Below are 56,418 nucleotides of genomic sequence, written 5' to 3' on the forward strand. Positions count from 1 at the left end.
GGAGAAGGCGGCCGCGCCGGTCGCCGTTCCGGTTCAGCCTCAGGCCGCCGCTTCCCATCGTGGTGCAGTCGCCGGTCGCTGCCCCGGCTCTGCCGCCGCCCGTTCCCGCTCCGGTGGTCAAGGCGGTGGCACCGCCGCCGGCACCACCTCCGGCCGTTCCCGCCCCGCCGCCGCCGCGCCCCGCCGCTCCGGTGCACTTGGGCAGACGNCGNGCGCATCTGCTCCAGCGTGGCGGTGGCGGCACCGGCCTGTGCCGTGCGGGTCGCCGCCACCGCCACGCTGGAGCAGATGCGCCGTCTGCCCAAGTGCCCGTAGCCGTTCTTATTTCGGCCACAATGCGGTCCAAAGACCGCCATCAAGCTCTGTCATGATGTTTTTCATGGCTCCTCCCTCCATGGAGGGGCGTTCATGGAGAGCGAAATGGCTTACCCCCTGTTCGATAGTGGCTACACCCTGTGGGCCGCCGACCTGGAAACCCGTCTGAAGGACCAGTTGGGGAGTTCGGCACGCGCTCTGGGGATCGACCCGCGTCTGCTGCTGCAGAGCTATTATTCCGGCTACACGGTTCCCGCCGCCCTGGCCCTGCTTGCCTCCCGCTATCCCGCCGCCGGCCTCTGATCTCCCGGTCCTTCGGGGCCGCTCCTTCCGCCACCTTTCGTGATTTTGCCGCCAGTCGACCCACATCCGGGGTTGACTGGCGACGCCGGGCACGGCGTCATACTGCAAAAGACTAAAATATAAGAACGGTGGAGGAGGGGTGTCCGTGGCGGTCAAGTGGCGTGGCCCGTTTCCGTGGCTCGCGGCGGCGTTTGCCGCCGATGTCGGAGTAACCGCCGCGGCAGGATATTTCCTGTCCCAGGGCGTGGTGGATCGCGAGGAATTGACCGCGCTGGTGATGGTATCGCTGGCCGGCGCCACGGTGATGTTCGCCGTGTCGTGGAAGGCCATCGACTTCCTGGTGGTCCGTTCCATCAAGAAGATGGCGGCCGAGGTGCGCGCCATCGCCTACGGCACCGGCGGACGCGACCGTGTCGACCCCGAGCGCTATTTCATGATCGCGCCGCTGCCCGACGCGGTGAACGAGGTCTGCTCGCGCATGGTCAAGGCCCGCGCCGAGTTGTCCGAGGGGCTGTCCGCCGCCACCCGCAAGTCGGAAGAGAACTCCAACCGGCTGGCCGCCATCCTCAACGACCTGCACGAGGGCGTGGTGGTGTGCAATCAGCGCCACCAGATGGTGCTTTATAATCAGGTGGCTTTCGACATGCTGCGCGAAACGGCGGAGCTGGGGCTGGGGCGCTCGCTGTTCGAGACCATCGCCCGCGAGCCGGTGATGCATATGATGGACATCCTCGGCAATCGCGGCGGCGCCGTCGAGGGCGGGCTGCCGTTCCTGGCCGGCACCAACGACGACCGCATGCTGCTTCAGGGGCGCATGACCCTGATCCGCAACGACGAGGGGGCGGTGACCGGCTACGTGGTCACCCTGGTGGATGCCGGTCCGCAACTGGCCGCCCTGGCCGGGCGCGAGGCGCTGCTGCGCGAGGTGGCCGAGGACGTGGAGATGCCGCTGCGGCGCATGCTGCTCTCGGCCGGGGATTCCCATACCATCCGCCACGAATGCGCGGTGATCTCCGAAGCCATCAAGCGGGTGACCAAGGGGTATCACGCCATGCTGGCCGGCTGGTGGCCCATGGCCGACATCAATTCCACCGAGCTGCTGTCTTTCGTCGCCACGCGTCTGGGCGAAGGAATGGGTGCGACCGTCATCGGCCTGCCGGTCTGGCTGCACGGTGATTCCCATTCCCTGGTGATGGCCATCGAATCGCTGATCTGGCGCGTGGCCGACCGCAGCGGCGCCACCCGACAGTTCGATCTGTCGGGCGGCGCCGACGAGGCGGGCGCCTGGGTGGAGTTCGCCTGGGACGGCGACGTGGTCGAACAGGCCCAACTGGACCGCTGGCTGGCCCAGCCGCTGGTGGCGCTGGGCGGCATGACCGTCAAGGACGTGCTGGAGCACCATGCCGGCATCGACCTGATCCGTGACCGTCGCGAGGGCGGCGGCGCGGTGCGCATTCCCATGCGCAAGGGCGTGGAGCAGCACGGCCACGGCCGCCAGGTGCTGCCCGGCCGCCCCGAGTTCTACGACATGACCCTGCTGGAGCAGTCGCGCGATACCGGCGCCATGGGCTCGCGGCCGCTGAAGTCGCTGACCTTCGTGGTCTTCGACACCGAGACCACCGGCCTGCATCCCTCCCAGGGCGACCAGATCGTCTCCATCGCCGGGGTGCGCATCGTCAACGGCCGCATCCTGTCGGGAGAGAGCTTCAACCGCATCGTCAATCCCGGCCGGCCCATTCCGGCGGAATCCATCCGCTATCACGGCATCACCGACGAGATAGGTGGTGGACAAGCCGCCGGCCGACGTGGTGCTGCCCCAGTTCCGCTCCTATGTGGCCGATGCCGTGCTGGTGGCCCACAACGCCGCCTTCGACCTCAAGTTCCTGCGCATGCGCGAGAAGCAGATGGGGATTCGGTTCGACAGTCCGGTGCTGGACACCATGATCTTGTCCAACTTCCTGGACGGGCCGGAAGCCGGGCATTCCCTCGACGATATCTGCGAGCGCTACGGCATCGAGATCACCGACCGCCATACGGCGCTGGGCGATTCCATGGTCACTGCGGCGGTGCTGCTGCGCCAGATCGAGGCCCTGGAGGGACGGGGCATCCATACCCTGGACGAGGCGGTCAAGACGCTCGACATCGCCATGATCCTGCATGAGCGGCAGCGCGTCTTGTAGGTCTATTGGGCTGCCGCCCAAACCCGCCCGGGGCGGGAGCCCCGCTTTATCCGCCGACGCCGCAGACGAACTTCAACGTCTTGATGCGGCGGAACGCCCATTTCAGGCGCGAGCGGGTGCGCTTGTCGAAGCGCTTGGGGTCGATCTTGGCCGAGGCCGGAATCTGCTGGGCGATGTCGGCCAGTTGCTGTTCCAGCATGACGCGCAGGACGATCTCGCGCACCTCGACGAAGTCGCGCAGGTCGTCCTCGTGCAGCACGCCGGCATCCTTCAGCGCCGCGAAGCGCTCGTCGGTGCCGGTGGCCGTGATATGGCCGCGGATGGCCCGCATGCGCGCCGCGCTGACCAGGGGCAGCAGGCCGAACTTCTTGGCGTTGAGGCGGCCCTGTTTGGTGACGAAATTACCGAACAGGCCGATGGAGCCGTCCATGCCCGCCACGTTCTGGGCGAGGTAGCGCAGGAAGAACGCCGATTGCGCGGCCTTCTCCATGGCCATGTGGCGCAGTTTCTCGGCCAGGGCGCGGTCGCCCCACACCGGCTGGAAGTCAAAGAAGATGTCGCAATACATCACGGTCTGGTTCTCGACCGAGAAGACCCAGCCGTGAACCTCGTCGCGCCACTCTTCCAGGCTCTTGCGCCACTTGGACTCGCGGGCCATGACGTTGCCGTCGCAGAACGGAATGCCGGCCTTGTTCAAGGTCTCATTCAGCCGCTTGCCCAGTTCGGCGAACCAGGGATCGTCGGATTGCTTGCCGTCATGGACGATGGCGTTGTCCTGGTCGAAGGCCAGCAGGCTTTCGCCGCGCCCGCCAGAACCCAGGATCAGCACGGCGTAGCGGGCCGGGGCGGGGCCCCAGCCGTCGTCGAGCAGCGATTGCTCGGCCAGTTCCGAGGCCCGTGCCGTGAGGTCGCGCAGCACCAGGGCGATGACCGAGGCGATGTTGCGCGCCGTCACCCCTTCGCCCAGCAGCCCCTTGGCCAGCTTGGGCAGGTTGGTCATCACCGCCTTCATCTCATCGGGATTGGCGGCGCTTTCCGCCGAATCGCCCAGCACCAGCGCCTCGGTGGCGCGGACCTTGAGGAGCGCCCGGCCGGTGATCATGCCCAACGGCCGCTCGTCGCCATCCACCACCACCAGATGCCTGAGGCCGAGGCGCGTCATGCGCGCCAGCGCCACATAGACATAGGCGTCGGCCGACACGGTGGCCACCGGCTTGGTCATGGTCTGGCCCAGGGTCTGTTCCAGACCGGCCGGGCCGTTGGTGGACAGGATGCGCAGCAGGTCGCGCTCGGTGAAGATGCCCAGCGTGCGGCCGTCGGCATCGATGCCGACGATGGACGACACCCGGGCTTCGTACATGCGAAGGACCGCGTCGTTCAAAGTCACCGAGGTCAGCGCGGTCAGCACGGGCGTGCTCATCACTTCGCGCAGGCGATGGCGATAAGGAAAACTGTCGATGCGGGCGAGAGCGGCGATGTCATTCATGGCGCGTGTACGATAGTGGCGGAGGTGGAAAATTCAACCTATTTCAGCCTGAAAAGGGAGTGCACTGCAAAAGTCTAAATGTGTCACACAATCCTTTTCGAGAACACGGTAGGGTGTTTACTCTAGGTGGGTTCGGCGGCTTCGCGTGACCGCACCTAAGGCGTCAAGTGACAATTTCTGTAAACTAAACATAAACTGAAAGGGAATTTGGCGTTGTCTTGAGAAAAGTAGGTGAAGGTTCGAAACGAATACCTAATTTCTCATTAGAATAACCTATTGAATAAATCAGGTGCTTTCAGTTGGTGTTGACGCCAAAGGGCGCGGATGTTAATGAGGTTCGTCGCCTCAGGCAAGCTGCGGGCGTATGACGCGTACGCATAGGTGCCCCAGCGCGCCTGAACGCAAAAAAATGCGGAAACCGGCAACAAGACCGGGAACTGAAAACAACTACCGCCGGACCCTTCAGGGGTTGGCGGCGGTGACAAAGTGGAGGGTCAAAGTGAGCTCACATAACGCACCATCGGCCGCGAATCTCGCGAGCGCCGAACACATTCGGAACAATCCGAAGTTCAAGGAGCTGGTCGCCAAGCGCAACGCCTTCGCGTGGACGCTTTCGGCGATCATGCTGGTCATTTATTACGGCTTTATCGTCATCATCGCCTTCAACAAGGCGTGGCTSGGCAMMSTGATGTCGKCCASCGGCGTGATGACCATCGGCTTCCCCATCGGCGTCGGCGTCATCCTGTCGGCCATCGYGCTGACCGGCATCTACGTCTWYCGCGCCAATGGCGAGTTCGACGAAATGAACCGCCAGATCATCGAGGAATCCCGCTGATGAAGACGACAAAGACCGCAATCGCGTCCGCGCTCGCCTTCGGCGGCACGGCGCTCCTCGCCACCGCCGCGCTGGCGGCCGGTGCCGACATGGGGGGGGCCGAGAAGCAGGCCACCAACTGGCACGCCATCATCATGTTCGTGATCTTCGTGGGCATGACGCTGGGCATCACCTACTGGGCGGCTGGCCGCACCAAGACCGCCGCCGACTTCTATGCCGCCGGCGGTGGCATCACCGGCCTCCAGAACGGTCTGGCCATCGCGGGCGACTATATGTCGGCCGCCTCGTTCCTGGGTATTTCCGCCCTGGTCTACGGCTCGGGCTATGACGGCCTGATCTTCTCGGTGGGCTGGCTGGTCGGCTGGCCGATCATCCTGTTCCTGATCGCCGAACGCCTGCGCAACCTCGGCAAGTACACCTTCGCCGACGTCTGCGGCTATCGCCTCGCCCGCACGCCGATCCGCACCTTCGCGGCCACCGGTTCGCTGATCGTGGTGATCTTCTACCTGATCGGCCAGATGGTCGGTGCCGGCCAGTTGATCAAGCTGCTGTTCGGCCTCGACTACCTTTACGCGGTCATCATCGTCGGCGCGCTGATGATGGTCTACGTCACCTTCGGCGGCATGGTCGCCACCACCTGGGTGCAGATCATCAAGGCCTGCCTGCTGCTGGGCGGCGCCACCTTCATCGCCTTCGGCGTGATGAGCCATTTCGGCTTCTCGTTCGAGAAGCTGTTCGTCAAGGCCATCGAGGTGCATCCCAAGAAGGTGGCGATCATGGCGCCGGGCGCCCTGGTCACCAATCCGGTGGACGCCATTTCGCTGGGCATGGCCCTGATGTTCGGCACCGCCGGCCTGCCGCACATCCTCATGCGCTTCTTCACCGTTCCCGATGCGCGCGAGGCCCGCAAGTCGGTGTTCTATGCCACCGGCTTCATCGGCTACTTCTACATCCTGACCTTCATCATCGGCTTTGGCGCCATCACCCTGGTGGCCACCAATCCCGAGTATCTGACCAAGGGCATCGGCTCGCTGGACCTCAAGGGCGGCAACAACATGGCCGCCATCTGGCTGGCCCACGCCATCGGCGGCGACATGTTCCTCGGCTTCATCTCGGCCGTGGCCTTCGCCACCATCCTGGCGGTGGTGTCGGGCCTGACCCTGGCGGGGGCGTCGGCGATCTCGCACGACCTCTATGCCAGCGTCATCATGCACGGTCAGGCCACCGAGGGTAAGGAAGTCACCGTCTCCAAGATCGCCTCCATCGGTCTCGGCATCGTCGCCGTGCTGCTGGGCCTGATCTTCGAGAAGCAGAACGTCGCGTTCATCGTGGCGCTCACCTTCTCGGTGGCGGCGTCGGCCAACTTCCCGGTGCTGGTGCTGTCCATGTTCTGGGGCGGCCTCACCACCCGTGGCGCGGTCATCGGCGGCATGATCGGCCTCCTGATGTCGGTGATCATGGTGGTGCTGTCCAAGGCGGTGTGGGTGCAGAGCTTCGGCTTCAAGGCCGAGATCTTCCCGTTCGCCTATCCGGCCCTGTTCTCGGTGCCGGCGGCCTTCTTCTTCTCCTGGCTGTTCTCGATCCTCGACAACAGCCCGCAGGCCCAGGCCGAACGCGCCGCCTACGAAGCCCAGTCCATCCGGTCCGAGACCGGCCTGGGTGCCGAAGGCGCCGCCAGCCACTAAGTCTTGTTCCATCGACCAAGCGGGGGCATTGGGAAACCGATGCCCCCATTTTTGTGGTGATTCCATGAAAAAAAGGCGCCCACCACGAAGGTAGGCGCCAAAAAGGACAAAGTGGATCACAAAAGCGAGCATCAATCGCAGCCATGAACACTATGGTCCGATGTCGCATTGGTGTATCGCGTCAGGAAGCTTATACGGGCGAGATTGCGCCAGCATGACATCAGAATTAAAGTTGCCTCAGAGAGGACTGGGAGCCGTGCCATGAAGGTTCTGCTGGTCGAGGACGAGAAGAAGATCGCGGAATTCACCGCCAAGGGGCTGCGCGAGCACGGTTTCGTGGTCGACGTGGCGACCAATGGCGATGACGGCCTGGGCATGGCGCTGATCGGCGAGTACGACTTGCTCATCCTCGACGTCATGCTGCCGGGCCGTGACGGCTGGTCGGTTCTGACGGAGCTGCGCGGGCGGGGAACCCAGGTGCCGGCCCTGTTCCTGACGGCGCGCGACAGCGTGGGCGACCGGGTCAAGGGGCTGGAGCTGGGAGCCGACGACTATCTGCCCAAGCCGTTCTCCTTCGCCGAGCTGCTGGCCCGCATCTGGACCATCCTGCGGCGCGGCCCGGTGCGCCAGCCCACGGTTCTCGCCATCGGCGACCTCAAGCTGGAGCCTGCCCGCATGACCGCCTTTCGCGGCGGCACCCGCCTGGACCTCACGCCCAAGGAGTTCTCGCTGCTGCATCTCCTGGCGCGGCGCCGGGGTGAAATCCTGTCCCGCCACTATATCGCCCAGCAGATATGGGACATGAATTTCGACGGTGATTCCAACGTGGTGGACGTTCATATCCGCCGCCTGCGGATCAAGGTGGACGATCCGTTCGAAACCCGCCTGATCAAGACGGTGCGGGGCGTCGGCTACGCCCTCGACGACGGGGCGTGATGGTGTTGCCCCCGGCTTTCCGCTCCATCGCCGGGCGGCTGACCATCTTGTTCATCTTCACCTCGGTGACGACCCTGCTGGCCAAGGCGGTGTTCACCTACCTGACCTTGGCGCCGGTGCTGTCCGCCCAGGAGGAGCAATACGTCACCGCCACGGCGGAGTTGCTGGCACTGAAGGTGGAGATGGCGGCCCACCGGGGCGAGGCGCCCAATCTGGGCTCGCTGTTGCCGGCCGATGCAACCGGCTTTATCCGTGTCCTCGATGGCGGCGGTGCCGTGCTGGCCGAACTGCCCGGCATGGGGAGCGAACTGCCCGTCCTGGACATCCGACCCGGTGAGCGGCCCGCCCAGGTCCGTGGCGTTTCCGGGCGGCAGTATTGGGCCGCCAGCCGGATTACAACGGGGAACGGAGAGACACCCCTGACCGTTCAGGTGGCCTCGGAGGCCGCCGAGTTCCGGCTGCTGGCGCCCACCGGAGGGCGGCTGTGGCTGGCTTCCGTCGTCGCGCTGATTCTCAGCGGTGTCGCCGGTTACCATATCGTACGGCACGGCATTCGGCCCCTGCAGAACCTGGCCGAGACGGTAAAGGCCATCGGCGGCGCCACCTTGGGCCGCCGCATCGCGGCCGACGGCCTGCCGCAGGAACTGCGGCCCCTGGGCGGCAGCTTCAACGCCATGCTCGACCGTCTGCAACTGTCCTTCGACCGGGTGGCGCAGGTCACCGACGACATCGCCCACGAGCTGCGGACGCCGCTGGGCGTCATGACCGGCCAGATCGACGTGGCGCTCACCGCCCACCGCCCGGCCGAAGAGTACCGCGAGGTGCTGGAATCGGTGCGCGAGGAATTGTCCACCCTGTCGGACATGGTCCACCGCCTGCTGTTCCTGTCGCGCGTCGAGAATCAGTCGGTGCCCCTCAACCGCGATCCCCTGGACATCGTCGCCGAGCTGGAGGCGGTGCGGGAGTTCTACGAACCCCTGGCCGCCGAGGCCGGCATAACCCTGGCGGTAACGGCGGCCCAGCCCCGGCTGGAGGCCCTGGGCGACCGGGTGCTGCTGCGCCGCGCCGTGGTCAATCTGGTCGCCAACGCGGTTCGCTACACTCCTTCCGGCGGGCGGATCGTCATGGCGGCCGAACGGGACGGCGAGGTGGTGCGGATTTCGGTGAGCGATTCCGGGCGCGGCATTCCCGCCGAGCACATTCCCCGGCTGTTCGACCGCTTCTTCCGCCTGGACCGCGCGCGGGAGACCGGCGGCGGCCATATCGGCCTGGGGCTGGCCATCGTCAAGGCCATCACCGACCTGCACGGCGGCTCGGTATCGGTGGAAAGCGAGGTCGGCCGGGGTACCCGGGTGGTCCTGGCACTCAGGATGCCATCCGGTGTCGCGACGCCATAAAAAAGGGACCCGCGGCCGGAGCCGGCGGGTCCCAGTTGTTCATCCGGGAGGATGATTTACGTGCGGTTGGACGCGTCCCATGCCGCGAAGGTCGAGCCGGCCTTGGCCAGCTTTTCCAGCAGCGGGGCGGGGGTCCAGTACTGCGGGTCCAGGGTCTTTTGGAATTCCACGATCTTGTCGTAGATCTTCTTCAGGCCGACGGTGTCGGCATAGAACATCGGGCCGCCGCGATAACGCGGGAAGCCGTAGCCGGCGGTGTAGACCACGTCGATGTCGGAGGCGCGCAAGGCGATGCCCTCCTCCAGCAGCTTGGCGCCCTCGTTGATCATGGAATAGAGGCAGCGCTCGAGGATTTCGTCCTTGCCCGGCTTGCGCTGGGGCACGTTCAGGCGCTTGCCCTCGGCGTGCATCATCTCGATGACCTCGGGGCAGGAGGCGCGCTTGCGGTCGGGGCTGTCATAGCGGTAATAGCCGCGACCGACCTTCTGGCCCAGCCACTTGTTGGCCACCAGCAAGCTGGAGCAGCGGTAGAAGCTGGGGTCCGCGGGGACCATGTGCGGGTTGGCGATGCGGGTGTTGTCGCCCACCTCGACGCCGGCCATGTCGTAGACGGCCAGGATGCCCATGGCCATGCCCCATTCCTCCAGCGCGCCGTCGATCTCGGCCGGCGTGGCGCCTTCCAGCACCATGCGCTCGGCCTCGCGGCCGTAGGGGTCCATCATGCGGTTGCCGATGAAGCCGTAGCAGACCTTGGAGACCACGCCGGTCTTCTTGATCAGCTTGGCCATGTCCAACGCGGTCAGCAGCACGTCCATGGCGGTCTTGGCGCCCTGGACGATCTCCAGCAGCGGCATGACGTTGGCCGGGCTGAAGAAGTGCAGGCCGATGACGTCGGCCGGGCGCTTGGTGATGGCCGCGATCTCGTCGATGTCGAGCGTCGAGGTGTTGGTGCCCAGGATGGCGCCGGCCGGCAGCACGGCGTCCAGCTTGGTGAAGATGTCCTTCTTCAGTTCCATCTTCTCGAACACCGCCTCGATGGCGAGATCGGCGTCCTTCAGCGAGGCGTAGTCGGTGCTGGCCGAGAGCAGGCCCATGCGGCTCTCGAGCTGCTCCTGGGTCAGCGAGCCGCGCGACACCGAACGCTCGTAGTTCTTGCGGATGACGCCCAGGCCACGCTGCAGGTTCTCGTCCGAAACGTCGATGATGGTCACCGGCACGCCGATATTGGCGAAGCACATGGCGATGCCGCCGCCCATGGTGCCGGCGCCGATGATGCCCACCTTGCGGATGGGGCGCGCCTTGATGTCCTTGGTGATGCCGGGAATCTTGCGCACCTCGCGGTCGGCGAAGAACAGGTGACGCAGCGCGCGGGCCTCGACGGCGTGCTCCAGCTGCTTGGAGATGTCCGTCTCCACCTTCAGGCCCTGGTCGAAGGGCAGGGTGGCGGCGGCGGCCATGGCTTCCAGCAGCTTCAGGGGCGAGGTGCGGTTGCGCATGGTCTTGCCCACCTGGGCGCGCTTGGCGGCGATCAGTTCACCGGCCTTGTCGGCATCCTTGATCCCCTGCTGGCTGGTGCGGCGGGGCTTGGCGCCCTCGGCCACCAGCTTCTTGGCGAACGCCTGCGCGGCGGCGTTAAGGTCGCCCGAGGCGATCTCGTCCACCAGACCCAGCTCGGCGGCCTTGGGGGCCGGCAGCGGCTTGCCCGACAGCACCAGGTCGATGGCGGCTTCCAGGCCGATCAGGCGCGGCATGCGCTGGGTGCCGCCGGCACCGGGAATGATGCCCAGCGACAGCTCGGGCAGGCCGATGCGGGCGCCCTTGTCGGCGATACGGTAATGGCAGGCGATGGCCAGCTCGGTGCCGGCGCCCAGCGCGGTGCCGTGCAGGGCGGCGACCACCGGCTTGGGGCAGTTTTCCACCAGATTGAACAGGTCCTGGTGGTGGGGGGCCTTGATGCCGGTATCGAATTCGCCGATGTCGGCGCCAGCCATGAAGGTACGACCGGCGCAGGTCACGACCACCGCATCGAAGTCGGAGCGGCTGGCCAGATCGGTGAAGATCTTCTGCAGGCCGGCGCGGACCGGGTAATCGGCGGCGTTCACGGGAGGCGAATCGATGGTGACGGTGGCGATGCGATCGGTGACGGAAAGAGTGACGACGTCGCTCATGATGTCGGTTCCTTGGAAGAATACGGTTCGGTTCGAAATCAGGCGCCAGTGGGTCAGGCGTCGGTGACCTGAAGCACTACGGCCATGGCGCTGTCGCCGGCGGCGCAGCCGCTGAACAGGCCGTAGCCGCCGCCCTTCAGGGCCAGCTCCTCGATCACCTCGATGATGCCGCGGGTGCCCATGGGCGATTGCGGGTGACCCCACAGCAGGGACGAACCGAAATTGTTGAAGCTCTTCACGTCGATCTCCAGCGCGCGGGCGAAGGCGAAATCGTTGGCGGTGAAGGGGTTGTGCAGCTTGATGACGCTGACCTGCGACAGGCTGATGCCGGCCTGGGCCAGGGCCATTTGGGCGGCGGGCGCCGGGGCCTTGGGCATGTAGGCGGGCTCGACCCGCTTCTGGCCGAAGCCCATGACGCGGACGCGGATGGCCTTGTTCTTCGACAGCTCGCGCGCCTTGTCGGGATTGGCGACGATGATGGCGGCGTTGCCGTCGGCCGGGTGGGTCTGGCAGCCGAAGGTGATGGTGCCGTCGGGCATCACCGGCTTCAGCTTGGCAAGGCCCTCGGCCGTCGAGATGGTGACGCCCTCGTCACCGGCGAGCGTGGTGGCGACCTTCTTGAAGTTGGGGGTCGGCACGTCGAAGGGCAGGGTCATGAAGCGCTTCAGGAAGGCGCTGTCATTGGCGGTGGCGGCGGCGTACTGCTCCTGGCGGTACAGTACCAGATCGTGCTGCTCGGCGGTGTTCAGGCCGTATTCCTTGGCGGTGTTCTCGGCGGTGACCAGCATGGATTTGGTGGTCACCGGGTCGTAGCCGAAATTGTCCATCACCCAGTTCTCGGCATCGCCGGTGCCGCCGGGGGCGGCGGGCTTGGGATAGAACACGTGCGGGCCGTTGGAGGTGCGGTCGCAGGTCATCACCAGCGATACGCCGGCGATGCCATCGTTCACTTCCTGGGTGGCGGCCTGCAGGCAGCGCACGCCGGTGGCGCAGGCCTGGGAAAGGGTCGGGCCGCCCACATGGCCGGCGCCCAGCATGGCGGTCAGCCACGGCGTGCCGAAGAACGAGTGCTTCTGCGGCACCGAAATGCCCATCACCGCCGCATCGAACACCGAGGCGGGAATCTGGCGCTTGGCCAGTTCGGCCTTGGCCACGTGGGCGGCGAATTCCATGGAATGCAGGTTGGCGTAAGCGCCCTGCCAGCGTGCGAACGGCGTGGACCAGTAGCAGCCGTAGGGGATCTCGACATTATAGGACATGACGCACTCCCAAATGATCTTTGTGCCGCGCCTGAGCGCGGTGACGCGGGTAACTCCCGGATTGCCATCACTCTAGCCGGCTTCAGAAATGCGGTAAAGGTAAATATTTGCGATACACAACAGTTGACCAGGTAAACAATCTTGGTGCAAGTGGGGTATTCCCGGTGTTTCCGCTGGATTTATGGTCTACGAGGCGGGGGTGTAGAGACGGTGCAGCAGGTCGCGCAGCACGGTCCGCTCGGCGTCCGAGAGCTTGGAGGTGATGCGCAGGTCGTGCTCGGCCACCAGCCGCTTCAGCTCGGCCAGGGTCTTCTGGCCGTTCTCGGTGAGCATGATGGCGTAGGTGCGGCGGTCGACGGGCGAGGGGACGCGGCTGGCCAGCCCCTTGCCCTCCAGCGCGTCGATCAGGATCACCGCCCCGGAGCGGTCGATGCCCATGGTGGCGGCCAGGGTGGTCTGGGACAGGCCGGGATTGGCGCCGATGATGGTCAAGGCGGCGAATTGCGACGGCCGGATGTCCAGCGAGCCGACGGTACGGACGTAATCCTGATAGACCACCACCTGGGCGCGGCGCAGGCGATAGCCGACGATGTCGTCCAGAATGTCCAGTTCCATGCCCGACAAGGCATTGGGAGGCGACGGCAGGTTCTTGGCCGACGCCTTGCCGGGGGTGGTCTTTCTGGTTCGCGTGGTCGCCAAATCAGCCTCTTTCGACAATTGCTGGCTCAAGTGTGTATTGGTTTTGCGGCGCCTGCACAACTGCAATAGGCTAAGGCGGCGCATTCGTCTAAGCTCGTCGTACGATTCCGTTGGGAGTGGCCGCCGGTGAACTGTCCATTCTGTGCCGAGGAAATCAAGGACGAGGCCGTCGTCTGCAAGCACTGCCATCGAGACCTTTCCATCGTCCGGCCGGTGCTTGAGCAGTTGCGTGCCATGGCGGCGCGGATCGAGGTCCTCGAGGCCGCGAGGTCCGAGTCCGAGGCGCTCGGGGCGCGCTTGGCCGCGCTGGAGGCCCGGCCCGCCGAGGTGGCGGCCGCCCTGCCGGCCGGGGAGATTCCGGCCCGGCCCGAATCCCGATCCGAATCGCGGGGACACTGGGGCGAATGGCTGCGCGGTGTGCTGCTGGCCCTGGTGATTCCGATTCTCGCCCTGATGGCCGCCCACTGGCTGGTGGTCATGGTGCTGGACCTCAAGACCTGGGTGATCCGCCTGCTGTCGCTGCTGCTGCCCTTGCCGTTCGCCGCCATGGCGTCGTTCAAGGGGCGCCACCGGCTGGCGGTGCAGATCGCCCTGGGGGTTTTGATCTCCTCGGCTTCGGTGCTGGGCATGCTGGCCATCACCGGCCTGATGGATTCCCAGCCTATCCTGCCCCAGGACGGGCGGGAATGGCGCGAGGTGGTGGAGTACGGCCTCAGCATCTTCCTCAGCTACGTTACCGGCGCCCTGATCGTCCATTGGCTGGTGCCGCTCAAGTCGGAGCGGGCCGCCGATTCCCTGGTGCGGCGCGTCGCCGGCTCGCTGGCCCGCCTCACCGCGCCGGAAAACGAGAACCGTCAGCAGTTGGAAAAACGCATCCAGACCCTGGCCGGCACCATCGGCACCGTGGTGCCGGTGGTGACCGGCGCCGCCTCGATCATCTCGGGCATGCGCAAGCTGTGGGAATAGCCCCGCCTATTTGGTGACGGTCAGATCCAGGGTGGTGCTGCCCGCCCGGCCCTCGGTGTCCTTGACGTCGATGCGGATGGCGTGGCGGCCGGCGGGAATTTCTGCCTTGGCCATGTCGATGCCGCCGGGAGAGACGAAGGGCTTTACCCGGTCGGTGATGTCGACGATGGGCGATTTCAGATAGACCACCTTGACCGATCCCGGCTCGATGGCGGAGCCGCCATGGGCCTCGAACTTGACCTTGAGGTCGAAAGGCGACTTGGTTTCCGCCGGATTGACCAGCTTGACGGTCGGTCCCCGGGTGATGCCGCGCATGGTTACGCCGCCCGCGGCGGCGGGCAGGGCCGCTTCGGCCTCGGTGATCAAGGTCGCCGCGCGTGACGGCGTCGCGACCAGCAGCAAGCCGGCGGCCAGCGCCATGGAGGTCAGCCTCATACCCTTCTCCTGTGATTGCCCTGTCTTCACAATTCCCAAGGTCTTCAAGATTGGGGAGGCCCGTGCCGATTGTCGAGAGGGTAAACACCGGCGAGGGCTTGTTTAGTCTTTGGACTGTTTCCACATAACAACATGAAGTGCCCTGCGCATGGGCGTGGGGGAGGCGGAATACTCCTTTTCTCCAAGGGGGCGAAATGATTTCCATGGCCATCCACTCCCATCACCCCGATGTCCGGCTGGTAACTCCGGCCCAGGCTTCCGAATGGCTCAATGCCGGATGGCGCGACGTCTGGCGCAATCCCGCTCTCAGCCTGGGATTCGGTGCCGTGTACGCCGGGATCGGCATGGCGCTGTTCGTGGTGCTCAACATCCTGGATATGGGCTCGTTGCTGTTCCCCCTGGCCGCCGGCTTCATGCTGGTGGGGCCGCTGGCGGCGGTGTTCCTCTACGAGATCAGCCGCCGTCACGAAGCCAATGAGGCTGTCGGCCTCGGCCAGGTAATCGGCGGCGTCACCTCCCGTCTGGATCAGGTCGGCAATATGGGGCTGGTGCTGTCCATCCTGCTGATGGCCTGGCTGTTGGCCGGTCTGGTGGTCTTCGCCCTGTTCTATCCGCCGGGCATGCCGCTGCCGCTGGACAATTTCATCGCGGACGTGGTGTTGCGCCCCGAATCCTTCCGCTTCCTGGCGGTGGGAGCCGTGGTCGGGGGAGTACTGGCGGTGATCGCCTTCTCCATCAGTGTTTTCGCCATGCCCATGCTGCTCGACCGCGACGTGGGCGTCATCGAGGCCATGGAATTCAGCGTGCACGCCGTGCGGGTCAACTGGCGCACCATGATCGGCTGGGCCGCCACCATCGCGGTGGTGACCTTCTTCGGCATGGCCACCGCCTTCGTCGGCATGATCGTGGCGTTGCCGGTGATCGGTCACGCCAGTTGGCACGCCTATCGCGATGTGATGGGAAGGCATTGATTCTTCACGTCACACGCCCTCACAACTCCTTTCCGTTCGTTGGTAGACCTACGTATGTGGACGAGGCAAGGTTGCAGTAGTGATACTGCAACCTTGTTTCCTATGTAGGCCGACCATGGACCCATCGCTCAGAGAGATCATCGTCCACGCGGTGATGGACGCCCGCAAGGGAGGGCTGGACGCGGTCGCCCAGCGCGGTGCCGCCGCGACCCTGTTGGCCGCCATGATGCCGAGTCTGGATACCGGCACCGTCCAGCTGATCGTCGATCAGCTTTATCCCTTCATCGCCGATCTGGGTTCGGCGGCCGCCTGATTTCGCTTCTTGCTTCAGGGAATGATGATCTTGCCGGGATTCATGATGCCGGCCGGGTCGATGGCGCGTTTGATGGCGCGCATGACGTCCAGTGCCTCCCCGTATTCCTCTTCCAGAAAGGCCATCTTGCCGTGGCCGACGCCGTGCTCGCCGGTGCAGGTGCCGTCCATGGCCAGGGCGCGGCGTACGATGCGGTGGTTGATGCGCTCGGCCTCGGCGATTTCCTGAGGGATGGCCGGATCGACCAGCAGCATGACGTGGAAGTTGCCGTCGCCCACATGGCCGACGATGGTCGAGGTCAGCGGAGTGGACTTCAAGTCCTCCTCGGTTTCCAGCAGGCACTCGGCCAGCCGCGAGATGGGCACGCAGGCGTCGGTGGTCCAGGCCCGGCAGCCGGGGCGCAGTGCCACGCCGGCGTAATAGGCGTTGTGGCGTGCCGCCCACAGCTTGGTGCGTTCCTCGGCGCCGGTGGCCCACTGGAAGCCCTCGGCGCCGAATTCCGCGGCGATGGCTTCCACCTTCTCGGCCTGCTCGCGCACCGATTGCGGACTGCCGTGGAACTCGAAGAACAGGGTGGGGGCCACCCGGTGGTCGGTCTTGGCATAGCGGTTGACCGCGTCGATCATCACCTTGTCCAGGAACTCGATACGCGCCACCGGCACGCCCGACTGGATGGTGAGGATCACCGTGTTGACCGCCGCCTCGATGGAGGGGAAGGGACACACCGCCGCCGAGATGGCCTCGGGGATGCCGTGCAGGCGCAGCGTCAGTTCGGTGATGATGCCCAGCGTGCCTTCCGAGCCCACGAACAGCCGGGTCAGGTCGTAGCCGGCGGCGGACTTGCGGGCCCGCTTGGCGGTGCGGATCACCCGTCCGTCGGGCAGCACCACCTGGAGCGACAGCACGTTCTCGCGCATGGTGCCGTAGCGCACCGCGTTGGTGCCCGACGCCCGGGTGGCGGCCATGCCGCCCAGCGAGGCGTCGGCGCCGGGATCGATGGGAAAGAACAGGCCGGTGTCGCGCAGATATTCGTTCAACTGTTTGCGGGTGACGCCGGGCTGGACGGTGACGTCCAGGTCCTCGGCCCGTACCTCCAGCACATGATTCATGCCGGTGACGTCGATGCACACGCCGCCCTTCAGCGCCGCCACGTGTCCTTCCAGCGACGTGCCGGTGCCGAAGGCGATCACCGGAACCCCATGGGCGGCGCAGGCCTTGACGGTTTCCGCCACCTCCTCGGTGGACTGGGCGAAGACCACCGCCTCGGGCGGGCAGGCGGGGAAATGGGATTCGTCCTTGCCATGCTGCTCGCATACGGCCTGGGCGGTGGAGAAGCGCTCGCCGAAACGGGCTGCGAGGTTGGCGAGGAGATCGGTAGGAAGGGGCATGGGGACGGGCCTTATTGGTCGGACCAGTTGGAGTATACCAAAACTCGATGAGTGGAGCTCATCGAGTTTTGGTCAGGCCCAAGGGGCCGCGCCGCTTATGCGGCGGGAGCCAGGCGTGCGGAGGCACGCGCCCGGCGCCTGAGGGCGGTGTTTAAGGTTCCTTGCCGGCCCGGCGCAAGGCCAGTGCCAAGGCGATACCGCTCATGGTGGCCGCTCCCAGGACGAAAGAGGCGGCAGGCCAGCCTTGGGACGAGACGGCGGCGCCCACCACCACCGGCCCCAGCAACTGCCCCCAGTTGCTGCCCTGCATGAACAGGCCCAGGGTGACCGGCACCAGGGGCAGGCGCGGCGCGTAGATGGAGGCCGAGCCCAGGATGCAGCCGGGCAGCAGGCCGGCGCAGCCGGTGACCATCAGGCACAGGCCATAGGCCACGGCCGGCGGCGTCCACGACTGGAAGATGCCGAAACAGCCGATCATCATCACCGCGAAGGCGGCGGCCATCACCTTGCGCCGGGGCAGCCCCAGCCGCAGGGCGGGGCCGGAGGCGAGGTTGCCGATGATGTTGACGCCGGCCACCAGGGCGGCCATCAGACCGGCGGTGCCGGGGGTGACGCCCATGCGCTCGATCAGCAGGGTGGGCAGGAAGCCGGTGAGCGCCGCGTAGGCGGCGGAATAGGGGACAAAGGCGGCGGCCAGCAGCAACGGCCCCGGTGCCCGCAGGGTGTCGATCACGTCGGCCAGGACGTGGCTGTTGAGGGGGCGCGGCGGGCGAGGCGGCCGGGGCATGCGGAAATGCACCAGCAAGGCGTAGAGAACCAACAGGGCGGCCATGCCCAGCCACAACCCGCGCCAGCCGAGCAGCGGCAGGGCGGGGGCGGCGGTCATGGAGATCGCCATGCCGAACGGCATGAAGGCCCCCCAAAGGCCGAAGGCCATCTGGCGCTGGGTCGCGGTGGTCTGGAGCGTGATCTGCATGGGGGCGGAGATGACCACCAGCATATAGCCGATGCCCTCGACCACCCGGCTGGCCAACAGGCCGGTGAAGCCCGGAACCAGACCGCCCGCCAGACTGCCCGCCGCCAGGATCAACAGCCCGACCGGCAGCAGGCGGCGCGAGCCCAGGCGGGTCACCATGGTGCCCATGCCGGCGCCGACCGCAGCCCCCATCAGGGCGAAGATGGAAAGAATCCAGGCGGCGTGGGACAGGTCGAGGCCCATCTCGGCGCGGATGAACGGCAGGGCGATGGGAGCCTTGCCCACCTGGAAGGCGGCGGCGATGCCCGCCCCCACCGCCATGAAGACGGCGGGCCAGGAGGTGCGCTCGGGGTTCATCTACTTGTCGGAATCGCGATGGGTCAGGGCGTCGAGCCAGGGATTGCCGCCGCCCAGCGCCTGGGTCCAGGGGGCAAACCATGCCTGGGTCATGGTGGTCCACAGCGCCAGGGGATTGCCCCACATGGCGGGCGACAGGCTGTCCAGCAGCAGGGCTTCGGCCGCCTGGAAGGACGGCGTGGCCGAGAGGTGAATGGTCACATGCTCGGCCGCGCCGTCGGGGTCCTGGCGATGGACGATCTCCATGCGAAGGTTGGGCAGATCGCCAACGATGCGTGTTTCGTCCGTCACCTCATTCTCCAGTTCTAGTTCTTGATGGTCTTGCGGCAGGCCGTGGCGGCCCGGCGGCAGGCTTCGGCGCATTCCTTGAGCCGCACGTCCTCCTTGGACAGCTTCTCGCAGGCGCTGGCGCATTTGTCGCTGACCTCGGCGGCCACCTGACAGGTAAGGTGGTGCAGGCGCGACGAGCGCAGCATGAAGTCGGCGGCGGTTTCGTTGATGTCGGCGCAGTCCAGCAGCAGTTGGATCAGTTCCCACTCGGCCGAGGGGCCGCCCTGCTGCATGCCGTGGATGACGGATTCGGTACAGGCCCGGTGGGCCAGTTCACAGGCTTCGATGGTGTCGGACAAAGGCATGTCGTTTCTCCCCCTTTGGTTACGGCGCGCCGACGCGCCTAGAGTCCCTCTGTCGCCGGGCGCTTCGCTCGGGCTTTCGCGGCATAAGCCGCGGCGCGCGTTGCGCTTGCCTTCTCCCCTTTGACCGCAAGCACGGTCAAAGGCTCGGCGGGAGATACGGGCCGGCACCCACCGGCCCATAGTCTTGGTAGACCCGGCGGATTGGAGCGTCAATCCGCGTAATCGTACTTGCCGCCCTTCCAAACATACATGACGTAGCCGGGCGCGGCGATGTCGCCCTTGGCGTCGAAGCCGATCTGGCCGATGGCGGTGTCGAATTTCTCGGCCTTGAGCACGGCGGCCACCTTTTTCCAATCGGTGGACTTGGCCTTCTCGGCGGCCTGGGCCCAGGCCTGGATGGTGCCGTAGGTGTACAGCGTATAGGCTTCGGGCTCGTACTTCTGGGCGCGGTAGTACTGGACCAGTTCGGCGTTGGCCGGGTTCTTGCGCGGGTCGGGGCTGAAGGTCATCATGGTGCCCTCGCCGGCGGCGCCGGTGATGGCCCAGTATTCCTCGGTCACCAGGGCGTCGCCGCCCATCAGCCGGGTCTGCATCCCCTGGTCGCGCAACTGGCGGACGATCAGGCCGGCTTCGGTCTTGTAGCCGCCGAAATACAGCAGATCGACCTTGGCGGCCTTCAGCTTGGTCACCAGGGCGGAATAGTCCTTCTCCCCGGCCGAGACGGCCTCGTAGACCGCTTCCTTGATGCCGGCCTTGCCCAGCGCGTCGCGGGTCTGGTCGGCCAGTCCCTTGCCGTAGGCCGACTTGTCATGGACGATGGCCACCACCTTGCCCTTCATGTGCCTGGCGATGAACTCGGCGGCGATGACGCCCTGCTGGTCGTCGCGGCCGCAGGTGCGGAAGACGTTGGGCAGCTTGCGCTCGGTGAACTTGGGGTTGGTGGAGGCCGGCGAAATCTGCAGGATGCCGGTCTCGGCATAGACTTCCGACGCCGGGATCGACGAGCCGGAGCAGAAATGCCCGGCGACGAAGGGAACCTTCTTGGATGCCATCTCGTTGGCTACGGCCACCGCCTGCTTGGGATCGCAGGCATCGTCGCCCATGGTGAGCGCCAGCTTCTGACCCAGCACGCCGCCCTTGGCGTTGATGTCCTCGATGGCCTTCATGGCGCCGCGCCTGAACTGCTCGCCGAAGGCCGCCTCGCTGCCCGACAGCGGCCCGGCCACGCCGATGGTGATGTCCGCCCGCGCCGCGCCGGCCGCCAGCAGCGCCGCCGCGAAGGTAATCCCCCTGATCCCGATCCTGCCCATGTTAGGCTCCTCCCTGACGATGGAACGTGATGGGATCAGTCTATCAGCGGATGACGGGCGCGCCACATCGGAATGACCGGGTGCGAAAATGTTTGAAAAGCGATATCGCTTCGATATATAAGATCACATTGCGCCCTGCGGTGGGCGCTGACGGAATGCGGAGTGAATTCCATGTCGGACGAGAAAAAGGCCAAGGCTGCCGCCTCGGCCAAGCCCAAGAGCCCGGCTTCCAAGCCCGCGGCCATCGAGGCTGAACCCCAAGTGACCGAAGCCCCCAAGGCCGAAGCGCCCAAGGCCGAGCCGGTCAAGGCCGAGAAACCCAAGGCCGCGCCGAAGCCCAAGGCGGCCAAGGCGGCCAAGATTGCCAAACCGGCCAAGCCGGCCGCCCCCGCCGTCGCGGCGGCGGAGCCCGAAGCGCCCAAGGGCGATAAGAAGGACGCCCGGCCCAAGAAGGAAAAGAAGGAAAAGAAGAAGGCCAAGAAGAAGGAAAAGCGCAAGAAGGAGGCGGTGATCATCCGCTTCGAGGACGCCCAACTGCCGCAGATCGATGCGCGGGCCGAGGCTCTGGGCCTGTCGCGGGCCGCCTGGGTGCGCATGGTGGTGGCTCAGGCCCTGGTCAAGGGGTAATCGCCGTCCCTGCCGTCCCAAGCCGTGGCAAGGGATTTCCGCCGGTCAGGCCGTCGCGGGTCTGACCGGCAGTGCGGCGGGGCCTTTGCCGCTGCGCAGGAATTCGGTCAGTTCCTCGGCCGGCATGGGGTGGGCGAACAGGAAGCCCTGGACCATGTCGCAATCGTATTTGGCCAGATGGTCCAACTGCTCCTGCGTCTCGATGCCGGGCGCCACCACCGACAGGTGGAGGCCGCGCGCCACGGCCACGATGGCGGTGACGATTTCCGATTCCTCGGCGCCCGAGGCGGCATCGCGGACGAAGCTCTGATCGATCTTCAGCGTGTTGCTGGGCAACTTGCGCAGGAAGGCGAAGGACGAATAGCCCGAACCGAAGGCGTCGATGGCCATGTGCACGCCCAGGGTCTTGAACTGGGTGAAAATGGCATCTACCTCCTGGCCCTTGTCGATGATGGCGCTTTCCGGCACGTCCAGTTCCAGGGAACCGGGGGGCAGGGCGCTGCTTTCCAGGGCGGCGGCGATATCCTCGATCAGTTCGGGGGCGCGGAGTTGCCGGTTGCTGAGATTGATCCCCACCTTGAGACCGGCGTGGCCGGCATCCAGCCAGCTCTTGGCCTGGCGGCAGGCCTCTTCCAGCACGAACCGGCCCACCGGCAGGATCAGGCCGGTTTCCTCGGCCAGGGGCAGGAACTGGTTGGGCATGATCATGCCGAATTCGGGGTGGCGCCAGCGCAGCAGAGCCTCGACCGCCACCACCTTGCCGGAGCGGGCCTCGAAGATGGGCTGGTAGTGCAGCAGGAACTCCCGGCGCTCGACGGCATGGCGGAGCGCGCCTTCCAGGGCGAGGCGCTCGAAGGCCTGGGCGTTGACGGTTTCGGAATGGAAGCGGCAGGCGTTGCGGCCCTGATGCTTGGCCCGATACATGGCGGCGTCGGCCAGCTTGATCAGGGTCTGGGCGTCGCCCCCGTCGGAGGGATAGAGCGCCACGCCGATGGAGGACGAGATGCGCGCCTCGCGCCCCTGCAGGTCGAAGGGCTCGGCCAGCAGCGACAGGATCTTGTGGGCGACCACCGCGCCGTCGCGGGGCTCGCTGATGTCTTCGAGAATGACCGTGAACTCGTCGCCGGCCAGCCGCGCCACGGTATCGCCCTGACGCACGCAGGAGGTCAGGCGCTCGGCCACCTGCTGCAGCAGGAAGTCGCCGGCCAGATGGCCCAGCGTGTCGTTGACCTGCTTGAAGAAGTCGAGGTCGATGAACAGCAGGGCGACGATGGACTGGTTGCGGTGGGCGCGGGTAAGGGCGCGAGACAGGCGTTCCTGGAACTGGGTGCGGTTGGGCAGGCGGGTCAGCGGGTCGTGGTTGGCCTGATAGCTGAGGCGCTCCTCGTCCTGCTTGCGCGACGTGATATCCGAGAACACCGCCACGTAATTGGTCAGCTCGCCTTGCTCGTTGCGCACCACCGAGATGTTCAGCCACTCGGCGAACATTTCGCCGGTCTTGCGGCGGTTCCAGATTTCACCCTGCCACTTGCCGGTCTCGGCCAGGGTCTTGAAGATGACGTCGTAGAACTCGGGCGTGTGGCGGCCCGAGGCCAGGAATTTCGGCGTGCGGCCGATCACCTCGTCGGCGGGATAGCCGGTCAGCTCGGTGAAGGCCGGGTTGACATGAATGATCCGGCGCTTCTCGTCGGTGACGAACAGTCCCTCGCCGGTGCTCTCGAACACCGTGGCGGCCAGGCGCATATGGTCTTCCAGCCGCTTGCGCTCGGTGACGTCCTCGACAACCGCCACGGTGAAGCGAAGCTCGTTCCCCGGTCCCTCGCGCATGGCGGTGACGGTCAGGCGGGCCCAGACGATGGCGCCGTCGCGGCGAATGTAACGCTTGGTCAGTCCATAGAAGTCGATGCGCCCGGCCATCATGTCTTCGCGCATCTTGACATGGGCGTCCATGTCGTCGGGATGGGTGATGTCGCGATAGGTCATGCTCTGCAGTTCGGCGTCGGAATAGCCGACCATGGTGCAGAAGGCGGGATTGCTGTGGACGTAGCCGCCCTTGGCGTCGGACAGGATAACGCCGGTACCGGCGTTGTCGAACAGGGCGCGGAAGCGGGACTCGCTCTGGCGCAGGGCCGCGTCGGCGGCCGAGCGGCCGATGGCGTAGCGGATGGCGCGGCGCACCAGTTCACCGTCGCCCTGGCCCTTGACCAGATAGTCCTGGGCACCCTGGCGCAGCGCTTCCAGCGCCAGCCCCTCGTCCGAAGTGCCGGTCAGCACCACCACGGGCACGCTGGGACTGGCGGCGCGCAGCCGGGCCAGACTGTCCATGCCGAAGGAGTCGGGCAGGGACAGGTCGAGGAGCACCACGTCGATGGGCTGCGCCTGCAGCGCGGCCAGTCCTTCGGACAGACGGGCGGCCTTGACCACCTTGAACGGACGGGCCGGGTCCTCGTGCAGGTAAAGCTCGACCAGACGGGCGTCCCCGGGGTTGTCCTCGACGACGAGGACGGTAAGCGCGGCGGGCGGGGGACGAGAGCCACTCATGGCGTGCTGCTCAGCGAGGCGGCAGTGTGACCACCGAACACCAGTATTCCTCTATGGATCTGACGACCGAGATGAAGCGGTCCAGGTCCACCGGCTTGGTGATGTAGCAATTGGCGTGCAGGTCGTAGCTGCGCAGGATGTCCTGCTCCGCCTGCGAGGTGGTCAGCACCACCACGGGAATGCGGCGCAGATCCTCGTCCGCCTTCAGCTCGGCCAGCACCTGACGTCCGTCCTTGCGGGGCAGGTTGAGGTCGAGAAGGATCAGATTGGGCCTGGGCGAGCCGGTGTACTGGCCTTCGCGGCGCAGGAACGACATGGCCTCCACCCCGTCGACCACCACCTTCAGGCGGCTGGTCATGCGGCCTTCCTTCAAGGCCTCCTGGGCCAGCCGGGCATCACCCGGGTTATCTTCGACCAACAGGATTTCAAAAGCTTCGGGTGCGCTGCGCAGGGTCAAGACCGACTCCCCTTCTCCCGCCGACCGGGGTGAGGTGGAAACTATATTACGGGTTTAGCCGTATGGAAACCGGCTTGCGTGCAAAATGTCACATTTGTAGGGATTATTTCGCGGGGCGTATGCCGGAGGCCCGGTTGATAATCCCGGAACGGCTCATCACCTTGCTATGGAAGGGGCCGCCGCGCCTTGGCGGAACCGCTTTTCCATAGCGGGAGGTAACATGGGACGGACACTGCTTTTCGCGGCCCTGGGGCTGGCTTTGGCCACCGGTCAGGCGCTTGCCGCCGAACTGGTCATTCCGGTCAATGCCATCGATGCCAGCGGCGTCGGAGCCGGTATCGGAACCGTCACGGTCAAGGACGGCAAGGGCGGCATGATGGTGAAGCCCAAACTGTCGGGGCTGACGCCCGGTCCGCACGGTTTCCACATCCACGAGAATCCCAGCTGCCTGCCCAAGGAGCAGGACGGCAAGATGGTGCCCGGCCTGGCGGCCGGCGGCCATTACGATCCGGCCAAGATGGCCAGGCACGAGGGGCCGTGGGGACATGGGCATCTGGGCGATCTGCCGGCCCTGGCGGTCAACGGCGACGGAACTGCCACCGATGCGGTGGTGGCGCCCAATCTGAAGGTGGCCGACCTCAAGGGCCGCGCCGTCATCATCCATGCGGGGGCGGACAATTACTCCGACCAGCCCAAGCCCCTGGGCGGTGGCGGCGGGCGGGTAGCCTGCGGCATCGTTCCCTCGAAATAGGGTGACGTCGGCCGAGGGGGCGGTATCGCGCCAATCCCCCTCGGCCCCGACGGCCCGGCTACGGGCCGTCAGATCATTTCCTTATCCAGGCGGCCCGGCTACGGGCCGTCAGATCATCCGCTTATCCAGGCGGCCCGGTGACGGGCCGTCAGATCATCTTCTTTCACCCCTGGGCGGCCCGGCGACGGGCCGTCAGATCGGTTCTTCACCCTCATGGCAATAGGCCCGCAGGGCGGGAATGTCGGCGATGGACACGGCGTTGCCGTCCACCACCACGCCATGGCCCTTGAGGTGGGAGAAGGCGCGCGACAGGGTCTCCGGCCGCACGCCGACCCGGGCGGCGATGACGCTCTTGCTGTGGGGCAGGCGCACGATGGTCGAACCCTCGCGCTTGGCGGTCAGGCCGACCAGATAGAGCGCCAGGCGTTGCGCCGCCGACTTCAGCTTCAGGTCCTTGACCTCGCGCACCAGGGTGCGGAAATGCCGGGACAGCGAGGTCAGCATGACATAGGCCAGATCGGGCCTGTCCCGCACATCGCGGCGGAACCGCTCGCCCGGCAGGGCCAGGATGCGCGACGGCTGTAACGCCACGGCGCTCATCAGGAACGGCTTTTCGGTCAGCACCGCCGCCGGGATGAACATCTCGCCCGACTTGAGAATCTCCACCATGGTCTCGCCGCCGTCGGCGATGGTGCCGGTCAGGCCCACCTGACCGTCCAGCACGACGCGCAGCGCGTTGGGGGCGTCGCCTTGGCGGAAGATGACGTCATTGCGGGCATACTTGACCACCGACGCCTCGACGGTGATCTCGGCCAGGGCGGCCGGCGTGAGATCGCAGAACAGGGGTAGGCGAGCAACCGCCGCCAAGTCCTCTGGCCGCAGACTGTGTCCATCCGAGCCGCTGTTTACCCGCTGCTGTGCGTTCATGTCCATTCCGACGAGTTCCGACTAATCGCTCATCAGGATGCGAAATAATAGCCCGACAACACTTGATCTTGGTCAACTGGTGTGGAAAACAGCGGATTGATATATGTGAGAAGTCATGGAGTTGTTTTCTTTGATCTGGAAAAACTCGCATGTTGCACTGCAAATAATGTGGGGTTTAATCAGGTCTTATACTGACCCGGCCACAGCCATGCGGCCCCCCGCACTCCGGATGAATCGCCGTGCAGTGGCGGTTTCAGCAGGGTATCCACGTGATCGGAGAAGACGAAGCGATCCCACAGGGCGGGAATATTTCGGTAAAGGCGCTCCAGTTTGGACAGGCCGCCGCCCAGAACGACGACGTGGGGATCGATGATATTGATGACGCCGGCCAGGGCGCGGGCCAGACGGTGCTCGTAGCGGGCCAGGGCGGTCTCGGCCGAGGAAGACGTGGCGGCGGCCACCTGCTCGGCGGTCAGTCCCTCGCCATGATCGCGGGCCAGCCCCGGCCCCGACAGGAAGGTCTCGATGCAGCCCGAGCGGCCGCAATAGCAGACCGGGCCGGGACGTTCCCCATCCTCGGGCCAGGGCAGGGGATTGTGGCCCCATTCCCCGGCGATGGAATTGGGGCCGGCCAGCAGGCGGCCATGGGCGACGATACCGCCGCCCACCCCGGTGCCCAGGATGACCCCGAACACGGTGGCGAAGCCGGCGCCGGCGCCGTCGGTGGCCTCGGACAGGGCAAAGCAGTCGGCATCGTTGGCCAGACGCACCGGGCGGCCCAGGGCCGCCTCCAGGTCGCGGTCCAGCGGCTTGCCGATCAGCCAGGTGGAATTGGCGTTCTTGACCAGGCCGGTACGGGGGCTGACGGTGCCGGGAATGCCGATCCCCACGCTTGCCGTGGCGCCCAGCCGGGATTCCAGCCCCTCGACCAGCCCCCTGATGGCGGCGATGGTGCCCTCGTAGCTGCCCTTGGCCGTCGCTATCCGCTCGCGCGCCAGCTCCAGCCCGGCCGGATTCAGGACGATGGCCTCGGTCTTGGTGCCGCCCAGGTCGATGCCGATGCGTAAGGAGGGGGTGGCCATGGATTACAGCGGAAGGTCGGGATGCCAGGTGATCAGCAGGGACATGACGGCGAAGCCCACCACATAGGCCAGCACCACGTGCCAGCCGTGCTTCAGCCAGTTCACCACCGACTTGGCTTCCGGGTACATGTTGGACAGCGCCACGCCCGCCGACGAGCCGAACCAGATCATCGAGCCGCCGAAGCCCACGGCATAGGCCAGGTAACCCCAGTCGTAGCCGCCCTGCTTGATGGCCAGCGCGGTCAGCGGAATGTTGTCGAACACCGCCGAGACGAAGCCCAGTTGCAGCGTCGTCATGGCCGAGGCGGCGGGCAATTGCTCCACCGGCATCATGGAGGCGCATAGTACCAGCGACAGCAGGAACACCGAACCCTTGGCGGTTTCCGGCATGATCTCCCAATCGGGACGGCGGATCTTGACGGTGACCAGCAGAGCCACCCAAACCGCCACGCCGAGGAAGGGGAAGGCATCGGCCAGATGGGTGAAGCGGGTGTTGACCACCACATTGGTGACCATGGCCGAGATCAGGATCAGTGCCACGATGCCCACCCGCAGCCAGTCGGCGCGGGTGTGGGCGTGGCTGGTCTTGAGGATGGGGGAGTGGGCGTGCTGCTGCTTGGCGGCGACGACCCCGGTGACCAGCAGGGCGACGCCGGCCGCCGCGTAGGCCTCGAACACCTGAACCGGCGAGACGCCGGCGATCCACAGCATGGTGGTGGTGGTATCGCCCACCACCGAGCCCGAACCGCCGGCATTGGAGGCGGCGACGATGGCGGCCAGGAAGCCGATATGCACCTTGGCGCGGAACAACTGGTGGGCCATGGCGCCGCCGATCAGGGCGGCGGCGATGTTGTCGAGGAAGCTGGACAGCACGAACACCATGACCAGCATGACGAAGCCGCCCTTCCAATCGTCGGGCAGGTATTTGGGCAGCAGGACGGGGACGTGGCTCTTCTCGAAATGGCGCGACAGCAGGGCGAAGCCCATCAGCAGGCAGAACAGGTTGGCGATGGTCACCCATTCATGGCCGAGATGGCCGGCGAACCCGGCCAGACCCGGCCCGGTCTTGAAGCCGGTGACGGCGATCTTATAGAGCGAGATGCTTCCCAGCCCGGCCAGCCCGACATAAAGCGTGTGGTCGTGCAGCAGCGCCACGCCCAGCAGTGTCGCCGCGAACAGCACGAATTCGAGGGGAATGCCGAAAAGCGTCATGGAGCCACCGTCCCTGTCAGTCCGGCCGGGGTTCGTCCCCGGTCCGCCTCGACGATAACGCCACCTCGTGGCAAAGGCGAGGGCGAGGGAACGGGTTTCGGAAATCCGAACCCGATCAGATGATCCGGATGGCCACCTGCTTGGTGGCCGGGTTGACGGCGATCACCCGATAGATGGTTCCGTGGGCGGCGGTGAATTCGGCGAAGGCCCGGTACTCGTCGTCGCGCCAGGTGCGGTTGCCGATGAACTCGTCGAAGACCAGCACCGTGCCGGGCCGGATGCGGCCGGCCAGCCCCTCCAGCACCGTGCGGGCCGAGGAATAGATGTCGCTGTCGATATTGGCGAAGCGCACCGGGCCGGGATGGGCGGCGAGAAAGGCGGGCAGGGTGTCCTCGAACCAGCCGGGATGCAGCCGGGCATTGTCTCCCACCTGGGGCGGGATGCCGCCGGTGGTCAGCACGCCGGCATGGGTGGCGCCCCAGCCTTCGGGCAAGCCCTCGAAGGAATCAAAGCCGTGCACCTCCTGCCCGGCATGGGCGGCCAGCACCGCCAGCGAGGCGCCGCGCCGCACTCCGAACTCCAGCACCAGTCCGGGCTCCCGCGCCTGATCCAAGGCCCAGGCCAGCAGCGCGGCGCTCATGCCGAACAGCCGCCAGCCCTCGCCCAGATGGGGAACCAGGGCGGCGGCGGAATCCACCACATGGGCATGTCTGGCCCCGAAGGAGCGGGCCGGGCGCCCGGCCAGCACGTCGTGGGCGGCGGCCATGGCGAGATAGCGCCCGTTGGCCTTGGGGCAGGCGGCGGCGCGCTCCAGCCGGCGCAGAGCCTCGAGGGTTCCCAGCAGGTCCAGCGCCGGACCGTGGCTGCCGTACCAGGCGGCGGCCAATTGCGGGGCGCGGGCGATCAACTCGTCCCAGGCGGCCAGGGCGCGTTCGGCATGGCCCATTCCGTTCAGGCTCATGGCCCGCTCGTAGAGCATCTGGTCGGAGGGGGCTTGGGCGGCCTCGACCACGCGGACGCAGTCGTCGAAACGGGCATCGCGGCGATAGGCCCCGGCCAGCGCTTCGTCCCGCTCGGGCATGGCGGGCAGTCGCTCGAACAGGGCAATGGCCGCGCCGGGGTCGTTGGCCAGCAGATGGGCCCTGCCCAGCAGCAGTATGAGGCGGCCGTCGCCGGGAGCGCCGTCGAGGGCGCGGCCGAGATGGAGAATGGCCGCCTTGGCGTCCTTGCGTCCCAGTCTGGCCGCTCCCAGCAGGGCGTCGAGACCCGGTGTCCCCTCCGGCAGCGGCATCAGCAGCTTCAGCGCCGCATCGAACCGGCCGGCGGCGATCAGGGCGGCGGCATCGGTGAGGGGGGCGCTGTTCAACTCGGCGATCCTTAAGCCAAGCGCCGAATATCGACCAATTCCCGGCGAAGGGCAAGTCGGGCGGCCGGTTGGAGCCGGTCCATAGATTGGGCCGCTTCTCATATGGCTGAGGCGATCGGACGTTCGCACTCCGAATGGGTGCGCATGATGGCTTCCACGGCATTGATGGTGCTGAAGAAGGCATCGACACAGGCTTCATCAAAATGCAGGCCTCGCTGGTTCTGGATGTGATGGCAGGCACGGTCCAGGCTCCAGGCGGTCTTATAGGGACGGTCGCTGGTCAGCGCGTCGAACACATCGGCGAGGGCGACGATGCGTCCGGGCAAGGGAATTTCCTCGCCCCGCAATCCTCTCGGATAGCCCTTGCCGTCAAACCGCTCGTGGTGGCAATGGGCGATCTCGGCCGCCAGGACCCATTTGCGCAACATGCTCTCGTGCAGATCGAGATCCCTGGCCGCTGCCGCTGACCTGCCTTGGAAGTTTCATCCGGCCGTAAGTAGAGCCTTGGGCGAAGTTACGCCGTGTGGCGCGGTCTGAGCAATGGGGCCGGGCTCGGAGCCCCGGAGGGGCGGAGAGGCCGGCCCCATTGCTTTGAGTTTGGCAGCGTGGGCCGCCGGTGTCTGGTAGCCCAGGGCCGAGTGCGGCCTGGTCGTGTTGTAGTCGGCGACCCAGGTGGCGATGACGGCGCGGGCCTGGGCCATGCTGGTGAACACCGTTTCGTTGAGCAGTTCGTCGCGCATGCGGCCGTTGAAGCTCTCGACGAATCCGTTCTGCATGGGCCTGCCGGGGGCGGCATGCCGGAGATGATCGTGTCCGACAACGGCACCGAGTTGACCAGCAACGCCGTGCTGAAATGGGCGCAGGACCACTGCATGCAATGGCACTACATCGCCCCCGGCAGGCCCATGCAGAACGGATTCGTCGAGAGCTTCAACGGCCGCATGCGCGACGAACTGCTCAACGAAACGGTGTTCACCAGCATGGCCCAGGCCCGCGCCGTCATCGCCACCTGGGTCGCCGACTACAACACGACCAGGCCGCACTCGGCCCTGGGCTACCAGACACCGGCGGCCCACGCTGCCAAACTCAAAGCAATGGGGCCGGCCTCTCCGCCCCTCCGGGGCTCCGAGCCCGGCCCCATTGCTCAGACCGCGCCACACGGCGTAACTTCGCCCAAGGCTCTACTTACGGCCGGATGAAACTTCCAAGGCAGGTCACAGGTTCTGCCGTTGGAGGCGGCGATGGTCTGGTACTCCACCCCATCCAACCGGGGCAGCCCGGCCAACGGATCGGCGGGCTCGGATTGGGCGGATGGTGAATTGCGCCGGTTAGGCTTACCCTGCCGGGGCGTGGCCGCCTCGGCGTCGTCATCGGCCTCGCTGACCATGCCCACCAGGGTGGACAGGCCATAACGCCGCGCATAGGTCAGTGCCGAGCCGTAGCCCTGCGGGTCGTTCTTGGGCAACGGCATCACCATCAGCGACGATTGCCATTGGCCTGATCCCCCATGCACCAGCTTGGTGACCAGCCCCAGATGCCCGGCCTCCGCCGCCACCGGATATTGGGCCACCCAGACCGATTGCGCGGTCAAAGCCTCGCGGCACGCCTCGATCACCGAGTTGAGCGAGGCATAGCGGTTCTTAACAAACGGATTCTCGGCATCCTTGCAGGCGGGGTTCAGCGTCTGCTGCACCTTCACCATCGCCTTGGCTGCCGCCACAGACGGACGCATCGCGACTGTTCAGGCCGAAGGCAACGCAAAGCCTCTGAATTTTCCGAACCATGGCGTGGCCAGGCTCACGGTCGATCATTTGCGCCCGATAGCAAAGTCGGGGGACTTGGTGATCTACCCGCAATTCGGCGATCCCAGGGATGGCGATCTCGTTGTCGTCGCCGCCGGAAAACGGCTTAGGGTCGGACGAGTTCACCTCGATTCAAAGAATTCTGGGCGATTGGTTCTCGCTCCGATCAATTCCAGCGTCGCATCCCCAGCCCCACCGATTATTCTTCCCCGAGCCCATTGCGTGGTCAGGAAGATTGTCGCGGTGGCATCTTGCCAAATTCCACCGGTCGGGATGTCGGGAGCTGTCGATGATGTCATTCCCCTTGCCGCCGAGAGTGAGCTGGCTCCTTTGACTGGTGATATCGGTGCATGGGTTGTCCAAGGCGACAGCGCCAATCCCCTGGCCTTGGACGGCCAAACCATCTTTTGCGGCAAACATGAAACGACCCTATCCGGCATTAGCTCGACGGAAGGGAAGGCCGTGGTTGCCGTCCTCGATGGCCCATCAGGCGAGGAAACCTATTTCAAGCGTCTGCGTTTCAGCGGCGATCTCGCGGTCCTGGAAAATCTCAATCCCCATCACGATTCCCCGCCGATTATTGCGGGGTTCAAAACCGAGTATTCCGGTTTGAAATTGAAAGCCGTCGCACCGGTCATAGGGGTACGGCTTCAGGAATGATCGGCTTTTGTCCTGCCTGCCATCTTGGGCTCCAGGCCGGCAGAAGGCCAAGCCTTACCCTCTAACCAAGAGTCGAAACACGCACCAACGTTAATGACTGCATAACACCAATTGATTACCCTCATAAATTGGGCATATTTTAACCCACAACAAGGAGAGGGAAATGACCAGCAGGCTGCTTATCACTGGGGCCGGAGTTGATCGCTCTGTTGGAATTGAATTTCCGCTCGCCAACACCTTGCTGGCCGATGTCACAAATTACCTCAGTGGGGAGGGGAAGGGCGTCGATGCTGCACTGCGGGAAATGCTTCCCGGTTTGCGCTTCAGCTTCAACTCCATGATCGCGAGAGCCGTGGACAAGATCGCCACCCGCGAACCCCATGAACAGAAAGCTATGGTACAGCGCGTCAAAGAAGCGATTGACGGCCTACCGCCTGAAGAAGAGGCGATGCGCAAGCATGGTCTTCTGATAATTCGGCTTTTCGAGAAACTGGCGGTAATTGCGGAGAACAGCCAGCTCGACCCAGAAACTGAAGCTCTAATTCGGGAAGTATTTCCTCATGAGGCTGACGTTCTGATCGATAGCGATTCCATCCTCGACATTCACAAGCTTTCCCTGTCTGACACATTCAAAACGGTACTGAAACAAACCTTGCGAAAGGGACTGACAAGTTCCAGGCATGCCGTGGCAGCTGCGCTTGGGGCAGACATGCTCAATATCGAGACTCTTTTGATTGAGAAATTTCTTGGATTTTATAACGATAAGCCTGCGGATATAAAAAATTACATCTACATCGCGTGGTCTCTTTGGGCATTCCTGGTTCATAAGCAACGACAGGTTTTGGCTCATCACGGAGCTAGGCCGTAGACTCATTACGCGGCGCACCAAATGCGCAGGGCGACGAGCTTTACGGCGGCGAGGAAATTCCGTGGGTCTTTGTCATAGCGGGTGGCGATCCCCCGGAAGTGTTTGATCTTGTTGAAGAAGCGTTCGACCAGATTGCGCTGGCGATAGACCCAGGCGGAAAAGGCGAAGGTGCCCTTGCGGTTGGACCTGACCGGGATGTTGGCCCAGGTCTTGTTCTTCTCGGCCAAGGCCCGAATGGCGTTGCTGTCATAGCCCTTGTCGGCCAGCAGGGTTGAGCCGTCGCCCAAGGCTCCATCGAGCAAGGCTTCGGCCTCGACGCTGTCGTGGACCTGCCCGGCGGTCAGGCGCAGGGTGACGGGACGGCCTTCCGCATCGACGAGCGCAGCATGGGWSGWTTTNNNTGGTGAGNCCCCCCANGGGANCGTCCCATGCTGCCATCGTCGAGAGCCCCTTTTTTCCCGTGGCCCCGTGTTGGTGAACGCGGACACAGGTCGAGTCGATCATGATGATGTCGCCATCGTAAGCCTTGGAGATTTCCTCCAGAAGCCGGTCCCAGACGCCCGCCTTGCGCCAGCGGACGAACCGGTTGTAGCAGGTGGTCGATGGGCCGTAGCGCTCGGGAACTTCCGCCCAAGGCGAGCCCGTGCGGAACCGCCACAGGATACCGTTCAGGACCCGACGGTCATCAACCCGAGGCACGCCGCGAGGCTTGTTCGGAAGCAAGGGCTCGATGATCGACCATTCGTGATCCGTCAACTCGTACCGCCGCCGTGCCATCAATGCCCTCCGTGCCAGAGGGAATCGTTGAATCACGACGCGCGACGAAGGGGAAGCCTGTTTATGAGTTTACGGCCTAGATCAAAACAAATTCCATTGTAGGGCCACCCCATGCATCCGGCAAGCCGTCCGGAAGTGACATGGACCTCCGCAGGCTCTATTGTCCGGAGCGACAAGCCGAGGGAATTCATGTCGCGAGAATACCCCATTCACCCCCTGCCCGGCGTGCTGGCCCTGGTCGAGCGCGGCGGCCGGCTGCTCATGGTCAAGCGGGCCAAGGAGCCCGATCGCGGCAAGTGGGGCTTTCCCGGCGGGCTGGTGGAAGTGGGGGAAACGGTGGCCGCCGCCGCCCTGCGCGAACTGGCGGAAGAGACGGGACTGGCCGCCGAGGCCAGGGGCGTGATCGACGTGTTCGAGGTCATCAGCCCCGACCCGCAAGGCCGCATCCGCTATCACTACGTCCTGAACGTGGTGCGTTGTCTGTGCGCCGAGGGGGAGCCGGTGGCCGCCGACGACGCCGAGGCCGCCGGATGGTTCACCCTGGCCGAGATCACGGGCGGAGAGTTGCCGGTCAGCGTCAACGCCCCCCGCCTCGCCCGCATGGCGCTGGCAAGCCCCTGAAACGAACATGCCCGGCACAAGGCCGGGCATGACGTCATTCCAAGGCGCGAGGGAGCCTATCCCCGCGCGGCATTGCGGCTGCCGCCGGGCATGCCCTTGAAACCACCCTGGGAACGGGCGGCACCCGGCTTGCCCGCCGGCTTGCCACCGGCCGGACGGCCCGAAGCGGGCTTGCCGGCATGGGTGTGCTTGGCGCCATCGCGGCCCTTGGCCGCGTGGGAGCCGTGCTCGCCGTGGGGATTGCCGCCGCGGCTCTGCTGCGGATGGCCGCTCTTGCCACCGCCGCCGCCACGATGGGGCTGGGGCGGCTTGGTGGCGCGCGGCCCGCCGGGCAGGCCGCGGGTGGCGATGTGCGGGGCATGGTAGGCGTGCTCGTAATCCACCGGCACCGCCTGGCGGATGGTCTTCTCGATGTCGCGCAGATAGGCCACTTCGTCGCCGTCGCACAGGGAGAGCGCGATGCCCGAGGCGCCGGCGCGCGCCGTGCGGCCGATGCGGTGGACATAGCTTTCCGGCTCGTTGGGCAGCTCGAAATTGATGACGTGGGTGATGCCGTCCACGTCGATGCCGCGCGCCGCGATATCGGTGGCGACCAGCGCCTTGATGCGGCCGTCGCGGAAATCGGCCAGGGCCTTCTGACGGGCGCCCTGGCTCTTGTTGCCGTGGATGGCGTCGGCGGTGATGCCGGCCTTCTCCAGCAGCTCGACGACGCGGTTGGCGCCGTGCTTGGTGCGGGTGAAGACCAGGGCGCGCTTGACGTCGTCACCGGCCAGGATGTCGGTCAGCAGGGTACGCTTGTGCTCGCGGTCGACGAACAGCACCTTCTGGTCGATCTTGTCCACGGTGGAGGAGACGGGGGTCACCTCGACACGGACGGGGGTGTGCAGCACGGAATTGGCCAGGCCGACGATGGAATCGGGCATGGTCGCCGAGAACAGCACGGTCTGGCGCTGCTTGGGCACCATGGCGACGATCTTGCGGATGGGCTGGATGAAGCCCATGTCGAGCATGCGGTCGGCCTCGTCCAGGACCAGCGCCTCGACCGAGTCCAGGCGGATGGCGCCCTGGTCGATCAGGTCGAGCAGACGGCCGGGAGTGGCGACCAGAACGTCGACGCCGCCCGACATGGTCTTGATCTGCGGCACCATGCCGACGCCGCCGAACACCAGGGCGTGGCGCAGCCGGTAATGGCAGCCGTAGGTCTTGAAGCTCTGGCCGACCTGCACCGCCAGTTCGCGGGTGGGGGTCAGCACCAGGATACGGCAGCTCTTGGGCATGGCGCGCTTCTTGAACTGGTCGAGGCGCTGCAGCAGCGGCAGGGCGAAGGACGCCGTCTTGCCGGTGCCGGTCTGGGCCAGACCCAGCACGTCGCTGCCCTGCAGCAGGTGGGGAATGGACTGTTCCTGAATGGGAGTGGGGGTGGTGTAGCCCTCGGCCTCGAGCGCCTTCAGCAGGGGCTCGGCCAGGCCGAGTTCGGAAAACAGAACGGTCATCAGGTCTCTTTCATCAACAAGCCGTCATCCCTCGGGCCCACACGGGGCGGGGACGGACGGCAGGACGGACGACGCATGATGCGGCTCCCGTCGGGCTCCTCCCGGACGCGCGGCCAGGAAGCTATGGGCAAGGGAAAGAAGGCTCGGGGCGAAAAGGCGATCCATCTGGGGACCAAGCCGTTGCGCGCTGCCCGCGAGCAAGCCGGACGCGAATCGTCCGGACCGGCGGACCCTGCGCCTTCGCACCCGCGAAGTCAATGTAAATCGCTCGGGGCTAAATCGGCCAGAAGGTCAGGATCAGCAGGGTTCCGGACACCACGACGATGACGCTGAGCGGCAATCCCAGCCGCCAGTAATCGCCGAAGCGATAGCCGCCGACACCCATCACCAGGGTGTTGCACTGGTGGCCGATGGGAGTGAGGAAGTCGCTGGCCGCCCCCAGGGCCACCGCCATCAGGAAGGGATCGACGGCCAGACCCAGCTTGACGGCCATGCCCGCCGCCACCGGCCCCATCAGCAGCACGGTGGCCGCATGGTGGAGAAACGGCGCCAGCAGCATGGAGGCCAGCAGCACCACGCCGAGCGCCATGGGCACCGGCACCTGCGAGGCGGCCAGCGCCAGCCAGCCGGCCAGCAGGTCCGAGGCGCCGGTGCTCTTCATGGCGTCGCTGATGGGGATCAGGGCGCCCAGCAGGATGATGATCGGCCAGTGGATGGCCTCGTAGGCGTCGCGCAGCGGCAGGCAGCGCAGCAGCACCATGGCCACCGCCGCCATGAAGAAGGCCGGCGCCACCTGCAGCACCCCGAAAGCCACCGACAGCATGGCGGCGAAGGCGATGCCCACCGGCAGCCAGGCTGATTTGCGGGTGAAGGGCATGGCCTTCTGTCCCAGGGGCAGGCAGCCCAACTGGGCCAGGGTGCCGGGCAAGGTCTCGCCATTGCCCTCGACCACCAGCACGTCGCCGGCCATGAATTCGGTCTGGCGCAGGCGCTCGATCATGTGCCGTCCGCCCCGGCTGATGGCCAGCAGGGCGATGCCGTGGCGTCGCCGCATGGCGCTGCGCACGGCGGAACTGCCGACCAGCGCCGAGTTGGGCATCACCACCGCTTCCATCACCGTGGTGTCCTCGCCGCCCAGACCGCCGCCGCCCATCAGCACCAGCCCCGCCGAATCCAGCAGCGGCTTCAGCGCCATGGGGTCGCCTTCCAGCACCAGAACGTCGTTCTCGGAGAACTCTCAATGCCCGCCGGGAACATAGCGGTGCCCCTGGTCGCGGATGATCGCCGCCACGGTCACCGCGCCGCCGGAGAACAACTGCTCGAGATCGCTCACCGTGGCGCCGATCAGCGGCGAATGGGCCTCGATGCGCACCTCGGCCAGGTAATCCTCGATGCGGAACCCGGCCCCGGTCCCACTGCCCTGGCGGTCACGGGGCAGCACCCGCCAGGCGAAGGTCAGGAAACCGATGCCGGCGAGACAGATGCCCAGCCCGACGGGAGTGAAGTCGAACATGGTGAACGGCGCGCCGGTCAGGTCCATGCGCACCCTGGACACGATGATATTGGGCGAGGTGCCGATCAGGGTCATCACGCCGCCCAGCAGCGAGGCGAAGCTGAGCGGCATCAGAATCTGCGAGACGGGAATGCCGCCGGCCCGCGCCAGCCGGATGGACAGCGGGATGAAGATGGCCAGCGCCCCGATATTCTTCATGAAGGCCGACAGCACCATCACCAGCGCCACCAGGGTACAGATCAGGGCATCGGGGGATTTCAGCGCCGACAGCGGCTTCATCAGGTGCTCGATGATGCCCGAGCGCTCGATGCCGGCGCTGACCACCAGGGCGGCGGCCACCACCACCACCACCGGATCGGAAAAGCCGTGGAAGGCCTTTTCCGGCGGCACCAGCCCGGCCAAAAGGCCAGCCGACAGCGACAGCAGCGCCACCAGGTCGTAGCGCAGCTTGTCCAGGGCGAACATCAAGATGGTGGCGCCCAGAACGGTGAACGCCAGCCCCTGTTCGAAGGTCATCGGTCACCCTTCACACCATCGGAACGGCGAAGCTACACGAGCCCATGCCCGTCCGCCAGTACGGGCAGGCCCATCGGGGCATTGCCCATACACTCCATCCGGTCATAACCTATGGCGGGAAGGTCATCACAGTACCGCCAGGGAGAGTTGGCGTGGGCAAATTCGGCAAGATCACCCTGTTGACGGCGATGATCGCGGCCAGTGGCGGCAGTGTGGCGGCGGCGGCGTCACCGCAGACGCGGGTCTATTCCTCCCTATGCCGGGATAGTGCCAGCGGCGACGCCAGCGGGTATCGCATCAGGCTCCCCCCCACTGCCAAAGGACAAGACCTCTCCATCGAATGGTCCGAAGGCCCGCTCATGGGGCCGGCCCAGGCCTCGCGGGTGATCGCCGATGACGTGTCCTCGGCCCTGGAGTTCACCCTGGTTTCCGATGGGCGGCCCCCGTACACGGTACGGGGACGGATTTCCGCCAAGGCCATCGTTCTCGAGTCCTGGAACTGGGGCGACGGCCAGGGACCGATGCCCCTGGGGGCCGTCATTCCCCGCCGCACGGCCGACGACGACAGCATCGGAGATTGTCCGCGCCGGCCATAGTGCCCCCTGCCGCCCCCACGGCGGCGAAGCCCCGCTATTTGCGAATGCGTATCATCCGAAATAACTATTGGCATCAGCGATGCGAGTGATTATCATCTGCATCAGGTCATGGAACACGCCACGGAGCGTCGGATGGTTTCGGTTCGCCTGCTGGTCTTCACCCTGCTGCTCGGCCTGTGCGCCGGCACCCTGGAAGGGATCGCATCGGTGAGCGACACGGCCGATGCCGGCACCATCTGCTCCAGCACCCGGCAATAGCGCAGGAGGCACCCCTATGTATGTTTGTCTCTGTCACGGCTTCACCGACCGCCAGGTCCGCGCCGCCGTCACCGAGGGGGCCGGCAGCCCGCAGGCGGTGTTCCGCCACTTCGACTCCAAGCCGCGCTGCGGCAAGTGCGTTTCCACGGTGCGCGAGCTGGTCGACGAGGGCAAGGGCGGATGCGCAGGCGGTTCCGGCGGCTGTCCCTGCGGCAAGCGGGGCTAGAGGCGACGCGCCTCGAATATGAGGCGGGCCGCTCCAGCGCCCGTTGAGGGCGCGGCCAAGGGCGCGGATGCGCCCGCCCGGCGAGGGAAAATGATAAGGCCTATAGCGTGATGCACATTTTGGGCATTACGCTATAGAGGCGACGCGGAAACTGAAACGGGGCCTTTCGGCCCCGTTTTTATTTCGTCCCGCCCGTTGTCGTTCCGGGCGGAGTGAAGGATGGCAGCCTCGGAGCCGTCACTCGTCGTCGTAACGTCCCGGACAAGGCGGCAGGGTCGACAGGATGTCGCCGCCGTCCGGCTCACCCATGGCCTTGGCCTTCAAGACCCGGCGCATGATCTTGCCCGAGTTGGTCTTGGGCAGTTCCTCGACGAAATGGATTTCGCGCGGCGCCATGCCGGCGCCCAGTTCCTGGCGGGCATAGGACAGCAACTCGGCACGCAGGGCATCGCCGGCCTCGAAGCCGGGATTGAGCGAGACGAAGGCCACCGGCACCTCGCGCACCAGCATGTCGGGCTTGCCCACCACGCCGATCTCGGCCACCGCCGGATGGTCCATCAGGCAGCCTTCCACCTCGAAGGGGCCGATCTGCAGGCCGCCGCACTTGATCATGTCGTCGGCACGGCCTACGAACCAGATGAAGCCATCCTTGTCCCGCTTGACCAGATCGCCGGTGAAGTACCAACCGTCGCGGAAGCACTCGCCATAGCGGGCCTCCTCGCCCAGGGCGCCCGAGAACATGGAGGGCCAGCAGGTGCGGATAGCCAGTTCGCCCACCGCGTCGATATCCTCCACCGCCTTGGGCGTGCCGCCCTCGCAGCGCATGATCATCGCCTCGACCCCCGGCAGGGGACGCCCCATGCTGCCCGGCCGGCGGTCGGTGCCGGGGCCGTTGGCGATGGTGATGGCGCCGGTCTCGGTCTGCCACCAGGTGTCCAGGAAGGGCACGCCCAGCGCCTTCTGGCCCCACATCACCGCTTCGGCGTTGAGGGGCTCGCCGACGCTGGCCGCCACGCGGAGCGAATTCTCGCGGTAGGACCGCGCCAGTGCCGCGCCATAGCGCATCATGGTGCGGATGGCGGTGGGCGTGGTGTACCAGGCGGTCACCTTCTCGTCGTGCAGGATACCGTACCAGCGCCGGGGCTCCAGTTCGGCCTCGTCGGCGATCAGGGTAGCGCCGCACACCAGCGGCGCGATGATGCCGTAGGAGGTGCTGGTCACCCAGCCGGGATCGGCGGTGCACCAGAATACGTCGGCCTCGGTCAGGCCGAACACCTTGCGCCCGGTGATCAGATGGGCCAGCACCGCCCGATGGGGGTGCAGCACGCCCTTGGGCGTGCCGGTGGTGCCGCTGGTGAAGTGCAGGAAGGCCGGCGCGTCGGGCGTGGTCGCCACCGCCGCCATGGGCTGGGCCTTGTCCATCAGGGTGCGCAGGTCGGCGCAGCCCTCCAACACGGACGGTGCCGCGCCGTTCTCGCCGATCAGCAGCACGTGGCTCAATTGCGGCAGGGCGGCACGCGACGACGCCACCTTGCGGGCATAGAGTTCGTCGGACGTGATGAGAACATGGGCCTTGCCCAGTTCCAGCCGCGCCTTGATGGGGCCGGGACCGAAGGCGGCGAACAGCGGGCAATAGATGCCGCCCGCCTTCCAGATGCCCAGCGCCACGCCGTACAGGTCGGGGACCCGGCCCAGCAGCACGGCCACGGTCTCGCCCGGTTGCAAGCCCAGATCGGCCAGAACGCGGGCGATACGCCCCGATTGCTCGGCCAGTTGCCCATAGGTGATGTCGCGCCGGTCCTGACGGCGGCCCAGCCAGCGGACGGCGGTCTGCCCGCCGCGCCCCAGACCGACCAGCCGGTCGGAGCAGACCGCGCCGATGTTCAGGGCAGCGTCGGGGGCTCCCGCCAGTTCGGCCAGGGCCTCGTTCCAACGGAAAGCGGCGTCATCCCACACCCCGGCTCCACCCGCCGGAGCCGTTGCTGCAATGGTCTTGCCCGGCTTGGCCGAAACCATGCGTCCTCCCAGACTTTATCGTGTTCGACGGCCCCTTCGGGCGATCCCCCGCCCCAAGGCTCCCGCCCGTTGATTGCGGCCATTCTGTCCGCCTCGGGCGGTGTGTGCAACAAAAGGAATTGCAGAGCACCGATGCGTCAAGGCAATGAATTATGTTGCAGATTTGCTGCGCCGCGAAACACTACCGAGAGTTACCAGCGGGAAGCGTCCCGCCCTCTACCAGCACAGTGGCGATGCGTTCGCCGATGGCCTTGTTGAAGGCAGGCGAATAGTGCACCGCGTCGATATAGGCATTGCCTCCGGCCGGCTCCAACTCGGCCAGCCACAGCAGCCCCTTGTCCCACAATTGTCCGGCGGCCCTCATCTCGGCCAGACGGGGATAGCCGCGCGCCGCGTTCATGTGATAGCCCAGCGCCTCCTCCTTGACCGGGAACGGGCGCTTGCGGTTGTCGTAGGCATAGGTGGGAACCGGCTGCTGGACGAACAGCACCTTGAAGCCCAGCCGCTCGGCCATGGCGTCGATCATGCGGCGGTTGGCGTCCAGGCGGCGGATCACCGCGTCGACTTCGGCATCGGTGTCGCAGAACCGCCCCCACTCGCGCACCAGCACCGACTTGTCGCCGGCCAGATGGCGAATCATCTGCAGCACGTGCGAACGGGCCGCCAGGTCCCGCCACAGCGGCAGGCGCGACCGGGCCAGGGTGATCTGGGACAGACGCTCGTTCCAGGCGCTGCTGTCGGGCACGGCGCAGTGATAGAAATCGGCGTCGCCGTCCACGAACACCACCACGTCGGGCTTGATGCCGGCGGTCAGCAGCCGCTCCAGGGCGATGCGCTCCTGGGTGGAGTAATAGGATACCGTCCCGAAATTGAAGACCTTGACGTCGGCCCGCCCCGCCGCGCCCAGCGCCTGTTCGACATAGGCCGGGATGGTCTCGTCGTCGGCGACCCCCGCCCCCAGGGTGGTGGAACCGCCGAACACGAAGACCTTGGCCCCCTCGGCGCCCAGATCGGGACGTCCGGCGCCATTGCCGCGAACGCCGTCGTCGGAGACGGTGAAATGCTCCCCCTGATACGGTGCGGTGCGATATTCGACGAAGGGAGTGTAGACGGTATCGAACTGCCGCCACTCCTCCTTGAGGATCTTGCGATAGCGCCCCACGTCCTCGGCATTGTAGAGCTTGCCCAGGTCGGCATCGGACATTTGGGCGGCAAAGGCCGGGCGCTTGTCCCGGATCAGCTTCACCGCCCAGCCGGCCACCAGCTCCAGGCCGCCGATACCAACCGCCAGGATCAGCAGTAACAGGCCCAGGGTCGAGAACAGCCGTTGAAACGGATTGGTGCGGTTGCGGCGCATCTGAAAAGCCCTTTCGAAAGCGGCGCTTCCTGATACCTTGAACACCTACACCCGCGCAACGTGGAGACGCTATACATGTTTGAGCTGAACCCCAGAATTCAGGCCGATACCGTCCCGGTGACCGAGTGGCCGCTCTGCCGGGTTCTGCTGATGAACGACAGCAATTATCCCTGGCTGGTGCTGGTGCCCCGTCAGGCGGGCGTGGTGGAGATCACCGATCTGGCCGCCGAGGATCAGCACGCCCTGCTCGACGAGATCACCCGCGCCTCGACGGCGCTGCGCCGGGCGGTGGCCCCCCACCGCATCAACATCGCGGCGCTGGGCAACGTGGTGGCCCAGTTGCACGTGCACGTCATCGCCCGCGAGACCGACGATGCCGCCTGGCCCAAGCCGGTGTGGGGCGCCGTTCCGGCGGTTCCCTACGCGCCCGGGACGCTGGAGACGCGGCTGGCGGCATTGCGGGCGGTGCTGGGGTAGCCTTCGCTTTCACCATTCCCCCCAGCCTGATCAACGGTCGTCCGGTTTGAGTTTCGGACGGCCTTGCTACCTGCTCCGCCCTCTTGGTGTCCTTGGTGTCTTGGTGGTTTGACCGTCTTTTCCGTGTCCCCGCACGGGGGGCCAAGGCAATGACCGTTCGACGATGGCGACGCCAAAAAGCAAGACGGCGCCGGATCGCTCCGGCGCCGTCTTCATTCGACCTCGGACCGAGCCTATTCCAGGCGGCCCAGCGAGCGGGCCAGGACCAGATACAGCTTGCCCACCTCGGACGAGGTGAAGGTGCCGGTCAGCACGTCCTGGTGATCGGAATTGCGGGCCTGATTGAGCAGGGCCTCGAACTCCGCCAGATAGCGGGTGACGTATTCGCGGAAATCGCCGTCATCCTCGAACTTGTTCTTGATGGACGCCATCTGGTGCTTGTCGAGATTCTTGAGAATCTTGCGCACGAAGATGGACTGGTCGCCGGCATGGAACTCGCGCCAGGCCTTCTCGTCGATATTGGCGTTGAAGATGCGGCCGATGTCCACCGACAGGGATTGCAGCTTCTCGACGATGAAGGCGGCGTTCTGCAGGAAGTGCTCCACCGACAGCTGGGCGCGCTTCTCTTCCAGTTGCGATCCCCGGATTTCGGCCAGCTTGGAGGCGTTGACCAACTCCTCCACCTGACGCGAGAAGCTGTTGGAGAAGCTTTCGGCCTGCTGGGCCAGACGGTCGCCGGTGATGCCCAAGTCGTTGGACTTGGTGCGCACCATCTCGAAGGCGGCTTCCAGCTTGGCGCCGGTCCGCTCGGTGGTTTCCTGCATCTCGCTGGCGTGGCGGCGCAGGCCGTCGCCGGCCGAGCGCACCTGGGCGGTGATCCGCTCCGCCGAAGCGGTGAGCTCGCGGATACCGGCGCGGAGCATGTCGCCGGCGGCGGTAACCTGGGCGGCGGTCTTGTTGGAGGCTTCCTCGAAATCGCGGCTGATGCTGCGCAGCGCGTCGCCCGCCGTCTGGGACTGGGCGAAGACCTGCTGGGCGGCTTCGCCCAACTGCACCGCGTTCTGCTGGATGGCCGAGCCGAAGGCCTTGAGCACGTCGCTGGAATCGTCGGCGACGCGGGCCAGGGACTGGGCCTGGACGCGCAGCGCCTCGCCCACCGCACCGACCGAAGCCTCGGCCTGATCGGCGGAGGCGACCACCTGCTCGGTCTGCTTGCGCAGAACCTCGGTGGCGGCACGCACCCGCGAGCCCAACTGATCGGACACTGCCTGCAACTGCTCGGAACGCTTCTCCAGCAATTCGGCCACACCGGCGGAATCGCCGCTGGCCTTGGCGGCGGCGGTGGCGACGTCGGTGGTGCGCAGGCGCAGGGCCTCGCCCACCGCATCCAGTTCGACGCCGACCCGGCTCGACATGGCGATCAGGTCGTTGGTACCCTGGCGCAGGGTGTCGGCGATGGTCTTCACCTTGGCCATCACCTGGTCCGAGGTGGCGATCAGGTGGCGCGACTGCTGGTTCAGCGAGGCTTCCGACAGCTTGGACTGGGTCGACACCACGTTGGCGGCGTCGGCCAGTTCGTCGGCCTGCTTCCTGAGCGAGGTACGGATGTTCTCGGCCTGGGCGGCGGATTTCTCCGCCCCCTTGTTGAGGTCCTCGATATAGAGGCGCAGCGTCTCGGACACCTCGCGGCCGCGGGCGGTCATCTGGTCCGAGGCGGCGGCGACGGCGCGGGTCTGGCCCTGGAAGGCTTCGCCCACCTCGCGCACCCGGGCCATGGCCCGCTCGGCGGCGGCATCCACGTCGTCACGGCGCTGGACGAACACCTCGCCCACCGCACCCAGCTGGGTGGAGGCGTCGTCGGCGGCGACACGCAGGCTTTCGGCCTGACGGCCCAGGCTTTCCTCGATCTCGCGGAAGCGGCCCATGGCCTGGTCGGAGGCCGAGCCCAGCTCGCGCGACTGCACGCCCAGGGCCTCCTCGACGATCTTGACGCGGGACAGCACGCGCTCGGTGATCTGGTCAAGGCCGGTGGCCTGCTGCTGCAGCGAAGCCGAGATGCGGCTGGTCTGCTCGGCCAGACGCTCGGCGGCCTGATCCAGATCGGTGTTCTGGCGGGTGAACAGGCTTTCCAGCGCCTCGACCCGCTCGGCCAGCGAATTGGCGACCACCTCGGTACGGGTGGTGGCCTGCTCGGCCGAGCTGCCCAACTGGCTGCTCTGGCGCTCGAACATGGCGACCACCTGCTCGGCGCGCGCCACCGCCGCCTGGGAAACGTGATCCAGGGACTCGGCCTGGGTGCGCACCTGCTCGGCCACCGTGTCGGCGCGCGACGCGGCGCGGGCCGAGGTGGTGTCGATGGATTCGATCTGGCCGCGCAGCAGCTCGCCGAACTCGCGGATGCGGTGGGCCGAGGTGTCGGTGACGGTGGTCAGGTCCTGGGTCTGCATGCGCAGCAGGGTTTCCACCTCGCGGGCCCGCGCGGTGGCGCCATCGGCGGCCTGGGTCAGGCGGTCGACCTCCTTGCGGAGCGCCTCCACCGCCGTCTGGGCCTCGTCGTTGACGCGGCCGACCACTCCGGTCATGGCCTCGATCTGGGATGCCATGATCTCGCGCACCGCCTCACCCTTGGCGGCGGCCTCGGTGGAGGCCAGCGTCAGGTCGCGGGCCTGGGCGCGCAGCGACTCGGCGATGAGCGACACGCGGGCCTCGGCACCCTCGGCGGGATAGGTCAGGCGGGACAGTTGCCTGCGCATGTCGGTGGACAGCGAACGCAGCTCGCGCCCCCGGTCGAAATAGGCGATCAGCAGCCAGAGAAAGGCCAGCGGCAGGAAGGCGGCACCGACCATGCCGCCGATTTCCTGCGGCTGCATGAACAGCAGGTTGCCCCAGCCGATGGAGGTGTTGGCCCAATAGCCGGACAGCACCACCCAGACGATGGTGACCAGCAGGCCGATCATCCGGGCGGCCTTGCCGCCCGGCGCGGTAACTTCGTCACCCGACGGCAGCGGATCGGGGCGCAAGACGGCCAGGGGCGGCGCCAGGGAGGCCGCCGTTTCCCTTGCCTCGGCCTCGGTGGCACCCGTCCCCTGCGCCACCGCTTCGGTCTCGCCTCTGGTCATGTTTGTATCGCCCATGAGTCCGCCCTGACCTTCGTGAACATTCACCACTCGCCGTCCGCCGGGACCTCCGGCCAACGCAGGAAGCGCGGACGGATCGCAGCAAAAAAAGCGGCGCGATAAAATATCGCCTCCGCATCGTCCTCCCAGAACTTGGGCGGGACTTGCCCCCTCCCCCCGGACCTTGGACAGCGCTAGGCAGGATGCCTTGTTCACGGGGGAAAATCAAACACTCCCTACCCCTGACCAAGGCCCTATCCCCGGGTTCGCGCCAAGGGGGGCCGCCCCTTGCGCATCCCGGCGGAAACCTTCAGTTCCGGGCGCAGCCTGAGCGGCTTCTCCGCCTTTTCCGGCGCCACCGGCCCGGCATGCAGACGCGTGCGGCTCAAGGTGTCGTGATAACGGATCTGATCGGTGTCGAGACCCGCCAGCATTTCAGCAATATAGGGTGACGGCGCCGCAGTCTTGCGCCGCTCGGCGGCGAAGGAAAGCACCAGCCAGCGCTTGGCCCGGGTGGCGGCCACGTACATCAGGCGGCGCTCCTCCTCCAGATCGGGCGAGGATTCGTGAGGCATCAGGTCGGCCTCGCAGCCGGCCACCACCACCGCCGACCATTCCAGCCCCTTGGCGCCGTGAATGGTGGACAACACCACGGCGTCGCCGCCGGTCTCGGCGCGGCGCAGCGACCGGCGCTGCTCTTCCATCCTGGCGATGAAGGCGGCGACGTTTTCGCATTCGGCGGCCAGATCGGCGGCGGTGAAGGCCAGATCGCGCCATTGCAGCCCCTCCTCCCCCGGCGGCCGCGCCGTGGCGGAAACCAGCCGCCCCACCTGACGGCACAGAGCCGGCCAGGGCACGTCGGCGTCGATCTTCTCCGGTGCCTGACTCAACAACCGGTCGACACGCTTGCCGTGACCCAGCATGGCCCTGGCATCCATGTCATGGGGGGCGGCCAGCAGGCGGGCCAGCCCGGCGACCAGCCGCACCGGCCCCAATTGCCAGAACTCGCCGGCGCCACGCACCACCAGGGGGACGCCGGCCTCGGCCAGCTTGATCTGGATGCGCGAGCCCACGTGACCGGCGCGGTAAAGCACCGCCATCTCGTGCCAGGGCATGCCGCGCCCGGCCAACCCCTTCACCACGCGGAGAACGTAATCGGCCTCGTCCTCGTCGTCGTCCAGGCCGGCGATGGTCAGGGCCAGGCGCGAAGCGCTGTGCGGTTCCTGATCCTTGACGTGGCGACGACGGTTGCCGCCGATCAGGGCGGCGGCCGCGGCCACGATGGTGGCGGTGCTGCGGTAATTGCGCGACAGGCGATAGAGGGCCGGGTCGGGCCACGCCGCCTCGAACCCCAGGATGAAGGCCGGGTCGGCGGAGCGCCAGGCATAGAGGCACTGGTCGTCGTCGCCGACCGCCCACAGCCGGGCGCCCTCGGACCGCAGCAGGCGCAGCATGCGTTCCTGGGCGGGATTGATGTCCTGGTACTCGTCGATGAGCAGATGGTCGAAGAAGCCGGCCAGACGCGCCCGATAGGCCTCGTCGGTCTCCAGCCCCCGCACCAGTTCCATGATCAGGTCGCCGAAATCGAAGCCGCCCTCCTCGGCCAGGGCGCGCTGATAGCGGCCGTAGGCCTCGGCGGCCTCCAGCAGGGCGGCATCGTTTTTGGCCTTGGCCTCGGCCAGCGCCGCCGCCGGGTCCATCAGCCGGTCCTTGTAGGCGCCGAACACATCGGTGGGCTTGCGGACGTCATCGCCGAGGTAAAGGCGATGGCGGGCGATCACCCGCGAGCAGGCCTGCTCGTCGAACACGCGAAAGCGCGGGCAGCCCGGCGGCGGATGGCGCTGCAGCAGCCGCAGCGCCATGCCGTGCAGGGTGGCGATGGGCATGCGGCGAAAGCGCTCGGCGTCGAAGTCCTGGCCCCGTTGCTCCAGCCGGCGGCCGATGCGGCCGCGCAGTTCGTCGGCGGCCCGCGCCGTGAAGGTGGAGACGAAGATGCGGGCCGGCTGCGCGCCCTGGCCCAGCAGGTGCACGTAGCGCCCCACCAGGGTGGTGGTCTTGCCGGTACCCGGCCCGGCCAGGACCAGCACGGATTCCGCCTCGGCCTCGGCGGCAAGGCGCTGTTCGGGATCAAGGGGGGATTCGGCCGCCGCCGGGGCAGGTTCGCTCATGGCCGGCAGAGTAGCGGCGCGGCTCGGAGGTTACAACGGCTCTACGCTATCTCTTAGGCTCCAGCACCCGGCGGGTCACCGCCCAGCGGCCCAGCGGACGGTCGCAGCGTTGGGCGTGCTCCACCACCCAGTGGGCGATGAAGTCGTGAACCTTGGCGGCATCCTTGTCGGCACAGACCTGGGCATGCAGCATCACCCCCAGATGGTCCAGCAGTCCGGCATGGTCGTCCAGATGGCGCCGCGCGTCGGGATAGTCGAATTCCGTCATCACCTGTTCCTGGTGGGCGAAATTGCGCTCCACGTAACGCATGATCGCCTGGATGCGCGCGCACCGGCTGAAATCGCATTCCCCACGTCCGGCGGCGCCGCGACGGCACTCCACCCCCGGCTGGAACACCCGTCCCAGCAAGAAGCGCAATCCCTCGTTTCCGGCATCGATGCTGGGAACTCCGGTCTCGTGACCCTGAGTAAGGGGTGCCATCGGACCTCCTCGCCACCCGGGAATATTCTTATTTTTTATGCGGGAAAACATAGCAGGGCAGCCTTGAAATATCAATCAAGGGTCTATATGCAACAATATTTTTGCAGGTGCGAAGAGAGACTCGCGGCGGACTTGTCCAGGCCCCGGCGACCGCCCTACTCGCCGCCGCCGAGGAAGGGCCGGTACTCGAAATCCTCGATTTCGATGTGATGCACCAGCCAGCCGGTCAGGAAGCCGTGGAGTTCCCGGGCGACCCGCTCCACATTGGCGACGGACAGGGCTGCGGACATATCGGCCACCCGCATGGCGATGGTCCGATGGGAATGGCGGTGCAATTCCAGGAAAGGAAAGCCGGCACGCTCCATCATCTCTTCCTCCTCGGAGAAGTGATAGACGATGTAGCGGTTCAGTTCGACGAACACGGCCTGGACCGCATCCAAGGCCAACCCCGCGCCGGCCATGGCATCGATCCGTGCCAGCAGATCGAACAGATGGCGATGGTGCGCATCCAGCGTGGGCTCGCCGACACTCAGGTTTTCCGTCCACGCCAACACCATCCACCCCCAAACCTTTGCCGGGCTTCATTAGGCCCGGCGGCGGTGGAATTCAACATGCGAGTCGTGACTGTTTAGACCGGCTTCAGCCTCCGGATGCGGCGCCGGTTCCGTTGCCGAAGAACAGCAGGCCGTTGCGCCACTGGATCAGCGGCGTCGCCCAGGGAGCCCGGCTGCCGTGGTGCCGCCGCGACGGCTGCATGGGCTTGCCGAAATAGTACCCCTGGCCGTAGCGCACGTTGTAGACGCGCAGCAGATTGGCGGTGGCCTCGTCCTCGATATGCTCGGCGATGGTGGCGACCCGCAATTCGCGGCACAACTGGGTGATGGCGCGCAGGAAGGGCAGCGATTCCCCCTTGCTCGCCGCCTCGCGCACATAGGAGCCGTCGATCTTGACGTGGTCGACCTTGAGGCCGCGCAGATAGTGGAAGGCCGCCGCCCCGGCGCCGAAATCGTCGATACCCACCGGATGGCCGCGCCCGCGGATTTCCTGGATAACGGCATTGGCCGCCACCAGATCGGCGATGGCCGAGCTTTCCGTCACCTCGAACAGCAACCGCCCGCGCAGGTCCGAGGCGCCGTGGATCAGTTGCAGCAGCCTTGCCGCCATGCTGGGGCTGGACAGCGAGCGGCCCGACAGGTTGACGGCGAAGCGCAGGCTGGGCTCGGCCCCCACCCCCTTGCGCATGAACTCGATGGCGCGCGAGCAGATGGCCAGGTCCAGTTCCCCCACCAGGCCGGTATCCTCGGCGAACACCACGGTGCTGTAGGGGGAGTTGCCGTCCTCGCCAAAGCGCACCAGGCATTCGAAGTGATGGACCGCGTTGCTCCACAGATCGACGATGGGCTGGAAGTGCAGTTGGAAGTCGCCCCGGCCGATGGTCCGCTTGACCTCGCGCATCTTGGCCACCGTCTGCGACAGGGTCGGGCGCGCCATGGCCGACAATTCATGGATGGTGGCGTCGCTGTCGTTGGTGAAGCGGTTGAGCGTGTAGATCAGGGCGCTGGTCGCCTCCTGCGCCGAGATGCCGCCGCCGTCGATGGCCAGCGAAGCGGATTCGGGATGCATGGGGGCGCCCATCACCGACCGGGCCAGACCGCTGATGGCCGCCTCGATCTCGCCGGCGTCGACGTCTGGGCCGTGGATCACACCGTATTTGCTGTTGCCCAGATCGGCGGCGGCCCCGCCCCCCACCGAGCATTGCCGCAGGTAATCGGTGAAGCGGGCGATGAAGTCGGCGGTGGCCTCGGCGCCGACCTTACTGCGCAACTCGGCCAGTTCCGGCAGGTCCAGCAGGGTCATGCGGTAGGATTCGTCGCCGTCCTTGGCGCTTTCCTTGATCAGGTCGCCGGCCAGGGCCTCGAAGCCCTCGCGGCCCAGCAGGCCGGTCTCGCTGTGGCGGACCGTCGGCGACATCAGGGTGCCGGAATGGGTCAGCACCAGCAGCAGGCGGTCCTGGCGGTCGGGATGGGGATAGCCCGACAGCGCCACCGGGGTGCTGCCCCCGGTCGGCAAGGTGACGTGCAGCAGGACGTGGCGGACCCGGTCGCCGCCGGCCATGCGCTTCAGGGCGTTGCGGACACGGGACTGGTCCTCGGGACGGATCAGCTCGGCCAGGGTCATGGAGGCCAGCAGGCGGGCTGGCCGGCCCACCAGCGACATGGAGGCGCCGATGGCGAAGACGATGCGTCCGGAATGATCGGCTTCCATCAGCAGGTCGGCGGCGGCGAAGGCGAAGGCGACATAGGCCTCCTGCGGCTGGCCCAGTCCGGAGCCGCCCTTACCCTTGCGGCTGGGGAAGGACCCCACATCCTCCGCTCCGCGATCATCGGCCTTCGTCATCTGTCCCCGCGTCCATTGTCGGACCGACCCCGCGGCTACCATAGGCAAATCAGCGGATTTACAAACGTGACAAATAGAAACGAATTATCGCGAAGCACTTCGGCCTACAGCCACTTGATCCATTTGAGGATCAGATAGGTGATCGGCATCATGCCGATCACCGCGCCGCACAGGATCAGGAAGGCCATGGGCTCCTGCGATCCGGGGATACCGCCGATATTGGTGCCCATCATGCCGGCCAGCAGGCTGGGCGGCAGCACCATGGCGGCCAGGGCGGTCAGGCGGTTGGAGGACTGGGCGGCGCGCTCGGCCACCAGATTGGTGAAATCCTCGTGCAGGATGGTGGCGCGCTGGCGCATTTCGTCCAGATCCTCGATATGGCGGAGCAGACGGTCGTTGACCTCGCGCAGGCGCATCTTGGCCTCGGGGTCGAGCCAACTGGCGTCGTCGTGACGCAACCGGTAGAGGGCATCGCGCTGGGGCGCCAGATAGCGGCGCAACTGCACCACCTTGCGCCGGGCCGAGGCGATGTCCTCGCGCAGGTCGGTGCCGGCCAGCCCCTCGCCGATGCGGTCCTCCAGGTCCGAGATGCCATCCTCGATCTCGTCGGTGAGAATCCCCAGATGATCGACCACCTTCTCGGCGATGCGGGCCAGCAGGGCGCCGGCGGTACGCGGCCCCTTGCCCATCATCATGGCCAGCCGCAGATCACGCAGGGCATTGAGCGAATGAGCCCTGTCGCGCAGCGAGATGCAGCGGTCGGCCTCGATCCACATGTGAACGGGCACCAGTTCGGTTTCCGCCGTCGGGTCCTCGCCCTCGCCGACCCGCGCCTTGTTGACGCCGCGCAGCACCACCATCAGGGCGTCGCCCACGTCCTCGACCCGGGGACGCGATTCCTCGGCGGTCAGCGCCATGGCCACCAGGGGATCGACGCCGGAACGCTCGCACAGCCAGTCGCGGGCCTTGGGCTCGTCCCGTTCGAGATGGACCCACAGGAAGCCGTCGGCCGGCCGCCAGGTCTCCACCTCGGACCAGCGCAGGTCGCGGACGCCACCCTCGGGGCCGATCAGCATGGCGAAGCGCAGGCCCGGTTCCAGCCCGGCGTGAAGTTCCTGGTCCATGGACATGCCGGCCCCTCCTGCCTCGCCACATCCGGCCGAGGATAGGCCCGCCCCGGCGGGAAAACCACAGGGAAACACCCTGCGCCCAGGCATGTCCCGGCCGGATTGAGAAACCACCGCCGGTGCGCTATTCTTGCCTTATTGGGGACGGATGGGAGGCGGGGATGATCAAGGGCCGGTATTGCGTCCTTGTGGCGGGTTGCCTTCTGGCCATGGCCGCGACCTCGCCGGCCGATGCCGCCGAGCCCCGGACCATCGAATATGCCTATCCCGACCAGTCGGTCTGGACCACCCGGCTGGACGCCAAGGGTGAGCCCGACAATCCGCTGCTGCGCCTGGCCGCGCCGCTGTTCCAGCAGGCCGGCATCCCCTGGCGGGCGCGCGGGTTGCCGGCGGCGCGCCTGTTCGAATATTTGAGCGACGGACAGACCGACTTCTCCATGCTGGTCAAGGGACCGGCGCTGGAGAAGTGCTGTCTGGTCAGCAAACGGCCGGTGGCCGGCACCGAATTGCGGGTGTACCGCCGCAAGGGCCTGCCCCCCATCACCACCCGCCAGGGGCTGGCCGGCAAGGAGGTGATCACCGTCCACGGCTACAGCTATGGCGATATCCTGGCCTTCATCAGGAATCCGGCCAACCGGGTCGGCAACAACGGCACCGTCAGCCACGAATCCGCCTTCGCCATGCTGGAGCGCGGACGGGCCGACTATCTGCTGGACTATGCCGGGCCGGCCGAGGAAGTGCTGGCCGATCACCCGATCAAGGACCTGGAATTCGACGTCATCGACCGGCTGGACGTCTATCTGATCCTCAGCCGGACCTATCCCGATGCCCCGGCGGTGATGGCCCGCCTGGAAGCCATCGCCGAGACCCTGCGGGTCGAAGGGGTTTCTAAATTTAGTCTAAAGTAGGCTATGCAAATGTTTTGGGCTCGTATCGCCCCGGCGATGCGGGTAGGCTTGCATCATCATGATGATGATGATGCTGCGCAAGAAAGGGCGAGAGAACAGGATCGGCCGCCGCCTGATCGTCCTGATCGTCGCCTTCAGCTCATTTCTGGCCTTACTGGCGACCGCCTATCAGCTGTTCAGCGAATACCAGCAGCAGCGCGCCGACATGGACGATCAGCTGGAGAACGTCCAGATTTTCCTCCCGCCCATTACCGGCAGCGTCTGGACCTTCGACGAGCGGCAGATCACCCTGGCCCTCGACGCCCTGACCCGGCTGTCCCATGTGGAATACGCGGTGATCACCACCTTGGACGGCCGCAACGTGTGGAAGTCCGGAGCCGTCAAGTCGAAGCGGTTGCTCAACCGTCAATATACCCTGTCGCGCGAGATCCGGGGCGAGATGCGCCAGATCGCCACCCTGGACGTGTCGGCCAGCCTGGACGGCATCTACGACCGCCTGATGGGCCAGGCCATCACCATCTTGGTGAGCAACGCGCTGAAGACCTTCCTGGTGGCGGCGTTCATGTACGTGATCTTCAGCCGCATCGTCACCCGCCGGATCGAGGAACTGGCCCGCAACGTCAGCAGCCTGGTGCCAGAATCCCTGCTCTCCCAGGCCTCGCTGTTCGACGAGACGCTGGGCTTTCCCGAGCACGGCGACGAGATCGACCGCCTGCGCTGGGCCTATGACAACATCGCCCGCCAACTGAATCTGTCGGTGCAGGACCTGCACGACCGCAACGACGAGCTGCAGCACGAAATCCACGAGCGCACCCGGGCGGAAAGCGACCTGCAGCAGGTGATCGCCGAATTGTCGCGCACCAACGCCGAGCTGGAGCGTTTCGCCTATGTGGCCGCCCACGACCTGCAGGAGCCGGTGCGCGGGCTGGTCAGCTTCTCGCAGTTGTTGGAGCGCAAGTGTCTCGAGAACCTGGGCGACGAGGGCAAGGACTATCTGCGCTTCATCGTCAACGAAGCCCTGCGTATGTCCAATCTGGTGCGCGATCTGCTGGAATACAGCCGGGCCGGCGGCGCCGGCCTGAGCATCGGCGAGGTGGACTGTACCGAACTGATGGGTACCGTGCTCCAGAGCCTGCGCCCAGCCATCGAGCATAAGCGCGCCCAGATCCAGATCACCCCGCTGCCCAAGGTCCACGCCGACCAGGGCCAGCTGCATCAGGTCTTCCACAATCTGCTGGGCAACGCCCTCAAGTACAGCGGCGACGGAAGCGCTCCCTCCATCCGGGTGACCGCCGAGCGCGACGGCGAGGGCTGGCGTTTCGCGGTGAGCGACAACGGGATCGGCATCGATCCCCAGTACCACGATTACGTCTTCGAGGTGTTCCGCCGCCTGCATACCGGCTCCGCCTATCCCGGCACCGGCATCGGGCTGGCCATCTGCAAGCGTATCGTCGAGAGCCATGGCGGCCGTATGTGGCTGACCTCGGCTCCCAACGAGGGCACCACCTTCTTCTTCACCCTGCCCGACCGGGTCGAGGAAGCCCGGGCGGTAGCGGAATAATCACCGCCCGATCAGCATGGCGACGGAACAAGCCAGCAGCAGGCCGGCGAACAACCGCCGCATGACGATTTCGGGAAAGGCGTGGGCCAGGGCCACCCCGGCCGAGACGCTGACCAGCCCGCCCAGCCCCAGCGCGCCGCCGATGGTCCAGTTCACATTGCCGGCGCGGGCATAGGAGGCCAGAGCCGCCGCCGAACAGGGCAGAACCAGGGCCAGAGCCAGACTCTGCGCCACCCGCTGGTCCAGCCCGAACCAGCGCGACAGGATCGGCGTCGCCACCAGCCCTCCCCCCACGCCCAGCAATCCCATGCTGCCGCCACCGGCCAGGCCGACCAGGGGAAGCAGCCGGAGACGGAGCGGCGTTGCCGCCCCCACATCCACGCGGCGGCGGATCATCAGCACCGCCAACACCGCCAGGAAAGCCGAGAACAGCAGGCGCAGCACATGCTGGTCCAGCCCCTGGGCCAGTTGCGCCGCCCCATAGGTGGTCACCGTCCCCACCAGGGCCAGCCGCGCCGCCCTGCCCAGGTCGACGGGGTTGCGCCGCATATAGCGCCACCACGCCGCCAGCAGGTTGGGCACCATCATGGCCAGGGCGGTGCCCTGGGCCATGGCCTGATCCATGCCGTAGGCGGTGACCAGCAGGGGAATGGCGATGATGCCGCCGCCGATGCCGAACAGGCCGCCGAGGAATCCCAGGGCGCCGCCCAGCAACAGCAGGGGCATCAGGGTCAGAAGCAGGGAAACGGACACCGACGCGACCTTTCCACGGAAACGATGCCCGATGATTATCCTTGCCATGGCCGCAATCAATGGCGTCAACTTCACTATACTCTTGCGCACAGAGCATCAATCGTCATGGCCTTGAACGACAGCCTGGATATCGCCTTCTTCTCCCTGGTGGCCCGCCATTCCAGCCTGACGGCGGCGGCCCGCGAGATGGGGCTGTCGCCCCCCGCCGTCAGCCGCCGCCTCGCCGCCCTGGAAGGCCGCCTCGGCGTCCGCCTGCTCAACCGGACCACGCGGCGGCAAAGCCTGACGCCCGAGGGCGAGAAGTATGTGGAGGAGGGCCGCCGCATTCTCGGCGATATCGAAAGCCTGGAACGGGAGTTGACGGCGGGACTTCAGAGTCCGCGCGGCATGCTGCGCATCAATGCCGGGTTCGGCTTCGGGCGGCGCCATCTCGGCCCGGCGGTATCGGACTTCGTCCGTCTGCATCCCGAGGTGGAGGTGATCCTGCACCTGAGCGACCGGCCGCTGGACCTCGCCGCCGAGGCCATGGACATCGGCATCCGCTTCGGCATCGGTCCGGATTCCGGCCTGCTGCACCGACGCATCGCCGCCAATCGCCGCCTGCTGTGCGCCGCCCCCGCCTATCTCGCCGCCCATCCGGCTCCCCACGGCCCGGCCGGGCTGCGCGACCACCAGTGCATCGTCATCCGCGAGAACGACCGGGCCTTCAACACCTGGAATCTGGTCTCCGCCGAGGGAGCGGCCTCGGTCAAGGTCAGCGGGGCATTGTCGGCCAATCACGGCGAGGTGGCGGTGGACTGGGCCCTGGCCGGGCACGGCATTCTGCTGCGCTCGGAATGGGACATCGCGCCCTATCTGCGTTCGGGTGAGCTGGTCCGCGTACTGGACGGCTGGTCGGGGGTCGAGGCCGACATCCACGCCGTCTACCTGCAGCGCCACCAACTGTCGGCCAAGGTGCGGAGCTTCCTCGACTTCCTGGCCGAGCGCTTCGCCTCGCAGCGCGCCGCGCCGGGGGCGTGGTGATGAGAATGACTGGCGATAGGCTGGCGTCAGCCGCCGGTGTCATGGTGTGCCCATGACCCGTCGCATCCTTCCGGCCGTATTCCTGGCGCTGCTTGCCGTCCTTACCGTCACGCCCAGCCGTGCCGAG

Annotated in this window: 52 protein-coding genes and 4 pseudogenes (1 of these 56 only partly in view); 24 read left to right on the plus strand and 32 right to left on the minus strand. The window is 66.3% G+C overall.

What is annotated here, in order from left to right:
* Positions 1-420 precede the first annotated feature (420 nt).
* The 3 genes and pseudogenes from CP958_RS04950 to CP958_RS27315 all read left to right on the plus strand — a co-directional run bounded on the left by CP958_RS04950 (position 421) and on the right by CP958_RS27315 (position 2,798).
* Positions 421-618, plus strand: a complete 198-nt coding sequence (locus CP958_RS04950) for a hypothetical protein (protein WP_141400416.1) — start codon at positions 421-423, stop codon at positions 616-618.
* 1,564 nt (positions 619-2,182) lie between these two features.
* A pseudogene (locus CP958_RS27310) lies at positions 2,183-2,335 on the plus strand (exonuclease domain-containing protein); the annotation flags it as partial.
* Positions 2,336-2,462: 127 nt separating this feature from the next.
* Positions 2,463-2,798, plus strand: a complete 336-nt coding sequence (locus CP958_RS27315) for an exonuclease domain-containing protein (protein ID WP_277948864.1) — start codon at positions 2,463-2,465, stop codon at positions 2,796-2,798.
* Positions 2,799-2,844: 46 nt separating this feature from the next.
* On the opposite strand, the gene CP958_RS04960 is transcribed toward CP958_RS27315, so the two are convergent.
* Positions 2,845-4,284, minus strand: a complete 1,440-nt coding sequence (locus CP958_RS04960; protein WP_096700888.1) for a DUF294 nucleotidyltransferase-like domain-containing protein — start codon at positions 4,282-4,284, stop codon at positions 2,845-2,847.
* 499 nt (positions 4,285-4,783) lie between these two features.
* Here CP958_RS04960 and CP958_RS04965 point away from each other — a divergent pair, with 499 nt between their 5' ends.
* From CP958_RS04965 to CP958_RS04980, 4 genes are all read left to right on the plus strand, one after another.
* Positions 4,784-5,119, plus strand: a complete 336-nt coding sequence (locus tag CP958_RS04965; RefSeq protein WP_242442748.1) for a DUF485 domain-containing protein — start codon at positions 4,784-4,786, stop codon at positions 5,117-5,119.
* Entirely contained in the window at positions 5,119-6,804 is a 1,686-nt protein-coding gene (locus CP958_RS04970) for a cation acetate symporter (protein ID WP_096700890.1), read from the plus strand. The genes CP958_RS04965 and CP958_RS04970 overlap by 1 nt, the downstream gene beginning before the upstream one ends.
* A gap of 261 nt (positions 6,805-7,065) precedes the next feature.
* Positions 7,066-7,740, plus strand: coding sequence for a heavy metal response regulator transcription factor (locus CP958_RS04975; RefSeq protein WP_096700891.1), 675 nt, complete (start codon positions 7,066-7,068; stop codon positions 7,738-7,740).
* The gene (locus CP958_RS04980; protein ID WP_096700892.1) at positions 7,740-9,137 is read left to right on the plus strand and encodes a heavy metal sensor histidine kinase; all 1,398 of its coding nucleotides are present in this window, start codon (positions 7,740-7,742) and stop codon (positions 9,135-9,137) included. Before CP958_RS04975 ends, CP958_RS04980 begins: the two co-directional genes overlap by 1 nt.
* A 56-nt stretch (positions 9,138-9,193) precedes the next feature.
* On the opposite strand, the gene CP958_RS04985 is transcribed toward CP958_RS04980, so the two are convergent.
* From CP958_RS04985 to CP958_RS25750, 3 genes are all read right to left on the minus strand, one after another.
* Positions 9,194-11,305, minus strand: coding sequence for a 3-hydroxyacyl-CoA dehydrogenase NAD-binding domain-containing protein (locus tag CP958_RS04985; protein ID WP_096700893.1), 2,112 nt, complete (start codon positions 11,303-11,305; stop codon positions 9,194-9,196).
* A gap of 53 nt (positions 11,306-11,358) precedes the next feature.
* Positions 11,359-12,564, minus strand: coding sequence for a thiolase family protein (locus tag CP958_RS04990; RefSeq protein ID WP_096700894.1), 1,206 nt, complete (start codon positions 12,562-12,564; stop codon positions 11,359-11,361).
* Between the two features lie 186 nt (positions 12,565-12,750).
* On the minus strand, positions 12,751-13,263 hold the full coding sequence (locus tag CP958_RS25750; protein WP_170958840.1) for a MarR family transcriptional regulator: 513 nt from the start codon (positions 13,261-13,263) through the stop codon (positions 12,751-12,753).
* A gap of 126 nt (positions 13,264-13,389) precedes the next feature.
* On the opposite strand from CP958_RS25750, the gene CP958_RS25755 reads away from it, so the two are divergent.
* On the plus strand, positions 13,390-14,229 hold the full coding sequence (locus tag CP958_RS25755; protein WP_170958841.1) for a hypothetical protein: 840 nt from the start codon (positions 13,390-13,392) through the stop codon (positions 14,227-14,229).
* A 6-nt stretch (positions 14,230-14,235) separates the two neighbouring features.
* On the opposite strand, the gene CP958_RS05005 is transcribed toward CP958_RS25755, so the two are convergent.
* Entirely contained in the window at positions 14,236-14,664 is a 429-nt protein-coding gene (locus CP958_RS05005; protein WP_096700897.1) for a hypothetical protein, read from the minus strand.
* Between the two features lie 194 nt (positions 14,665-14,858).
* On the opposite strand from CP958_RS05005, the gene CP958_RS05010 reads away from it, so the two are divergent.
* Both CP958_RS05010 and CP958_RS25760 read left to right on the plus strand, forming a co-directional pair.
* Positions 14,859-15,635, plus strand: coding sequence for a DUF2189 domain-containing protein (locus CP958_RS05010; RefSeq protein ID WP_096700898.1), 777 nt, complete (start codon positions 14,859-14,861; stop codon positions 15,633-15,635).
* Positions 15,636-15,750: 115 nt separating this feature from the next.
* Positions 15,751-15,948 carry a hypothetical protein gene (locus CP958_RS25760; protein ID WP_141400419.1) on the plus strand — a complete coding sequence of 66 codons (198 nt, stop codon included), beginning with the start codon at positions 15,751-15,753 and terminating at the stop codon, positions 15,946-15,948.
* Positions 15,949-15,962: 14 nt separating this feature from the next.
* Here the strand turns inward: CP958_RS25760 and CP958_RS05015 are convergent, their stop codons facing one another.
* The 5 genes from CP958_RS05015 to CP958_RS05035 form a co-directional block, all read right to left on the minus strand.
* Positions 15,963-17,336: an FAD-linked oxidase C-terminal domain-containing protein gene (locus tag CP958_RS05015; protein WP_096700899.1), complete on the minus strand. Its 1,374-nt coding sequence runs from the start codon at positions 17,334-17,336 to the stop codon at positions 15,963-15,965.
* A gap of 151 nt (positions 17,337-17,487) precedes the next feature.
* Positions 17,488-18,669, minus strand: a complete 1,182-nt coding sequence (locus CP958_RS05020) for an MFS transporter (protein ID WP_096700900.1) — start codon at positions 18,667-18,669, stop codon at positions 17,488-17,490.
* The gene (locus tag CP958_RS05025) at positions 18,670-18,960 is read right to left on the minus strand and encodes a hypothetical protein (RefSeq protein ID WP_096700901.1); all 291 of its coding nucleotides are present in this window, start codon (positions 18,958-18,960) and stop codon (positions 18,670-18,672) included. It lies immediately after the preceding gene.
* Positions 18,961-18,974: 14 nt separating this feature from the next.
* A complete protein-coding gene (locus CP958_RS05030; protein ID WP_096700902.1) occupies positions 18,975-19,304 on the minus strand; it encodes a four-helix bundle copper-binding protein in 330 nt (109 codons plus the stop codon).
* A 209-nt stretch (positions 19,305-19,513) separates the two neighbouring features.
* Positions 19,514-20,614 (minus strand): branched-chain amino acid ABC transporter substrate-binding protein, encoded by a 1,101-nt coding sequence (locus CP958_RS05035; RefSeq protein WP_096700903.1) that lies wholly within the window; start codon positions 20,612-20,614, stop codon positions 19,514-19,516.
* Positions 20,615-20,785: 171 nt separating this feature from the next.
* On the opposite strand from CP958_RS05035, the gene CP958_RS05040 reads away from it, so the two are divergent.
* A complete protein-coding gene (locus tag CP958_RS05040; RefSeq protein WP_141400420.1) occupies positions 20,786-21,241 on the plus strand; it encodes a hypothetical protein in 456 nt (151 codons plus the stop codon).
* Positions 21,242-21,286: 45 nt separating this feature from the next.
* On the opposite strand, the gene CP958_RS05045 is transcribed toward CP958_RS05040, so the two are convergent.
* Positions 21,287-23,782 (minus strand): EAL domain-containing protein, encoded by a 2,496-nt coding sequence (locus CP958_RS05045; protein ID WP_096700905.1) that lies wholly within the window; start codon positions 23,780-23,782, stop codon positions 21,287-21,289.
* Between the two features lie 10 nt (positions 23,783-23,792).
* A complete protein-coding gene (locus CP958_RS05050) occupies positions 23,793-24,239 on the minus strand; it encodes a response regulator (RefSeq protein WP_096700906.1) in 447 nt (148 codons plus the stop codon).
* Between the two features lie 220 nt (positions 24,240-24,459).
* Here CP958_RS05050 and sodC point away from each other — a divergent pair, with 220 nt between their 5' ends.
* The gene (gene sodC / locus CP958_RS05055) at positions 24,460-24,990 is read left to right on the plus strand and encodes a superoxide dismutase family protein (RefSeq protein ID WP_096700907.1); all 531 of its coding nucleotides are present in this window, start codon (positions 24,460-24,462) and stop codon (positions 24,988-24,990) included.
* 192 nt (positions 24,991-25,182) lie between these two features.
* Here sodC and CP958_RS05060 read toward each other — a convergent pair whose 3' ends face one another.
* The 6 genes and pseudogenes from CP958_RS05060 to CP958_RS26855 all read right to left on the minus strand — a co-directional run.
* Positions 25,183-25,917, minus strand: coding sequence for a cyclic nucleotide-binding domain-containing protein (locus tag CP958_RS05060; RefSeq protein WP_242442749.1), 735 nt, complete (start codon positions 25,915-25,917; stop codon positions 25,183-25,185).
* A 179-nt stretch (positions 25,918-26,096) separates the two neighbouring features.
* Entirely contained in the window at positions 26,097-26,999 is a 903-nt protein-coding gene (locus tag CP958_RS05065) for an ROK family protein (RefSeq protein WP_096700909.1), read from the minus strand.
* 3 nt (positions 27,000-27,002) lie between these two features.
* The gene (locus tag CP958_RS05070) at positions 27,003-28,211 is read right to left on the minus strand and encodes a citrate transporter (RefSeq protein WP_096700910.1); all 1,209 of its coding nucleotides are present in this window, start codon (positions 28,209-28,211) and stop codon (positions 27,003-27,005) included.
* 115 nt (positions 28,212-28,326) lie between these two features.
* Positions 28,327-29,577 (minus strand): class I SAM-dependent methyltransferase, encoded by a 1,251-nt coding sequence (locus CP958_RS05075; protein WP_242442750.1) that lies wholly within the window; start codon positions 29,575-29,577, stop codon positions 28,327-28,329.
* 98 nt (positions 29,578-29,675) lie between these two features.
* A complete protein-coding gene (locus CP958_RS05080; RefSeq protein WP_096700911.1) occupies positions 29,676-30,005 on the minus strand; it encodes an HD domain-containing phosphohydrolase in 330 nt (109 codons plus the stop codon).
* A gap of 54 nt (positions 30,006-30,059) precedes the next feature.
* Positions 30,060-30,374: pseudogene (locus tag CP958_RS26855) on the minus strand (transposase); the annotation flags it as partial.
* A 6-nt stretch (positions 30,375-30,380) separates the two neighbouring features.
* On the opposite strand from CP958_RS26855, the pseudogene CP958_RS05090 reads away from it, so the two are divergent.
* Positions 30,381-30,776: pseudogene (locus CP958_RS05090) on the plus strand (integrase core domain-containing protein); the annotation flags it as partial.
* Here the strand turns inward: CP958_RS05090 and CP958_RS05095 are convergent.
* Complete coding sequence (locus CP958_RS05095) at positions 30,722-31,270, minus strand: ERF family protein (RefSeq protein ID WP_242442751.1); 549 nt, start codon at positions 31,268-31,270, stop codon at positions 30,722-30,724. The pseudogene CP958_RS05090 and the gene CP958_RS05095 overlap by 55 nt on opposite strands.
* Between CP958_RS05095 and CP958_RS25765 the strand changes: the two genes are divergently transcribed.
* Together CP958_RS25765 and CP958_RS05105 are read left to right on the plus strand one after the other, a co-directional pair.
* Positions 31,242-32,039, plus strand: coding sequence for a hypothetical protein (locus CP958_RS25765; RefSeq protein ID WP_170958839.1), 798 nt, complete (start codon positions 31,242-31,244; stop codon positions 32,037-32,039). The genes CP958_RS05095 and CP958_RS25765 overlap by 29 nt on opposite strands.
* 163 nt (positions 32,040-32,202) lie before the next feature.
* Positions 32,203-32,907, plus strand: coding sequence for a hypothetical protein (locus tag CP958_RS05105; RefSeq protein WP_096700914.1), 705 nt, complete (start codon positions 32,203-32,205; stop codon positions 32,905-32,907).
* Between the two features lie 5 nt (positions 32,908-32,912).
* On the opposite strand, the pseudogene CP958_RS05110 reads toward CP958_RS05105, so the two are convergent.
* A pseudogene (locus CP958_RS05110) lies at positions 32,913-33,684 on the minus strand (IS5 family transposase).
* Positions 33,685-33,873: 189 nt separating this feature from the next.
* Here CP958_RS05110 and CP958_RS05115 point away from each other — a divergent pair.
* Positions 33,874-34,305 (plus strand): NUDIX hydrolase, encoded by a 432-nt coding sequence (locus CP958_RS05115; RefSeq protein WP_096700915.1) that lies wholly within the window; start codon positions 33,874-33,876, stop codon positions 34,303-34,305.
* Positions 34,306-34,361: 56 nt separating this feature from the next.
* Here CP958_RS05115 and CP958_RS05120 read toward each other — a convergent pair whose 3' ends face one another.
* The 3 genes from CP958_RS05120 to CP958_RS26865 form a co-directional block, all read right to left on the minus strand.
* Positions 34,362-35,798: a DEAD/DEAH box helicase gene (locus CP958_RS05120; RefSeq protein WP_096700916.1), complete on the minus strand. Its 1,437-nt coding sequence runs from the start codon at positions 35,796-35,798 to the stop codon at positions 34,362-34,364.
* A 274-nt stretch (positions 35,799-36,072) separates the two neighbouring features.
* Positions 36,073-37,011: an SLC13 family permease gene (locus CP958_RS26860; protein WP_242442752.1), complete on the minus strand. Its 939-nt coding sequence runs from the start codon at positions 37,009-37,011 to the stop codon at positions 36,073-36,075.
* Positions 37,012-37,035: 24 nt separating this feature from the next.
* Positions 37,036-37,827, minus strand: coding sequence for an SLC13 family permease (locus tag CP958_RS26865; RefSeq protein ID WP_242442753.1), 792 nt, complete (start codon positions 37,825-37,827; stop codon positions 37,036-37,038).
* A gap of 152 nt (positions 37,828-37,979) precedes the next feature.
* Between CP958_RS26865 and CP958_RS05130 the strand changes: the two genes are divergently transcribed.
* From CP958_RS05130 to CP958_RS05135, 3 genes are all read left to right on the plus strand, one after another.
* On the plus strand, positions 37,980-38,423 hold the full coding sequence (locus CP958_RS05130) for a hypothetical protein (protein WP_141400422.1): 444 nt from the start codon (positions 37,980-37,982) through the stop codon (positions 38,421-38,423).
* Between the two features lie 132 nt (positions 38,424-38,555).
* The gene (locus tag CP958_RS27320) at positions 38,556-38,681 is read left to right on the plus strand and encodes a hypothetical protein (RefSeq protein ID WP_277948865.1); all 126 of its coding nucleotides are present in this window, start codon (positions 38,556-38,558) and stop codon (positions 38,679-38,681) included.
* Between the two features lie 16 nt (positions 38,682-38,697).
* Positions 38,698-38,907, plus strand: coding sequence for a (2Fe-2S)-binding protein (locus CP958_RS05135; protein ID WP_096700918.1), 210 nt, complete (start codon positions 38,698-38,700; stop codon positions 38,905-38,907).
* A 237-nt stretch (positions 38,908-39,144) separates the two neighbouring features.
* Here the strand turns inward: CP958_RS05135 and CP958_RS05140 are convergent, their stop codons facing one another.
* Positions 39,145-40,923: an AMP-binding protein gene (locus CP958_RS05140; RefSeq protein ID WP_242442754.1), complete on the minus strand. Its 1,779-nt coding sequence runs from the start codon at positions 40,921-40,923 to the stop codon at positions 39,145-39,147.
* A gap of 181 nt (positions 40,924-41,104) precedes the next feature.
* Positions 41,105-42,280 carry an SGNH/GDSL hydrolase family protein gene (locus CP958_RS05145; RefSeq protein WP_096700919.1) on the minus strand — a complete coding sequence of 392 codons (1,176 nt, stop codon included), beginning with the start codon at positions 42,278-42,280 and terminating at the stop codon, positions 41,105-41,107.
* Positions 42,281-42,355: 75 nt separating this feature from the next.
* Between CP958_RS05145 and CP958_RS05150 the strand changes: the two genes are divergently transcribed.
* The gene (locus CP958_RS05150) at positions 42,356-42,757 is read left to right on the plus strand and encodes an HIT family protein (protein WP_096700920.1); all 402 of its coding nucleotides are present in this window, start codon (positions 42,356-42,358) and stop codon (positions 42,755-42,757) included.
* Positions 42,758-42,990: 233 nt separating this feature from the next.
* On the opposite strand, the gene CP958_RS05155 is transcribed toward CP958_RS05150, so the two are convergent.
* From CP958_RS05155 to CP958_RS05180, 6 genes are all read right to left on the minus strand, one after another.
* The gene (locus tag CP958_RS05155) at positions 42,991-45,876 is read right to left on the minus strand and encodes a hypothetical protein (RefSeq protein WP_242442755.1); all 2,886 of its coding nucleotides are present in this window, start codon (positions 45,874-45,876) and stop codon (positions 42,991-42,993) included.
* A 251-nt stretch (positions 45,877-46,127) separates the two neighbouring features.
* The gene (locus tag CP958_RS05160; protein WP_096700922.1) at positions 46,128-48,041 is read right to left on the minus strand and encodes an ATP-dependent helicase; all 1,914 of its coding nucleotides are present in this window, start codon (positions 48,039-48,041) and stop codon (positions 46,128-46,130) included.
* A 46-nt stretch (positions 48,042-48,087) separates the two neighbouring features.
* Complete coding sequence (locus CP958_RS05165; RefSeq protein WP_096700923.1) at positions 48,088-48,522, minus strand: hemerythrin family protein; 435 nt, start codon at positions 48,520-48,522, stop codon at positions 48,088-48,090.
* Positions 48,523-48,677: 155 nt separating this feature from the next.
* On the minus strand, positions 48,678-49,079 hold the full coding sequence (locus CP958_RS05170) for a hemerythrin family protein (protein WP_242442756.1): 402 nt from the start codon (positions 49,077-49,079) through the stop codon (positions 48,678-48,680).
* Between the two features lie 82 nt (positions 49,080-49,161).
* Positions 49,162-50,919: an EAL domain-containing protein gene (locus CP958_RS05175; protein ID WP_096700924.1), complete on the minus strand. Its 1,758-nt coding sequence runs from the start codon at positions 50,917-50,919 to the stop codon at positions 49,162-49,164.
* Between the two features lie 104 nt (positions 50,920-51,023).
* Positions 51,024-52,049: a zinc transporter ZntB gene (locus CP958_RS05180; protein WP_096700925.1), complete on the minus strand. Its 1,026-nt coding sequence runs from the start codon at positions 52,047-52,049 to the stop codon at positions 51,024-51,026.
* Positions 52,050-52,207: 158 nt separating this feature from the next.
* On the opposite strand from CP958_RS05180, the gene CP958_RS05185 reads away from it, so the two are divergent.
* Both CP958_RS05185 and CP958_RS05190 read left to right on the plus strand, forming a co-directional pair.
* Entirely contained in the window at positions 52,208-52,954 is a 747-nt protein-coding gene (locus tag CP958_RS05185) for an amino acid ABC transporter (RefSeq protein ID WP_096700926.1), read from the plus strand.
* Positions 52,955-53,012: 58 nt separating this feature from the next.
* Positions 53,013-54,515, plus strand: a complete 1,503-nt coding sequence (locus CP958_RS05190) for an ATP-binding protein (protein WP_096700927.1) — start codon at positions 53,013-53,015, stop codon at positions 54,513-54,515.
* Here the strand turns inward: CP958_RS05190 and CP958_RS05195 are convergent, their stop codons facing one another.
* The gene (locus tag CP958_RS05195; protein ID WP_096700928.1) at positions 54,516-55,268 is read right to left on the minus strand and encodes a sulfite exporter TauE/SafE family protein; all 753 of its coding nucleotides are present in this window, start codon (positions 55,266-55,268) and stop codon (positions 54,516-54,518) included.
* Between the two features lie 105 nt (positions 55,269-55,373).
* Here CP958_RS05195 and CP958_RS05200 point away from each other — a divergent pair, with 105 nt between their 5' ends.
* Complete coding sequence (locus tag CP958_RS05200; protein WP_197706354.1) at positions 55,374-56,291, plus strand: LysR family transcriptional regulator; 918 nt, start codon at positions 55,374-55,376, stop codon at positions 56,289-56,291.
* Between the two features lie 52 nt (positions 56,292-56,343).
* Positions 56,344-56,418: the start of a hypothetical protein gene (locus tag CP958_RS05205; RefSeq protein WP_096700929.1), read on the plus strand. It continues 618 nt past the right edge of the window; 75 of the gene's 693 nt are visible here — the first part of the coding sequence; its start codon is at positions 56,344-56,346; its stop codon lies off the right edge, out of view.

Source organism: Magnetospirillum sp. 15-1 (assembly GCF_900184795.1).
Classification (GTDB): domain Bacteria; phylum Pseudomonadota; class Alphaproteobacteria; order Rhodospirillales; family Magnetospirillaceae; genus Phaeospirillum.

What these genes read in the sequence shown, in the direction of transcription:
- CP958_RS04950 (WP_141400416.1), top strand. Translation starts at nt 421, where the DNA reads ATGGCTTACCCCCTGTTCGATAGTGGCTACACCCTGTGGGCCGCCGAC.
- CP958_RS04960 (WP_096700888.1), bottom strand. Translation starts at nt 4,284, where the DNA reads ATGAATGACATCGCCGCTCTCGCCCGCATCGACAGTTTTCCTTATCGC.
- CP958_RS04970 (WP_096700890.1), top strand. Translation starts at nt 5,119, where the DNA reads ATGAAGACGACAAAGACCGCAATCGCGTCCGCGCTCGCCTTCGGCGGC.
- CP958_RS04975 (WP_096700891.1), top strand. Translation starts at nt 7,066, where the DNA reads ATGAAGGTTCTGCTGGTCGAGGACGAGAAGAAGATCGCGGAATTCACC.
- CP958_RS04980 (WP_096700892.1), top strand. Translation starts at nt 7,740, where the DNA reads ATGGTGTTGCCCCCGGCTTTCCGCTCCATCGCCGGGCGGCTGACCATC.
- CP958_RS04985 (WP_096700893.1), bottom strand. Translation starts at nt 11,305, where the DNA reads ATGAGCGACGTCGTCACTCTTTCCGTCACCGATCGCATCGCCACCGTC.
- CP958_RS04990 (WP_096700894.1), bottom strand. Translation starts at nt 12,564, where the DNA reads ATGTCCTATAATGTCGAGATCCCCTACGGCTGCTACTGGTCCACGCCG.
- CP958_RS05005 (WP_096700897.1), bottom strand. Translation starts at nt 14,664, where the DNA reads ATGAGGCTGACCTCCATGGCGCTGGCCGCCGGCTTGCTGCTGGTCGCG.
- CP958_RS05010 (WP_096700898.1), top strand. Translation starts at nt 14,859, where the DNA reads ATGATTTCCATGGCCATCCACTCCCATCACCCCGATGTCCGGCTGGTA.
- CP958_RS25760 (WP_141400419.1), top strand. Translation starts at nt 15,751, where the DNA reads ATGGACCCATCGCTCAGAGAGATCATCGTCCACGCGGTGATGGACGCC.
- CP958_RS05015 (WP_096700899.1), bottom strand. Translation starts at nt 17,336, where the DNA reads ATGCCCCTTCCTACCGATCTCCTCGCCAACCTCGCAGCCCGTTTCGGC.
- CP958_RS05020 (WP_096700900.1), bottom strand. Translation starts at nt 18,669, where the DNA reads ATGAACCCCGAGCGCACCTCCTGGCCCGCCGTCTTCATGGCGGTGGGG.
- CP958_RS05030 (WP_096700902.1), bottom strand. Translation starts at nt 19,304, where the DNA reads ATGCCTTTGTCCGACACCATCGAAGCCTGTGAACTGGCCCACCGGGCC.
- CP958_RS05035 (WP_096700903.1), bottom strand. Translation starts at nt 20,614, where the DNA reads ATGGGCAGGATCGGGATCAGGGGGATTACCTTCGCGGCGGCGCTGCTG.
- CP958_RS05040 (WP_141400420.1), top strand. Translation starts at nt 20,786, where the DNA reads ATGTCGGACGAGAAAAAGGCCAAGGCTGCCGCCTCGGCCAAGCCCAAG.
- CP958_RS05045 (WP_096700905.1), bottom strand. Translation starts at nt 23,782, where the DNA reads ATGAGTGGCTCTCGTCCCCCGCCCGCCGCGCTTACCGTCCTCGTCGTC.
- sodC (WP_096700907.1), top strand. Translation starts at nt 24,460, where the DNA reads ATGGGACGGACACTGCTTTTCGCGGCCCTGGGGCTGGCTTTGGCCACC.
- CP958_RS05060 (WP_242442749.1), bottom strand. Translation starts at nt 25,917, where the DNA reads ATGAACGCACAGCAGCGGGTAAACAGCGGCTCGGATGGACACAGTCTG.
- CP958_RS05065 (WP_096700909.1), bottom strand. Translation starts at nt 26,999, where the DNA reads ATGGCCACCCCCTCCTTACGCATCGGCATCGACCTGGGCGGCACCAAG.
- CP958_RS05070 (WP_096700910.1), bottom strand. Translation starts at nt 28,211, where the DNA reads ATGACGCTTTTCGGCATTCCCCTCGAATTCGTGCTGTTCGCGGCGACA.
- CP958_RS05080 (WP_096700911.1), bottom strand. Translation starts at nt 30,005, where the DNA reads ATGTTGCGCAAATGGGTCCTGGCGGCCGAGATCGCCCATTGCCACCAC.
- CP958_RS05105 (WP_096700914.1), top strand. Translation starts at nt 32,203, where the DNA reads ATGACCAGCAGGCTGCTTATCACTGGGGCCGGAGTTGATCGCTCTGTT.
- CP958_RS05115 (WP_096700915.1), top strand. Translation starts at nt 33,874, where the DNA reads ATGTCGCGAGAATACCCCATTCACCCCCTGCCCGGCGTGCTGGCCCTG.
- CP958_RS05120 (WP_096700916.1), bottom strand. Translation starts at nt 35,798, where the DNA reads ATGACCGTTCTGTTTTCCGAACTCGGCCTGGCCGAGCCCCTGCTGAAG.
- CP958_RS26865 (WP_242442753.1), bottom strand. Translation starts at nt 37,827, where the DNA reads ATGACCTTCGAACAGGGGCTGGCGTTCACCGTTCTGGGCGCCACCATC.
- CP958_RS27320 (WP_277948865.1), top strand. Translation starts at nt 38,556, where the DNA reads ATGGTTTCGGTTCGCCTGCTGGTCTTCACCCTGCTGCTCGGCCTGTGC.
- CP958_RS05135 (WP_096700918.1), top strand. Translation starts at nt 38,698, where the DNA reads ATGTATGTTTGTCTCTGTCACGGCTTCACCGACCGCCAGGTCCGCGCC.
- CP958_RS05140 (WP_242442754.1), bottom strand. Translation starts at nt 40,923, where the DNA reads ATGGTTTCGGCCAAGCCGGGCAAGACCATTGCAGCAACGGCTCCGGCG.
- CP958_RS05145 (WP_096700919.1), bottom strand. Translation starts at nt 42,280, where the DNA reads ATGCGCCGCAACCGCACCAATCCGTTTCAACGGCTGTTCTCGACCCTG.
- CP958_RS05150 (WP_096700920.1), top strand. Translation starts at nt 42,356, where the DNA reads ATGTTTGAGCTGAACCCCAGAATTCAGGCCGATACCGTCCCGGTGACC.
- CP958_RS05155 (WP_242442755.1), bottom strand. Translation starts at nt 45,876, where the DNA reads ATGACCAGAGGCGAGACCGAAGCGGTGGCGCAGGGGACGGGTGCCACC.
- CP958_RS05160 (WP_096700922.1), bottom strand. Translation starts at nt 48,041, where the DNA reads ATGAGCGAACCTGCCCCGGCGGCGGCCGAATCCCCCCTTGATCCCGAA.
- CP958_RS05165 (WP_096700923.1), bottom strand. Translation starts at nt 48,522, where the DNA reads ATGGCACCCCTTACTCAGGGTCACGAGACCGGAGTTCCCAGCATCGAT.
- CP958_RS05170 (WP_242442756.1), bottom strand. Translation starts at nt 49,079, where the DNA reads ATGGTGTTGGCGTGGACGGAAAACCTGAGTGTCGGCGAGCCCACGCTG.
- CP958_RS05175 (WP_096700924.1), bottom strand. Translation starts at nt 50,919, where the DNA reads ATGACGAAGGCCGATGATCGCGGAGCGGAGGATGTGGGGTCCTTCCCC.
- CP958_RS05180 (WP_096700925.1), bottom strand. Translation starts at nt 52,049, where the DNA reads ATGTCCATGGACCAGGAACTTCACGCCGGGCTGGAACCGGGCCTGCGC.
- CP958_RS05185 (WP_096700926.1), top strand. Translation starts at nt 52,208, where the DNA reads ATGATCAAGGGCCGGTATTGCGTCCTTGTGGCGGGTTGCCTTCTGGCC.
- CP958_RS05190 (WP_096700927.1), top strand. Translation starts at nt 53,013, where the DNA reads ATGATGATGATGATGCTGCGCAAGAAAGGGCGAGAGAACAGGATCGGC.
- CP958_RS05200 (WP_197706354.1), top strand. Translation starts at nt 55,374, where the DNA reads ATGGCCTTGAACGACAGCCTGGATATCGCCTTCTTCTCCCTGGTGGCC.